Origin of the sequence: Methylobacterium mesophilicum, assembly GCF_022179445.1 — a bacterium.
Lineage (GTDB): Bacteria > Pseudomonadota > Alphaproteobacteria > Rhizobiales > Beijerinckiaceae > Methylobacterium > Methylobacterium mesophilicum.
Genome location: NZ_BPQU01000001.1, coordinates 332,766 through 382,973, shown reverse-complemented (window position 1 = coordinate 382,973; position 50,208 = coordinate 332,766). Strand labels below are relative to the sequence as shown.

51 protein-coding genes (1 of these 51 cut by a window edge) are annotated in these 50,208 nt (G+C 70.4%); 28 read left to right on the top strand and 23 right to left on the bottom strand.

The genetic code is table 11. The annotated features are described in order from the left end of the window. Positions 1 to 149: 149 nt before the first annotated feature. Positions 150 to 1,190: an aspartate-semialdehyde dehydrogenase gene (locus tag MFF40_RS01955; protein ID WP_147897804.1), complete on the bottom strand. Its 1,041-nt coding sequence runs from the start codon at positions 1,188 to 1,190 to the stop codon at positions 150 to 152. Between the two features lie 330 nt (positions 1,191 to 1,520). Between MFF40_RS01955 and MFF40_RS01950 the strand changes: the two genes are divergently transcribed. Both MFF40_RS01950 and MFF40_RS01945 read left to right on the top strand, forming a co-directional pair. Beyond that, positions 1,521 to 2,351: a hypothetical protein gene (locus tag MFF40_RS01950; protein WP_238259513.1), complete on the top strand. Its 831-nt coding sequence runs from the start codon at positions 1,521 to 1,523 to the stop codon at positions 2,349 to 2,351. Positions 2,352 to 2,487: 136 nt separating this feature from the next. Then, positions 2,488 to 2,910: a hypothetical protein gene (locus MFF40_RS01945; RefSeq protein ID WP_147854192.1), complete on the top strand. Its 423-nt coding sequence runs from the start codon at positions 2,488 to 2,490 to the stop codon at positions 2,908 to 2,910. 257 nt (positions 2,911 to 3,167) lie between these two features. Here MFF40_RS01945 and MFF40_RS01940 read toward each other — a convergent pair whose 3' ends face one another. From MFF40_RS01940 to ruvA, 7 genes are all read right to left on the bottom strand, one after another. Beyond that, a complete protein-coding gene (locus tag MFF40_RS01940) occupies positions 3,168 to 4,136 on the bottom strand; it encodes a hypothetical protein (RefSeq protein ID WP_238259512.1) in 969 nt (322 codons plus the stop codon). Positions 4,137 to 4,259: 123 nt separating this feature from the next. After that, complete coding sequence (locus tag MFF40_RS01935; RefSeq protein WP_147854190.1) at positions 4,260 to 4,904, bottom strand: alpha-ketoglutarate-dependent dioxygenase AlkB; 645 nt, start codon at positions 4,902 to 4,904, stop codon at positions 4,260 to 4,262. After that, a complete protein-coding gene (locus MFF40_RS01930) occupies positions 4,905 to 5,543 on the bottom strand; it encodes a 2,3-bisphosphoglycerate-dependent phosphoglycerate mutase (protein WP_147854189.1) in 639 nt (212 codons plus the stop codon). 27 nt (positions 5,544 to 5,570) lie between these two features. After that, on the bottom strand, positions 5,571 to 6,368 hold the full coding sequence (dapB, locus tag MFF40_RS01925) for a 4-hydroxy-tetrahydrodipicolinate reductase (RefSeq protein ID WP_147854188.1): 798 nt from the start codon (positions 6,366 to 6,368) through the stop codon (positions 5,571 to 5,573). A gap of 139 nt (positions 6,369 to 6,507) precedes the next feature. Continuing rightward, positions 6,508 to 7,005: a bacterioferritin gene (gene bfr, locus MFF40_RS01920; protein ID WP_147854187.1), complete on the bottom strand. Its 498-nt coding sequence runs from the start codon at positions 7,003 to 7,005 to the stop codon at positions 6,508 to 6,510. Positions 7,006 to 7,050: 45 nt separating this feature from the next. Then, complete coding sequence (locus tag MFF40_RS01915) at positions 7,051 to 7,323, bottom strand: (2Fe-2S)-binding protein (protein WP_147897802.1); 273 nt, start codon at positions 7,321 to 7,323, stop codon at positions 7,051 to 7,053. A 227-nt stretch (positions 7,324 to 7,550) separates the two neighbouring features. Beyond that, the gene (gene ruvA, locus MFF40_RS01910; RefSeq protein WP_147854185.1) at positions 7,551 to 8,168 is read right to left on the bottom strand and encodes a Holliday junction branch migration protein RuvA; all 618 of its coding nucleotides are present in this window, start codon (positions 8,166 to 8,168) and stop codon (positions 7,551 to 7,553) included. Between the two features lie 154 nt (positions 8,169 to 8,322). Here ruvA and MFF40_RS01905 point away from each other — a divergent pair, with 154 nt between their 5' ends. The 17 genes from MFF40_RS01905 (at position 8,323) to MFF40_RS01825 (ending at position 22,707) form a co-directional block, all read left to right on the top strand. Beyond that, positions 8,323 to 8,943 (top strand): YceI family protein, encoded by a 621-nt coding sequence (locus tag MFF40_RS01905; protein WP_147854184.1) that lies wholly within the window; start codon positions 8,323 to 8,325, stop codon positions 8,941 to 8,943. 167 nt (positions 8,944 to 9,110) lie between these two features. Next, complete coding sequence (locus tag MFF40_RS01900; protein ID WP_147854183.1) at positions 9,111 to 9,479, top strand: hypothetical protein; 369 nt, start codon at positions 9,111 to 9,113, stop codon at positions 9,477 to 9,479. Positions 9,480 to 9,656: 177 nt separating this feature from the next. Next, positions 9,657 to 9,971, top strand: a complete 315-nt coding sequence (gene rplU, locus MFF40_RS01895) for a 50S ribosomal protein L21 (RefSeq protein ID WP_147854182.1) — start codon at positions 9,657 to 9,659, stop codon at positions 9,969 to 9,971. 64 nt (positions 9,972 to 10,035) lie between these two features. Continuing rightward, positions 10,036 to 10,302, top strand: coding sequence for a 50S ribosomal protein L27 (gene rpmA / locus MFF40_RS01890; protein ID WP_147854181.1), 267 nt, complete (start codon positions 10,036 to 10,038; stop codon positions 10,300 to 10,302). 185 nt (positions 10,303 to 10,487) lie between these two features. Then, positions 10,488 to 11,093: a GNAT family N-acetyltransferase gene (locus MFF40_RS01885; RefSeq protein ID WP_147854195.1), complete on the top strand. Its 606-nt coding sequence runs from the start codon at positions 10,488 to 10,490 to the stop codon at positions 11,091 to 11,093. A 121-nt stretch (positions 11,094 to 11,214) separates the two neighbouring features. Further along, complete coding sequence (gene obgE, locus MFF40_RS01880) at positions 11,215 to 12,249, top strand: GTPase ObgE (protein ID WP_147854180.1); 1,035 nt, start codon at positions 11,215 to 11,217, stop codon at positions 12,247 to 12,249. Positions 12,250 to 12,296: 47 nt separating this feature from the next. Further along, complete coding sequence (locus MFF40_RS01875; RefSeq protein WP_238259509.1) at positions 12,297 to 12,563, top strand: hypothetical protein; 267 nt, start codon at positions 12,297 to 12,299, stop codon at positions 12,561 to 12,563. Between the two features lie 201 nt (positions 12,564 to 12,764). Beyond that, positions 12,765 to 13,880: a glutamate 5-kinase gene (gene proB / locus MFF40_RS01870; RefSeq protein WP_238259507.1), complete on the top strand. Its 1,116-nt coding sequence runs from the start codon at positions 12,765 to 12,767 to the stop codon at positions 13,878 to 13,880. 161 nt (positions 13,881 to 14,041) lie between these two features. Beyond that, entirely contained in the window at positions 14,042 to 15,340 is a 1,299-nt protein-coding gene (locus MFF40_RS01865; protein WP_147897799.1) for a glutamate-5-semialdehyde dehydrogenase, read from the top strand. Positions 15,341 to 15,374: 34 nt separating this feature from the next. Then, the gene (locus tag MFF40_RS01860) at positions 15,375 to 16,049 is read left to right on the top strand and encodes a nicotinate-nucleotide adenylyltransferase (protein WP_283206080.1); all 675 of its coding nucleotides are present in this window, start codon (positions 15,375 to 15,377) and stop codon (positions 16,047 to 16,049) included. Between the two features lie 147 nt (positions 16,050 to 16,196). Further along, positions 16,197 to 16,496, top strand: a complete 300-nt coding sequence (gene rsfS, locus MFF40_RS01855) for a ribosome silencing factor (RefSeq protein ID WP_378997428.1) — start codon at positions 16,197 to 16,199, stop codon at positions 16,494 to 16,496. A 302-nt stretch (positions 16,497 to 16,798) separates the two neighbouring features. Continuing rightward, positions 16,799 to 17,293 carry a 23S rRNA (pseudouridine(1915)-N(3))-methyltransferase RlmH gene (gene rlmH / locus MFF40_RS01850; RefSeq protein WP_238259506.1) on the top strand — a complete coding sequence of 165 codons (495 nt, stop codon included), beginning with the start codon at positions 16,799 to 16,801 and terminating at the stop codon, positions 17,291 to 17,293. Between the two features lie 69 nt (positions 17,294 to 17,362). Further along, positions 17,363 to 18,667 carry a murein hydrolase activator EnvC family protein gene (locus MFF40_RS01845; RefSeq protein ID WP_238259589.1) on the top strand — a complete coding sequence of 435 codons (1,305 nt, stop codon included), beginning with the start codon at positions 17,363 to 17,365 and terminating at the stop codon, positions 18,665 to 18,667. Further along, entirely contained in the window at positions 18,667 to 20,007 is a 1,341-nt protein-coding gene (locus tag MFF40_RS01840; RefSeq protein WP_147855916.1) for a S41 family peptidase, read from the top strand. The genes MFF40_RS01845 and MFF40_RS01840 overlap by 1 nt, the downstream gene beginning before the upstream one ends. Before the next feature lie 171 nt (positions 20,008 to 20,178). Then, positions 20,179 to 21,414 carry a divergent polysaccharide deacetylase family protein gene (locus tag MFF40_RS01835; protein ID WP_238259505.1) on the top strand — a complete coding sequence of 412 codons (1,236 nt, stop codon included), beginning with the start codon at positions 20,179 to 20,181 and terminating at the stop codon, positions 21,412 to 21,414. A gap of 72 nt (positions 21,415 to 21,486) precedes the next feature. Beyond that, on the top strand, positions 21,487 to 22,053 hold the full coding sequence (locus MFF40_RS01830; RefSeq protein WP_147855568.1) for an RNA pyrophosphohydrolase: 567 nt from the start codon (positions 21,487 to 21,489) through the stop codon (positions 22,051 to 22,053). A gap of 24 nt (positions 22,054 to 22,077) precedes the next feature. Continuing rightward, on the top strand, positions 22,078 to 22,707 hold the full coding sequence (locus MFF40_RS01825; RefSeq protein ID WP_147855575.1) for a DUF2939 domain-containing protein: 630 nt from the start codon (positions 22,078 to 22,080) through the stop codon (positions 22,705 to 22,707). 172 nt (positions 22,708 to 22,879) lie between these two features. On the opposite strand, the gene MFF40_RS01820 is transcribed toward MFF40_RS01825, so the two are convergent. Then, on the bottom strand, positions 22,880 to 23,275 hold the full coding sequence (locus MFF40_RS01820) for a photosystem reaction center subunit H (protein WP_238259504.1): 396 nt from the start codon (positions 23,273 to 23,275) through the stop codon (positions 22,880 to 22,882). A 25-nt stretch (positions 23,276 to 23,300) separates the two neighbouring features. Continuing rightward, positions 23,301 to 23,735, bottom strand: coding sequence for a response regulator (locus MFF40_RS01815; protein ID WP_187277778.1), 435 nt, complete (start codon positions 23,733 to 23,735; stop codon positions 23,301 to 23,303). 207 nt (positions 23,736 to 23,942) lie between these two features. On the opposite strand from MFF40_RS01815, the gene MFF40_RS01810 reads away from it, so the two are divergent. The 4 genes from MFF40_RS01810 (at position 23,943) to MFF40_RS01795 (ending at position 27,583) form a co-directional block, all read left to right on the top strand. Next, positions 23,943 to 24,617, top strand: coding sequence for a YoaK family protein (locus MFF40_RS01810; RefSeq protein WP_147855570.1), 675 nt, complete (start codon positions 23,943 to 23,945; stop codon positions 24,615 to 24,617). Next, positions 24,614 to 25,627, top strand: a complete 1,014-nt coding sequence (locus MFF40_RS01805; RefSeq protein WP_147855571.1) for a WD40 repeat domain-containing protein — start codon at positions 24,614 to 24,616, stop codon at positions 25,625 to 25,627. The genes MFF40_RS01810 and MFF40_RS01805 overlap by 4 nt, the downstream gene beginning before the upstream one ends. A gap of 83 nt (positions 25,628 to 25,710) precedes the next feature. Next, on the top strand, positions 25,711 to 26,235 hold the full coding sequence (locus MFF40_RS01800) for a DUF2937 family protein (protein ID WP_147855572.1): 525 nt from the start codon (positions 25,711 to 25,713) through the stop codon (positions 26,233 to 26,235). Positions 26,236 to 26,350: 115 nt separating this feature from the next. Continuing rightward, positions 26,351 to 27,583, top strand: a complete 1,233-nt coding sequence (locus tag MFF40_RS01795; protein ID WP_147855573.1) for a peptide ABC transporter permease — start codon at positions 26,351 to 26,353, stop codon at positions 27,581 to 27,583. A gap of 8 nt (positions 27,584 to 27,591) precedes the next feature. On the opposite strand, the gene MFF40_RS01790 is transcribed toward MFF40_RS01795, so the two are convergent. Together MFF40_RS01790 and MFF40_RS01785 are read right to left on the bottom strand one after the other, a co-directional pair. Continuing rightward, on the bottom strand, positions 27,592 to 28,596 hold the full coding sequence (locus MFF40_RS01790) for an alpha/beta hydrolase (protein WP_147897794.1): 1,005 nt from the start codon (positions 28,594 to 28,596) through the stop codon (positions 27,592 to 27,594). Between the two features lie 130 nt (positions 28,597 to 28,726). After that, positions 28,727 to 30,037 carry an RsmB/NOP family class I SAM-dependent RNA methyltransferase gene (locus tag MFF40_RS01785; RefSeq protein ID WP_238259503.1) on the bottom strand — a complete coding sequence of 437 codons (1,311 nt, stop codon included), beginning with the start codon at positions 30,035 to 30,037 and terminating at the stop codon, positions 28,727 to 28,729. A gap of 206 nt (positions 30,038 to 30,243) precedes the next feature. On the opposite strand from MFF40_RS01785, the gene MFF40_RS01780 reads away from it, so the two are divergent. Next, entirely contained in the window at positions 30,244 to 30,426 is a 183-nt protein-coding gene (locus MFF40_RS01780) for a hypothetical protein (protein ID WP_238259502.1), read from the top strand. 192 nt (positions 30,427 to 30,618) lie between these two features. On the opposite strand, the gene panE is transcribed toward MFF40_RS01780, so the two are convergent. Beyond that, on the bottom strand, positions 30,619 to 31,563 hold the full coding sequence (gene panE / locus MFF40_RS01775; protein ID WP_238259501.1) for a 2-dehydropantoate 2-reductase: 945 nt from the start codon (positions 31,561 to 31,563) through the stop codon (positions 30,619 to 30,621). 63 nt (positions 31,564 to 31,626) lie between these two features. Beyond that, on the bottom strand, positions 31,627 to 32,034 hold the full coding sequence (locus MFF40_RS01770; RefSeq protein ID WP_147896398.1) for a type II toxin-antitoxin system VapC family toxin: 408 nt from the start codon (positions 32,032 to 32,034) through the stop codon (positions 31,627 to 31,629). A gap of 47 nt (positions 32,035 to 32,081) precedes the next feature. Here MFF40_RS01770 and MFF40_RS01765 point away from each other — a divergent pair, with 47 nt between their 5' ends. After that, positions 32,082 to 32,255 (top strand): hypothetical protein, encoded by a 174-nt coding sequence (locus tag MFF40_RS01765; protein ID WP_238259500.1) that lies wholly within the window; start codon positions 32,082 to 32,084, stop codon positions 32,253 to 32,255. A 30-nt stretch (positions 32,256 to 32,285) separates the two neighbouring features. On the opposite strand, the gene guaB is transcribed toward MFF40_RS01765, so the two are convergent. Continuing rightward, the gene (guaB, locus tag MFF40_RS01760) at positions 32,286 to 33,779 is read right to left on the bottom strand and encodes an IMP dehydrogenase (RefSeq protein ID WP_147856833.1); all 1,494 of its coding nucleotides are present in this window, start codon (positions 33,777 to 33,779) and stop codon (positions 32,286 to 32,288) included. A 162-nt stretch (positions 33,780 to 33,941) separates the two neighbouring features. Continuing rightward, positions 33,942 to 34,832 (bottom strand): DUF3313 domain-containing protein, encoded by an 891-nt coding sequence (locus MFF40_RS01755; protein WP_147896399.1) that lies wholly within the window; start codon positions 34,830 to 34,832, stop codon positions 33,942 to 33,944. Between the two features lie 206 nt (positions 34,833 to 35,038). Between MFF40_RS01755 and MFF40_RS01750 the strand changes: the two genes are divergently transcribed. Then, positions 35,039 to 36,487, top strand: a complete 1,449-nt coding sequence (locus tag MFF40_RS01750) for an MFS transporter (RefSeq protein ID WP_147896400.1) — start codon at positions 35,039 to 35,041, stop codon at positions 36,485 to 36,487. Between the two features lie 5 nt (positions 36,488 to 36,492). Here the strand turns inward: MFF40_RS01750 and MFF40_RS01745 are convergent, their stop codons facing one another. From MFF40_RS01745 to MFF40_RS01730, 4 genes are all read right to left on the bottom strand, one after another. Next, the gene (locus MFF40_RS01745; RefSeq protein WP_147896401.1) at positions 36,493 to 37,023 is read right to left on the bottom strand and encodes a DoxX family protein; all 531 of its coding nucleotides are present in this window, start codon (positions 37,021 to 37,023) and stop codon (positions 36,493 to 36,495) included. A gap of 75 nt (positions 37,024 to 37,098) precedes the next feature. Beyond that, a complete protein-coding gene (locus MFF40_RS01740) occupies positions 37,099 to 38,265 on the bottom strand; it encodes a multidrug effflux MFS transporter (RefSeq protein ID WP_147856953.1) in 1,167 nt (388 codons plus the stop codon). 192 nt (positions 38,266 to 38,457) lie between these two features. After that, complete coding sequence (locus MFF40_RS01735) at positions 38,458 to 39,756, bottom strand: MFS transporter (RefSeq protein WP_147856952.1); 1,299 nt, start codon at positions 39,754 to 39,756, stop codon at positions 38,458 to 38,460. A 39-nt stretch (positions 39,757 to 39,795) separates the two neighbouring features. After that, positions 39,796 to 40,212, bottom strand: coding sequence for a MarR family winged helix-turn-helix transcriptional regulator (locus tag MFF40_RS01730; protein WP_238259498.1), 417 nt, complete (start codon positions 40,210 to 40,212; stop codon positions 39,796 to 39,798). A gap of 161 nt (positions 40,213 to 40,373) precedes the next feature. Between MFF40_RS01730 and MFF40_RS01725 the strand changes: the two genes are divergently transcribed. Further along, the gene (locus MFF40_RS01725) at positions 40,374 to 45,218 is read left to right on the top strand and encodes an NAD-glutamate dehydrogenase (RefSeq protein ID WP_238259496.1); all 4,845 of its coding nucleotides are present in this window, start codon (positions 40,374 to 40,376) and stop codon (positions 45,216 to 45,218) included. A 15-nt stretch (positions 45,219 to 45,233) separates the two neighbouring features. On the opposite strand, the gene MFF40_RS01720 is transcribed toward MFF40_RS01725, so the two are convergent. From MFF40_RS01720 to MFF40_RS01710, 3 genes are all read right to left on the bottom strand, one after another. After that, complete coding sequence (locus tag MFF40_RS01720) at positions 45,234 to 46,409, bottom strand: MFS transporter (protein WP_147857541.1); 1,176 nt, start codon at positions 46,407 to 46,409, stop codon at positions 45,234 to 45,236. A 147-nt stretch (positions 46,410 to 46,556) separates the two neighbouring features. Then, positions 46,557 to 47,555 carry a LacI family DNA-binding transcriptional regulator gene (locus MFF40_RS01715; RefSeq protein ID WP_147896404.1) on the bottom strand — a complete coding sequence of 333 codons (999 nt, stop codon included), beginning with the start codon at positions 47,553 to 47,555 and terminating at the stop codon, positions 46,557 to 46,559. Between the two features lie 112 nt (positions 47,556 to 47,667). Further along, positions 47,668 to 48,171 (bottom strand): Ros/MucR family transcriptional regulator, encoded by a 504-nt coding sequence (locus tag MFF40_RS01710; RefSeq protein ID WP_238259494.1) that lies wholly within the window; start codon positions 48,169 to 48,171, stop codon positions 47,668 to 47,670. A 332-nt stretch (positions 48,172 to 48,503) separates the two neighbouring features. On the opposite strand from MFF40_RS01710, the gene MFF40_RS01705 reads away from it, so the two are divergent. Continuing rightward, on the top strand, positions 48,504 to 50,208 hold the 5' portion of the coding sequence (locus MFF40_RS01705) for an outer membrane beta-barrel protein (protein ID WP_238259493.1). The gene runs 68 nt beyond the window's last position; only the first 1,705 of its 1,773 coding nucleotides appear in the window; the start codon lies at positions 48,504 to 48,506; its stop codon lies beyond the right edge, outside the window.

Below are 50,208 nucleotides of genomic sequence, written 5' to 3'. Positions count from 1 at the left end.
AGCGCGGAGCTGCCCCGGCAATAAGTCTCCAACCGCTGTCTGCGCACTCATTGCCCGTGGCCTGTTAACTACCCGGCTCGACAGATAAAAAAGAGTAGTCCGGTTGTTTTCATCACATCCCACCCGCCCAACGTCTCGATCGGGGTGTCTTACGCCGCCTTGGGCTTGGCCCGGGTCAGCAGCTTGCGGTTCACCAGCACCTCGGCGATCTGCACCGTGTTGAGGGCGGCGCCTTTGCGCAGGTTGTCCGACACGCACCAGAAGTTCAGGCCGTTCTCGATGGTCCCGTCCTCGCGGATGCGCGAGATGTAGGTGGCGTCCTCGCCCGCCGCCTCGTGCGGGGTCATGTAGCCGCCGTTCTCGCGCTTATCGATCACCAGGATGCCCGGTGCCGAGCGCAAGATTTCGGTGGCCCGCTCGGCCGAGAGCGGACGCTCGAACTCGACGTTCACCGCCTCGGCATGGCCGATGAACACCGGCACGCGCACGGCGGTCGCCGTCAGCTTGATCTTCGGGTCGAGCATCTTCTTGGTCTCGGCGACCATCTTCCACTCTTCCTTCGTGTAGCCATCCTCCATGAACACATCGATGTGGGGGATGACGTTGAAGGCGATCCGCTTGGTGAACTTGCCGCCTTCCTTGATGTCGCCGGCGGTGAACACGGCGCGGGTCTGGTTGAACAGCTCGTCCATCGCCTCCTTGCCGGCGCCGGAGACCGACTGGTAGGTCGAGACCACCACGCGCTTGATCGTGGCCGCCTCGTGCAACGGCTTCAGGGCGACGACGAGCTGGGCGGTCGAGCAGTTCGGGTTGGCGATGATGTTGCGCTTGGTGAAGCCCACGATCGCGTCGGCATTCACCTCCGGCACGATCAGCGGCACATCCGAGTCGTAGCGGAACGCCGACGAGTTATCGATCACCACGCAGCCCTGCTGGCCGATGCGGGGCGACCACTCCTTGGAGGTCTCGCCGCCCGCCGACATCAGGCAGATGTCCGTGTCGGAGAAGTCGTAGGTGTCGAGGACTTTGACCTTGAGCGTTTTGTCGCCGAAGGAGACTTCCTGACCCTGGCTGCGGCGCGAGGCCAGCGCCACGACCTCGTCGGCGGGGAAGGCCCGCTCGGCCAGGATATCCAGCATCTCACGGCCCACGTTTCCCGTGGCGCCTACGATGGCGACCTTGTAACCCATCTCTCGTCTCCGCGCGGAAAGCCCCGGCCGATCCGGGTGCCGCGCTCCTGCCAGCAAAATCGGCCGAAGAATCGTTCGCGCCGAAGGGGCACCCGCCGAACGGGCACGGCCGCGAACACCCACGAGGTGGGTGCGGCAGCCGCTTCGAGCAAGGCGCCGATGGCGCGGGGCTGTCAAGACCGGCGGCTGCGGCGCAAGGATCGATTCACCCTGTGGCGGGAATGCCGGGCATGACGCCCCGTTGGAGGGTGGTGATCAACCCGGTGCAGCGATGATCGGAGGGCGGCCGAGACTTCCGGCCGAGACCTGCGGCCGTCCGCACGGGGCATCATGCAAGCCGACGATCCGAGCCCAGATACGGAGCGCTCGCCCGAACCGCCCGAAGGCCGCCGCAAGCTCTCGCTCACCGGTTTGGGCCTGCGCCTGGTCGCGGCTTCGGCGATGATCGCCACACTCTATCTCTATGCCAAACCTGCGACGCCGACGTCTCCGGAATCCGTGGTCGCGGACCGGGTCGAGGTGCCCTTCGTGCCGTCGACCCCCGCCGCGAAGGTTCCCACCGTGGCGGCGCCCGCCCGTTTCGGGCTCACGGAACCCGGGATCGATCCGGTCCGGATCATGCCTGGCCGGATCGACCCCACGACCGGCCTGCGGGAGGATGCGCTGGCGCGCGGTGCATTCGAGGCGCTTGACGCCCCGGCGCTCCGGGTCACGCTGATCCGCGGCGACGCCGCTGCGGCGGCGCCGGGCTTGTTCATCCTGATGGCCCGGCGTGCGGCGGGCGGAGCGGCCACCGACGGGCCGTCGCTGGCGGTGGTCCGGACCGGGCCGGGCGGCCGGATCGTCACCAAGTTCGGGGCCGTGGAAACGCTGGAAGTGACCCTCGGAGGCCCGGCACGCCGCACCTGCACCGGCTTCGTCACCCGCGACCGGACGTTCCGCCTCGACGGCTGGCTCTGTGCCCCGCTCGGTCATCCCCCCGAAGAGCGCGCGCTGGGCTGCATGATCGACGCGCTCAGCCTCGACGATCCGGCCGATCCCGACGCGACCGCGGCGTTCCTGGCTCCCCGCCCCGACCGCGGATGCAGCGTGGCGACGGTGGCGGACGCCTCCGATCCGACCGGTTCGATCGGTCACCGGCGGGCGCGCACGAAAAAATGAGGCCAGAATACGGCAAATCCCCGAAGCTCGGCCATTTTCATGGAACCACAGCCCCACTCAAGCGTCGTTCTATCAAAGGCGGCGAACTGTTAAGCTTCGGTCGCCATACTGGTGGCACTCACAGACAAGGTTGGCCATGCGCTCGCTTAAGATCGCTCTTCTCGGCGTCATCGCCGCCACCGGCTTCGGCGCCCTGGCGTCCGCGCCCGCCCAGGCCCAGGAGGGTTTCGGCCCGGGCCGCGTCTACAGCGTCAGCCGTCCGCTCCCGATCCGCGTCCGCCCGCGCAGCTGGCTCGACGCCGGCAACGTGCCGCTGACCTCGAACGTTCCGGGCGCCGGTGGTTCGCGGAACCCGGCCCTGAACCCCTACCTGATCGCCGCCTCGAACCAGCTGACGCCGGTCTATGGTCGCAACGATCGCTTCGACAGCGGATTGCTGCCCGATCCGATCACCAACGGCCCGTTCATCGGTGCGCGCTCCTCGGCAGTCCGGAATGTCGATCTGTCCTTTGTCGATCGGATCGATCCGACCTCGCCGCTCTACGGCCGCCCCTACTAAGCCGGACGCATTTTTTGAGAGTTGCGAAGCGCAGGCCCTCGGGTCCGCGTTTTTCGTTTTTGCGGGGCTTTTACCACGCGCCCCCACATCCGGGGGTGCGGGCGAAGCGGGCTTCGCAGAATCCATCCAGCCGGACCCGTGATCCCAGAAGCCCTCTGATCGAGGCCCAAAGATCGTTTACCGCCGGGCGCCTCAGGATGCGGGGGGAGACTGAGACATCAGGATGATCGCCTCTGCCTGCATCGGCGCCGCGCGGACTACTTGACCTGCACGCTGTCGACGACGGTGCGGAACTTGGCGAGCACGCCGGTCCGCTGGTCCTCTCGGACCACGCCCAGGGCCCGCAGATAGCCGTCCGGGTTGAATCGGATCGTCTGCGAGACGACCACGGGCACGTTGGTGGGCATGTCGACGGCCCGGGCGACGATCTCGTGCCAGTCGACTCCGTTCGAGCGGTAGCTCTGCGCGCGCTCGATCACGAAGTCCTTCATGGTCTGGTTGGAGGCCAGGGCCGCCCGGGCGAAGCCGTCCCGCTGCTCGGCGGTGGGTGGCTGCTGGACGGCTTGGGCGAGGACCAGGATCGGCTGTTCCAGGTTCTGCATCTGGTCCTTCGGACCCGCGGTGAGCAGGACCAAATTGCCCGCCATCACGCGCACCGGCCGGAACCCGGCCATGTCGCCGATGCGGAAGGGCAGCGCGTCGACCTGCTGGGTCAGTGTCAGGGCCGGGCGCAGGGTGACGCCGGTCACCAGCTTGCGCATCGTCTCCTCGGTCTCCGCATCCGGAAGCGCCTGCGCGATGATCAGGCCGGTCACGGAGGGCGTACCTACCACGAGGATCCACTTGCGGATCGCCGGCGCGGTGGCGTTCGGGTCGGCGGGCTGCTCGCCGGTGTAGAGCATACCTTCGTTGTCGCCGATCTTGACCTCTTCGCGTTTCTCCACCGCGAAGCCCTGGCTGAGCAGGTTCGCGTCGGTGAAGCCGCTCACGAGTTCCGCGAACGCGTTCGGCGGCAACTCCACCACCGAAACGGTGGCGCCGCCCTCCTTGCGCTCGAAACCCGAGAAGCGCCGCGACAGCGACATGTCGGCCGGCGGTTCGAAGCCGAACCGGGAGCCCGGCGGGAAGACCGGTTCGGCGGCCTGCGCCACGGAGCCGAGTCCGGCCAGCAGGACGGCCAGGGACAGAACCCGCCCGGGACGCAGCGTCAGGTTACCCACCAGCATCGGAAACCGGTTCTCCTCAAGCCAAAGCCCACATAGGCTCGCCTTGTGCGATGGGTCCGACGGCGGGCAGCCGGTGTCAAGCGCCTGCGGGATCAGGAGATCGGGAGATCCGTTGCCGCGCCGTCACGTCGGCGGCGCGCCGACCCGGCGCAGCGTCAGGTTGCAGCGCCCGCCCGCCGGCAGGAAGCCCGGCTGCGGGTTCTCGGCGAGCAGGCCGTCGTCCGGGTAGAGGCGGTCGATCCCGTGGTGGATCAGACGCGAGGCGCCGCCGATGACCAGGGCGTCGCCGGGCCGAAGGCGTACCGAGCGCGTCGGGTCCGAGCGTTGGAGGCCGCCGTAGCGGAACAGCGCCTCCGCCCCCAAGGACAGGGACAGCACCGGAGCGGAAAAGTCGGCCTCGTCACGGTCCTGGTGCAGGCCCATGCGGGCGCCGGGGCCGTAAAGATTGATCAGGCAGGCCTCCGGCGACGCCGGGAAGCCGGCGAGCGCTTCCCAGGCGACCAGGGCGGTCGGCGGGATCGGCGGCCACGGCGCGCCAGTGCCGGGATGGGTCGGCTGGTACCGGTATCCGTGACGGTCGGACACCCAGCCGAGCGGGCCGGCATTCGACATCCGGACGGAGAACGGTTTCCCCGTCCGCGGCATGGACGGGGTGACGGGCGGCGCGGCGGACAGGACAGCCGCGACCTCGGCGGCGAGGCGCGTGCGGGCGGCCATGTCCAGGAATCCCGCGTGGAGGATCAGCCCAGGCGCGAGCTCGGTCGGCAATCAGACACCCGCCGCGAGGTCGCGGGTCAGGATATCCTTGGAGGCCACCGTGGTGGTGGCGTCGAGCCGGTAGATCAGCGGCTCGCCGGTCCTGATCTCCAGGTTGGCGACGGTGTCCGGCCCCAGGTGGTCGAGCACCATCACCAGGGACCGCAGGGAATTGCCGTGGGCTGCGACCAGCACCCGCTGGCCGGCCATCACCCGCGGCAGGATCGTCTCGATGTAGAAGGGCAGCACCCGGGCCGCCGTGTCCTTGAGGCTCTCACCCCCGGGCGGCCGGATGTCGTAGGAGCGCCGCCAGTTGTGGACCTGCGCCTCACCCCACCTGGCGATGGCATCGTCCTTGTTGAGGCCGGCCAGGTCGCCGTAATCACGCTCGTTCAGCGCCTGGGCGCGCACGACCTCGATGTCCGAAACGCCCATCGCCTCCAGCATCAGTGCGCAGGTGTGCTGGGCCCGGACGAGTTCGGACGTGAAGGCGACGTCGAATCCGTAGCCCGCGCGCCGGAGCGCCCGTCCCGCGGCCTGCGCCTCGGCGACGCCCCGTTCGGTCAGCCCCGGATCGCGCCAGCCGGTGAACAGGTTCTTGAGGTTCCATTCGCTCTGGCCGTGGCGAGCGAGGACGAGCAGGCGCTCCATCGGACGGTCGTATTCCTTGATGCTGGTCTATAGCCCGAGCACATCCGCCATCGAGTAGAGACCCGGCGGCTTCGGGTGCGCCCAGAGGGCGGCCTTCACGGCGCCGGCGGCGAACAACCCGCGGTCGGCGGCGTGGTGGCTGATGGTCAGGCTCTCGCCGGCGCCGGCGAAGATTACGCTGTGGTCGCCGACCACGGAGCCGCCCCGCAACGTGGCGAAGCCGATGTCGCCCGGCTTACGGGCGCCCGTATGCCCGTCCCGGGTCGAGACCCGCACGTTTTTGAGGTCGACCCCCCGCCCCTCGGCGGCGGCCTCGCCCAGGAGCAACGCCGTACCGGAGGGCGCGTCCACCTTCATCCGGTGGTGCATCTCGGTGATCTCGATGTCGAACTCGTCGCCCAGCGCCTTGGCGACCCGGCGGACCAACTCGGCCATTAGGTTGATGCCGAGCGACATGTTGCCGGAGCGCACGAGGCGGGCGTGGTAGGCGGCAGCCTGCAGCTTCGCGAGGTCGTCGTCGGACAGGCCGGTCGTCCCGATCACGTGGACGATGCGCGCCTGGGCGGCCAGCTCGGCGAATTGCACGGTGGCGGCCGGCGCCGTGAAATCGAGCACGCCGTCGGCGGTCGCGAACGCGGTCAACGGGTCGTCGGTCACCGGCACGTCGAGGGGCGGGAGGCCGGCGAGCGGCCCGGCATCCTGGCCGAGGACCGGCGAGCCCTCGCGCTCGATCGCCGCCGCCAGGGTGCACCCCTCGGCTTCGGACACCGCGCGGATCAACATCCGCCCCATGCGCCCGTCCGCGCCGACCACCACGAGCCGCATCTGTCGTTCCTATCGTCGTTCCGTCTCGGACGACCCTGGCCGATGCCGGGCGCGCCATCAATGGGCCCAACCTCGGCGCAGGGCCGTCGGGTTCCCGCGTCGCCGCTTCGAGGAGCGCGACCCGGGAACCCGGATCGGCTCAGGCCTTCTCGGGGGCGATCGCCTCGAGGCCGCCGATGTGCTTCTGCGCGTAGAGCGGCAGGCCGATCTGCCGGATCAGCTCGAGCTGGGTCTCGAGGAAGTCGATATGGCCTTCCTCGTCCGTGGCCAGATCCTCGAACAGGTTCTTCGAGACGCGCTCGTTGATCGATTCGCAGTACTGAGCGGCCTCGAGATAGAGGCTGCGGGCGCCGTTCTCGGCGGCCAGATCGCACTCGATGATCTCCTGCACGGTCTGGCCGATGCGCAGCGGCTCCAGCTCCTGCAGGTTCGGGAATCCGTCGAGGAACAGGATCCGGTCGACGAATCGATCCGCGTGGTTCATCTCCTCGATCGATTCCTTGCGCCAGAACTTGGCGAGATCGATATAGCCCCAGTCATTGAGCATCCGGAAATGCAGCCAGTACTGGCTGACTGCAGTCAGCTCGCTCTTCAGGCCGCGATTCAGATACTCGATGACCTTGGTGTCGCCCTTCATGGCCCCCGTACTCCTAACAGCTCTTCGAGCGGGGGGGCTTAGGCGTCACGCCGTGATCCCGTCCTCCGCAGTTTGGAATAAGACCAAACTGCAAGCGCTAGCGCAAGTCGTGGAGCATTCATGGCTGCCCTGAGCCGCCGCCGCTTCTCCCAGCGCGCTGCGCATGATCTCCCGAATGGTCCGGGCGCAGCGGCCGCATTTCGGGCTGCAGCCGAGGCAGGCGTAGACCTGCGCCGGGGTGCGGGGACAACCCGGGCCGGGCGACAGGCAGCTGCGAACGGCGCCATCGGACAGGACGTTGCAAGAACAGACGATCATGCGCGCTGCAGAACCCGTCTTCCTCGGGCCTAACCCGACCATGTCGGGCGAGGCGTTTCGGACCTACCAGATTAGAACGACTGAAAAGTAGCAGGCTTTTCAATATCTTACTGGTCATCGGGGAGATGGCATCCACGCCGGCTTTGGTCAAGGCGGCGCAAATCACAGCGATTCGATCGAATCGTCCTCGCTTGATCAACCGATGCGGTGGCGCTGACCGGCGGATCTCAGCGCGCGAGTTCGCGCAGCCCGAGCCGAATCAGGACCTTGGCCTCGGCCCCCTCTTCCGCCCCCTTGAGGGCCGCCGCGATGGCCGAGGCTGCCTGCACCTGCGGATAGCCGAGATTGACCAGCGCCGAGATCGCGTCGGCCACCGGCCTGGGCGCCGCGCCCTCCTCGACGGCGCCGGTGAGGGCGACCAGGGCCGGGTCGATCGGTGCGAAGGTGGGCGCCTTGTCTTTCAGCTCGGCGGTCAGCCGGGCGGCGAGCCGCGGCCCGACGCCCGGCGCCCGGCTGATCGTGCCCTTGTCGCCGGTGGCGATGGCGCTCGCCAGGGCATCGGGTTCCAGCACCGACAGGATCGCCAGGGCGACCCGGGCGCCGACGCCCTGGACGGTCTGGAGAAGCCGGAACCACTCCCGCTCGGCATCCGAGCGGAAGCCGTAGAGCCGGATCATGTCCTCGCGGACATGCGTCTCGATCGAAAGGTCCGCCGGCTCTCCGACCTTCGGCATGCGCTGGAGCGTGCGCGCGGAACAATGCGCGATGTAGCCGACGCCGGAGACGTCGAGGATCACGAAATCCTCGCCGAACGAATCCACCACGCCCTTGAGCTTGCCGATCATTCTGTGCCCGTCCGCTGTCGTCGCGATGCCTATAGAAGCCGGGGCGCGTCCGCCAGACGCGCTTGAGCCCGTGGGCACTTCGTGGAATCAGGGTCGCCGTGACGGCCAGGCTTGAGGACGATCGAGATCCGGCCGGACGAGCGGGGAAACGACCATGCGCGCGCCCATTCTCGCCCTGATCGGTCTTCTGTGCCTCGGCCCCGCCCGGGCCGCGGACGATCCGACCGCCACGGCGCCGAGCAAGGACCCGACCCAGGTCCGGCCGGGCGCCTACGTCCTGGATCCGGATCACGGCAAGGTCACGTGGTCGGTGAGCCATCTGGGCTACTCGACCTATTACGGGCAGTTCACCGGCCTGACCGGCACGCTCACGCTCGACCCGAAGGCACCCGACAAGAGCCGCCTGGAGGTCAGCGTCCCGCTCAGCGGGGTCAGCACGGGCAGCAGCCGCCTGAACGAGCATCTGGCGGCGGCGGACTTCTTCGACACGACCAAGTTCCCGAGTGCCACCTTCACGGCTACCGCGGTGGAGCCGACGAGCCCGACCACCGCGCGGATCACCGGCGATCTGACCCTGCGCGGCGTCACCCGTCCGCTGGCGATCGACGCGACGTTCAACCAGGCGGGCATCCACCCGGTGGACAAGCGATACACCGTCGGCTTCGACGGACGCGCCCTGGTGAAGCGCTCGGATTACGGCGTGAACGCCTACCTGCCGGCCCTGGGCGACGAGGTTTCGCTGCGCATCGAGGGCGAGTTCAAGGCGGCCCCATGAGCTGCAGGCAGGAGCGTCGGACCGGCGGATCGGCGCATTCGGACGGGCTTTGCGTTGGCGCGGGCGCCCGCACCGGTATAGGCAGCCCGGGTCGCGCCCTCGCCGCGGACGGGTCGCCGGATACGTCCGGGCTCGCCGCGCCAACCGCTGCCATGGAGGTCTGAGCGTTGCGTGGAGCTTGGCTGATCTCGGTTCTGGTGCTGGCGGGTCCGGCCTGCGCGCAGATTCCTGCGCCGCCCGCGCCCTCTCCGCTCGACAATTATGCCGAGGCGGCGGCCACGACCATCATCGCCGAGCAGGCCTGTCCGGGCATCCAGGTGAAGGCCGGGCAGCTCACGACCCTGCGGCTCGCCACCAAGGTCGGCGCCGCGCAGGAAGCCATCCTGCAGGAGAAACTGCGGACCCGGGCCACGCAGGTCCGGCAGCAGCTCGCCGCCGACGGGCGGGAGGCATGGTGCAGCCAGGCGCTCGCCGCATTCGGCCCCCAGGGCAGCGTCGCCAAGGGCATTCTCGCAACCGGCGCGCCGATCCGCTGATCCCGTCCAGGATTGACACGGGGCCACCCCGCCCCTACTGACCCGGCATGGCGCGCGGCCTCCTCGACGAGGTCCGCGCGTTTCGCGTTGTCCGGGTCCGCCCGTGCAATGACTTCAAACAAGAAGCCGGTCCAGGGGCAGCCGCCCCGGAGGCCGTTTGAGAACACGAGAGCAACGATGTTCGCAGTCATCAAGACGGGCGGCAAGCAGTACCGCGTCGCCGCCAACGACACCATCACCATCGCCACCCTGCCGGGCGAGGCCGGTGAAACCGTGACCTTCGGTGAGGTCCTCCTGTTCGCAGACGGTGCGGGCGCGACGCAGGTCGGTGCGCCGACCCTGTCGGGCATCAGCGTCACGGGCGAGATCGTGAGCCACGGCCGCGACAAGAAGGTCATCGCCTTCAAGAAGCGCCGCCGCCAGAACTCGCGCCGCAAGCGCGGTCACCGCCAGCACCACACCGTGGTGCGCATCACCGCCATCTCCGCGTGATCGAGCGCGGGCCTCCCGGTAGGCCCGCGATCCGCGCGACCCACACGCATTCGGAGCAGATCCCATGGCACACAAGAAAGCAGGCGGCTCGTCCCGCAACGGCCGCGATTCGGCCGGCCGTCGTCTCGGCGTCAAGAAGTTCGGCTCGGAAGCCGTGATCCCGGGCAACATCATCGTGCGCCAGCGCGGCACGAAATGGCATCCCGGCAGCAATGTCGGCATGGGCAAGGACCACACGCTGTTCGCGCTGGTCCCGGGCCATGTCCGCTTCGAGACGCGCCGCGGGCGCGAGTTCGTAGCCGTAACCCCGCTGGCCCTGGCCGCGGAATAACAGGCGGGCGCCCGAGCGGCGAAGCTGGCGTCCCGCCCGGTGTCCCACACCGGACCGGAGACGTCGATGCCGAGCCCCTGACGGGACGGATCGGACGGAACACCGGGGAGGATGGGGCACCATCCTCCCCTTCGTCGTCTTGAGGCGGTGTCCCGGAGCCGGGAACGCCGCCCTGCGAGGGCATGATGTTCCCCGATCTCACCCGCGACGACGTCTTCCGGATCGAGACGCGCAGGCTTTGGCTGCGCTGGCCGACCGCCAAGGACAGGGACGCGGTCCTGAAGCTGGCGGGCGACCGTTCCGTGGCCGAGATGACCGCGCGAATCCCGCATCCGCTCGACCGGCACACCGTCGATGCGTTCCTGCTCGGCACGCGGGTCGCCAACACCGACGGCAGCGGCCTGACGCTGGCGCTGACCGAGCGGTCGGCCCCGGCCAACCTGATCGGTCTGGTCGGGATCTCAGGTGGTGGGACGCAGCCGCATCTCGGATATTGGCTCGGCCGGCCCTGGTGGGGCAACGGCCTGATGGGCGAGGCCGCGCGGGCCCTGGTCCATGCCTATTTCGCCTATGCGGGCGGGGGCCGGATCGAAGCTTCGGCCCTGCCGGCGAACCCGGCCTCCCGGCGTGTCTTGGAAAAGGTCGGTTTCCGGATGACCGGGCGCGGCCCGCGCGCCTGCCCGGCCCGCGGCGGCGACCGGGAGGTCGACTTCTTCGGCCTCGACCGCAACGACTGGGCGGCCCATGTGGAGGCTTCCGACTCCCCGGCGGAACTCGCGGCGGCGTCCTGAATCACAGCGTTCCGGCCTCCCCGAAGGGAGGGGCCGGGCGCGGCGTCGAACAGTCCGACGCACCCACTCTATGCCTCGACGCCCCCCGGGTTGCCGAGGCTAGCCAGCGACGAGATGCACCGTGAAATTCCTCGACGAAGCCAAGGTCTATGTCCGCTCCGGTGACGGCGGTCCCGGCTGCGTCTCGTTCCGGCGGGAGAAGTTCATCGAGTTCGGCGGCCCGAACGGCGGCGACGGCGGCCGCGGCGGCGACGTCTGGGTCGAGTGCGTCGAGGGGCTCAACACCCTGATCGACTACCGTTATCAGCAGCACTTCAAGGCTAAGAAGGGCGAGCACGGCATGGGCTCGAACTGCCACGGCGCCAACGGCTCCGATGTGGTTCTGAAGGTCCCGGCCGGCACGCAGATCTTCGCCGAGGACGGCGAGATCCTGATCGCCGACCTCACCGAGGTCGGCCAGAAGATCCGACTCGCCAAGGGCGGGAACGGCGGCTTCGGCAACGCCTACTTCACCACCTCCACGAACCGCGCGCCCAAGCACGCCAATCCGGGTCTCGAGGGCCAGGAGATGTGGATCTGGCTGCGGCTCAAGCTGATCGCAGATGCCGGCCTGGTCGGCCTGCCCAATGCCGGCAAGTCGACCTTCCTGGCGAGCGTCACCGCGGCCAAGCCGAAGATCGCCGACTATCCGTTCACCACCCTGCATCCGGGCCTGGGCGTTGTCCGCTCGGACAACCGCGAGTTCGTGCTCGCCGACATCCCGGGCCTGATCGAGGGCGCCCACGAGGGCGTCGGGTTGGGCGACAAGTTCCTGGCCCATGTCGAGCGTTGCCGGGTGCTGCTGCACTTGGTCGACGGCACCACCGAGCATGCCGGCAAGACCTACAAGCTGGTCCGCGGCGAGATCGAAGCCTACGGCAACGGCCTGGCCGACAAGCCCGAGATCGTGGCGCTCTCGAAGGCCGACGCACTGGATGCGGAAACGCTCAAGAGCCAGGTCGCCAAGCTGAAGCGCGCCGCCGGCCGGGCGCCGCTGGTGCTGTCGTCGGCCAGCCGTAAGGGCGTCCCGGAGGCGCTCCGGGCGATCCAGACCGAGATCGATGCGCGCATGGCTGAGGAGGCGAATGCCCGGCCCGTCGTGGCTTGGGAGCCGTGAGTGACGGGGCGGGACCCACCGGTTAAGTTGATCTCGGAAAGATTCCGATGACGCAGCAAGTGACGATTCGCGACGAGGATTTTCAGCTGGCCCGCGATAGTGCTGGACGGCTTGGGACCTCGCTCGACGAAGCGGTCGCGAAGGCTCTTCACGACCTCCACCGCAGCACGGCGCCGGAAAGCACCCTCGAACCCGGGAGACAGGCCGAACTCGACGCAATCCGCGCCCTGGTGGCCGAGGCCCACCAGCATATCATTCCCGGAGCCTTCAACGATCACGGATGGCTCTACGACTGGAACGGCCTGCCGGCATGATTGCGCTGGACAGTTCCGCCCTCGTGGCGATCGCGCTCGAGGAGTCTGAGGGGCGAATCTTCGACGAGTTGATCGTGCTGGCTTACAGGCCATCGCCTTGAGATTGTCCACGCTCGCCTGTGGACGCCCTCGCAGAACCGCCGCTGCAACCGCGCATCCTTCGTCCAAACCGCACCCGATGCCTCGTCTCTGCGAAGAACAATGATCCCGGCCCTCGAAGAATTCCGCCGCATCGTCATCAAGGTCGGGTCGTCCCTTCTGGTCGATCGCAAGGCTGGCCGGCTGCGCCATGCCTGGTTGGCGGCTCTGGCCGAGGACATCGCGGAGTTGCATGGGCGCGGCGTCGACGTGCTGGTCGTGTCCTCCGGCAGCATCGCGCTCGGCCGGACGGTGCTGGGCCTGCCGCCGGGGATCCTGCGGCTGGAAGAGAGCCAGGGCGCGGCCTCCGTGGGGCAGATCACCCTGGCCCGGCATTGGGCCGAGGCGCTCGGGCATCACGGCATCGTGGCCGGCCAGATCCTGGTGACCCCGCAGGACACCGAGGAGCGCCGCCGCTACCTCAACGCCCGGGCCACCGTGCTGAAGCTCCTGGAGATGCGCGCCGTCCCGGTGGTCAACGAGAACGACACCGTGGCGACCTCCGAGATCCGCTACGGCGACAACGACCGGCTGGCCGCCCGGGTCGCCACCATGATCGACGCCGACGTGCTGGTGCTGTTTTCGGACATCGACGGCCTTTACACCGCGCCGCCCCTGTCGGATCCCGATGCGCGGCATCTGCCCATGGTCGAGCGCATCACCCCGGAGATCGAGGCGATGGCCGGCGGCCCCGCTTCGGAGCTGTCCCGGGGCGGCATGCGCACCAAGGTCGAGGCGGCCAAGATCGCGGCCTCCGGGGGCACGCACCTCGTCATCGCGGACGGGCGGGGCAAGAACCCCCTGAAGGCGGTGCGGGAGGGCGCGCGCTGCACGTGGTTCCTGTCCGGCTCCACCCCGACCGCGGCGCGCAAGACCTGGATCGCGGGCTCCCTGGAGCCGCGCGGGACGCTGACCATCGATGCCGGGGCCGCGAAGGCGCTGCTCGGCGGGGCGAGCCTGCTGCCGGTGGGCGTGCGGGCGATCGAGGGGAGCTTCTCCCGGGGCGACGCGGTGATGATCCGCGATCCCGACGGGCGCGTTCTGGGTCGCGGCCTCGTGGCCTACGACAGCGCCGAGGCGGCACTGATCATCGGCCATCCGAGCGCGCGCATACCGGACTTGCTCAACTATCCCGGCCGAGCCTGGATGGTGCACCGCGATGATCTGGCGTTGTTTTAGGCTGGACTGATTCTGATCAATTATCGTCACCTCGAAAACCGGGTGATCTCTGTCACGTTCGGTGGGCCGGCGCACTTGTAGCTCCATCGCTCGATGTGCAAATACCGCTTCACCCCCTGTCGGGCCGGGTTTTGCGGCCCCCGAACACCGAGGACGCCAGCGTGCCCGTCCTGAACCTGAGATCCGACCTCGCCGAGGCCGATGCCCTGCCGGAATTGATGGCGGCGATCGGTCGGCGGGCGCGCGTCGCCGGCCGGCGCATGGCGCTCGCCTCGGCCCAGACGAAGGACCGGGCCCTCCGGCTCATCGCCGAGCGCCTGCGGGCGAACGCCGCGGAGATCCTGCGGGAGAACGCCCGCGACGTCGCCGCCGCCCGCCAGGCCGGCCAGAGCGCCGCCCTGATCGACCGGCTCGCCCTCGATGCCGGCCGCGTCGCGGCGATCGCGGATTCCGTCGATAAGGTCGGCTCCCTGGCCGATCCGGTCGGGCGCCAGCTCGCCGCGATCGAGCGGCCGAACGGCCTGCTGATCGAGCGTATCGCGGTGCCGCTCGGCGTTATCGGCGTGATTTTCGAGAGCCGCCCCAACGTCACAGCGGATGCCGGCGCACTCTGCCTCAAGGCCGGCAACGCCGCGATCCTGCGCGCCGGCTCGGACAGCCATCGCAGTGCCATGGCCATCGCGAAGGCGATGAGCGAGGGCTTGGCCGAGGCCGGCCTGCCGGCCGACGCGATCCAGCTAGTCCCGACCCGGGACCGTGCCGCGGTCGGGCTGATGCTCGGCGGCCTCGACGGTTGCATCGACGTGATCGTGCCCCGGGGCGGGCGCGGCCTCGTGGAGCGCGTCCAGGCCGAGGCGCGGGTGCCGGTCTTCGCCCATCTCGACGGCGTCAACCACGTCTACGTCGCGGCCGGGGCGGATCTCGACATGGCGCTGGCCGTGGTGCTCAACAGCAAGATGCGCCGGACCAGCGTCTGCGGCGCGGCCGAGACGCTGCTGGTGGATCGCGCCTGCGCGGCGACCCACCTCGCCCCCCTGGTCCGCACCCTGCTCGATGTCGGCTGCGCGGTGCGCGGCGATGCCGAGGTCCAGAATGTGGATTCCCGGGTGACCGCGGTCTCCGAGGATGACTGGCACACCGAGTATCTCGACGCGATCATCGCGGCCCGCGTGGTCGACGGGATCGACGCGGCGATCGAGCATATCGAGACCTACGGCTCGCATCACACCGACGCGATCATCACCGGCGACCGCGCCGAGGCCACGCGCTTCCTGGCGGAGGTCGATTCGGCGATCGTCACCCACAACGCCTCGACCCAGTTCGCCGACGGCGGCGAGTTCGGCTTCGGGTCCGAGATCGGCATCGCCACCGGTCGGATGCATGCCCGCGGCCCTGTGGGCGTGGAGCAGCTGACCACGTTCAAGTACCGGGTCCACGGCAGCGGCCAGATCCGCCCGTGATCCCGTCCGAGGCGATGGCCCCAGAAGTCCCGGCGTGCGGCTGACCCTGCCGCCGAGCGCTCCCGGCATGCGGATCGGCCTCTACGGCGGATCCTTCAATCCGGCCCATCGCGGCCACCGCCACGTCACCGTGACGGCGTTACGGCGGCTCGGGCTGGATCGGGTCTGGTGGCTGGTCAGCCCGGGCAACCCGCTCAAGAGCCGGATCGCCCTGCCCTCCGTGGAAGCGCGCTGCGCGCAGGCCCGCGACATCGCCCGGCATCCGCGCATCGCTGTGACCGGCATCGAGGCGGCCCTGGGCGTGCGCTTCACGGTCCAGACCCTGCGTTACCTGACCCGCCGCTGCCCCGGGGTGCACTTCGTCTGGATCATGGGGGCGGATTCGCTCGCCACCTTCCACCGCTGGAAAGGCTTCGCGGAGATCGCGCGGCTCGTCCCCATCGCGATCATCGACCGACCCGGCTACACGATGACGCCTCTGAGCGCCCGGGCGGCCCATCGGCTGGCGCAGGCCCGGGTGCCGGAGGCGGCGGCGCACACCCTGCCGGTGCGCCCGCCGCCGGCCTGGACGTTCCTCCACGGACCCCGATCGCCCCTGTCGTCGACCGAGATCCGCAATGGCCGCGGGGGGACTCCGGGGCCTCCGCACGCGACGCAGTTGCAATCGCCGCACGTTACCGCCAATTTCATACCGGTTCGCGTGCCCTGAGAGGGCGGCGCGGCAACACGAGGAATCAGGACGCTGCCCGAGACTATTCACACGGAGACCATCCGCACCAACGCCCCCGTTCCGGAAGAGCCCGGGATGGCGCGCTCGGACGACCTGAAGGCGCTCGCCCTCTCGTGCCTCGACGAGATGAAGGCCGAGGAGACGATCGCGATCGACCTGGCGGGGAAGACCTCGCTGGCCGACACGATGATCATCGCGTCCGGCCGGTCGCAGCGCCATGTCGGCTCGATCGCCGACAAGTTCATTCAGGAAATGAAGACTCGTGGCTACGGCAACGCCCGGGTTGAGGGCATGCCGGCCTGCGACTGGGTCCTGATCGACGCCGGCGACGTGCTCGTGCACATCTTCCGTCCCGAGGTGCGCGGCTTCTACAACCTTGAGAAGATGTGGGGCGCGGACCGCCCGCTCGGACTAGCGGCGGACTAGCGGTTCGCCGACCCGCGCCGTCGTTGCGAGCGCAGCGAAGCAACCCGGTGATGCGCCACCTTCGAGGACCGCGCACCGCGCTGGATTGCTTTGCTGCGCTCGCGATGACGGTGAGGCGACGTCTGTCCCGCCCACCCCCTCATCCTGAGGTGCGGCAAACCCGCCGCGAAGGAGCCCTCCAGGCGTCGCGGCGATCCCCGGAAACCTCCTTTGGGGCCCGCTGACGCGGATCCCTCGGGGTGAGGGTGGGGATGGGACAGGCGTGGTCGAACCCTTTCGGACACAGCAAGAGATGCCTTCCCGTGCGCCTCGTCCTGGCAGCGATCGGCCGTCTGAAGGCCGGACCGGAGCGTGAGCTCGCGTCCCGGTATCGCGACCGCGCTGCACAGCTCGGCCGCGGCCTCGGCTTCCCCGCCTGCGACGGCGTCGAGATCGTGGAATCCCGGGCCCGCCGGGCGCCGGACCGCTGCGCCGAGGAGGCGTCCGCCCTATTGAGCCATCTGCCGCCCGGCGGAGTGCTGGTGGCCTACGACGAGCGCGGCCGCTCGGACATCGCCAGCGAAGTCCTGGCCGAGCGGATCGCCGGATGGCGCGACGCCGGCCGGCCGGCCCTGGTGGTGGCGATCGGCGGGCCGGACGGCCTCGATGCCTCAATTCGGACGAAGGCGGAGCTGATCCTGTCCTTCGGGGCCGCCACCCTGCCCCATGGACTCGTGCGCGTGCTCGCCCTGGAACAGATCTATCGCAGCCTGACCATTCTGGCCGGCCACCCGTATCATCGCGGCGAGCCGGGCTAGGGCACCGTGCGGAACGACGATGGTGCCAGGATCGGTGTCTTCCAAAGGTCGGCTCTGCGCGCCGTCCTGATGCTCGCCATCGCCGGCGTGGCGGTCCCGTCGCGGGCCGAGGATCCGGCAACGAACGCAGAATCCGAGAAAATCCAGCGCGCCAACGAGGAGCGCGACAGGCGGGCCGAGAATCTCAAGCGTGTCCAGGATGCGCTGGCCGCCAGCGCAGGTCAGCGCTCGCAGTTCGAGGGCGAGATCGCCGCCATCGGCTCGGACCGGGCCAAGCTCGACAGCGCTCTGCTGGATGCCGGACGCCAGGCGCAGGCCACCGAGGACCGGCTGAGCCGCCTGGAAGAACGCCTGAAGGCGATGACCGAGAGCGAGGCCGCGATCCGCCGGTCCCTGCACGCCCGCCGCGGCATCGTCGCCGAGATCCTGGCGGCGCTCCAGCGGATGGGCCGCCGCCCGCCGCCGGCCGTGCTGGTGAGCCCGGAGGACGTGCTGGCGGTCATCCGAACCTCGATGCTGCTCGGCGCCGTGGTGCCGGAGCTGCGCGGCGAGGTCGACACCCTGGCCGCGGACCTCGCCGAGATGATCCGCCTGCGCGGCCTGATCGCGCAGGACAAGGAGGGGCTGGCCAACGACCTCGTCGGCTGGGCCCGGGAACAGCAGCGCCTGCAGGCGCTCCTCACCGCCCGGCGCGCCCGGCAGGCGGAGGTCGAGAGCGGCCTGACCGCGGAGCGCAAGCGCGCGGCCGAGCTTGGGGCCCAGGCGAAATCCCTCAAGGACCTGCTCGACCGCACCGAGGCCGAGGTCGCCGCGACCCGGCGTTCCGCCGACGAGGCCAAGGCGGCCGCCGAGCGCGAGGCCCGGGTGACGCAGGAACGTTTCGCCGCGGCCGGATTTCGGGATCCGGCGCGCCTCGCCCCGAAGGTGCATTTCGCGGAGGCGCGGGGCGAAGTGCCGCGGCCGGTGAGCGGGCGGTTGGCGCGGGGCTTCAACCAGCCCGACGGCAACGGCGGGATCACCCGGGGCGTCTCCTTCACGACGCGGCCGAAGGCGCTGGTCTCCTCCCCGGCCGACGGCTGGGTCAAGTTCGCCGGGCCGTTCAGGTCCTATGGGCGTCTCTTGATCATCGACGCGGGCGACGGCTACTATCTTCTGCTGGCGGGGATGGATCAGATTAGCGTAGAGGTCGGCCAGTTCGTTCTCGCGGGTGAGCCGGTGGGCAGCATGGGCGAGGGTGGCGCGGGCCCGTCGGGGTCCGAGGGCGATCCATCGCTGTACGTCGAGTTCAAGAAGGACGGCGGCTCCGTCGATCCGGAGCCGTGGTGGGCGAAGAGCCCCAGTGACAAGATACTTGGCGAGAAGGTTCGCGGCTGATGCGCAAGACGTCCCTGATCATGCTCGGCGCCTTCCTGGGTGCCGGCACCTCCATGGTGGCGACCCAGACCGACTTCCTGTCGGGACCGCGGGCCGTGGCCGCTTCCGCCGAGACCTATCGCCAGCTGAGCCTGTTCGGCGACGTCTTCGAGAAGGTCCGCACCGACTACGTCGAGAAGCCCGACGAATCGAAGATGATCGAGGCGGCCGTCAACGGCATGCTAACCTCGCTCGACCCGCATTCGAGCTACATGGACGCCAAGGCGTTCCGTGACATGCAGACCACCACCCGCGGCGAGTTCGGCGGGCTTGGCATCGAGGTCACCATGGAGGACGGCCTGATCAAGGTCGTCACGCCGATCGACGACACTCCCGCCGCCAAGGCGGGCCTGCTGGCCAACGACATCATCACCCAGATCGACGACGACCAGGTCCAGGGCCTGACCCTGAACCAGGCGGTCGACAAGATGCGCGGCCCGGTGAACTCGGCCGTGAAGCTCAAGATCTCCCGCAAGGAGTCGAAGGACCCGATCGACGTCACGCTCACCCGCGACGTGATCAAGATCAAGCCGGTGCGCTCGAAGGTGGAGGGCGGCGACGTCGCCTACATCCGCCTGACCCAGTTCAACGAGCAGACCTTCGACGGCATGCGGGCGGCGATCGACAAGCTCTCGAGCGAGATCGGGGCCGACAAGCTCAAAGGCTACGTGGTCGACCTACGCAACAACCCGGGCGGCCTGCTCGACCAGGCCGTGATGGTCTCGGACGGCTTCCTCGACCGCGGCGAGATCGTCTCAACCCGCGGCCGCAACCCGGACGAGACCCAGCGGTTCTCGGCCAAGGCCGGCGACCTGACCAAGGGCAAGCCGGTGGTGGTGCTGGTCAACGGCGGCTCGGCCTCGGCCTCCGAGATCGTGGCCGGCGCCCTGCAGGACCACAAGCGCGCGACCATCATGGGCACGCGCTCCTTCGGCAAGGGCTCGGTGCAGTCGATCATCCCGCTCGGCGGCTCGGGCGCGCTCCGGCTGACCACGGCGCGCTACTACACGCCGTCGGGCCGTTCGATCCAGGCCAAGGGCATCGAGCCCGACATCGAGGTTCTGCAGGACGTGCCCGACGAGCTGAAGGGCAAGGACGAGACCAAGGGCGAGGCCGGGCTGAAGGGCCACCTGAAGCAGAAGGATACCGACGAGCGCGGCGGCTCCTCCGCCTACATCCCGCCGGACCCCGCCAAGGACAAGCAGCTCCTGTCGGCCATCGACTTCCTGCACGGCATCCAGAAGGGCGCCGCCAACAGCGGCACCCCCGCCCAGCAGCAGAAGCCCAGCCTGCCGAACTGATTTCTGTTCACCGACCAAGACCAAAACACCCCGCCCGGCAGGCCAGCCGGGCGGGGTTTTTCGTGTCGAACAGCGATGTTAGCGGAAGATTAACCATACCGACGGGCAATACGTGATGGGATTCGCGCCGCTGCTATCGGGCGTGGGACGCGATTCCGCATCGAGTGCCGCTTGACCGAGTCCACCGACGATATCCTCACGCGCCCCCTCGGGGTGCCGGAGGCGCAGGCGCCGGAGCGGCCCCAGGGTCGGTTCGCACGCCTCGTCGCGCCGCTGCGCCGGCCGAGGATCGCCGTGGGGGCGCTCGCCGGCGCCATGCTGGCATCCTGCGGGCTCGTGCTCGCCCTCGGGGATTCCCGAGGCGGCGAACCGCGCGTCGAGGTCGCGATCACGGTGCGCGAGCCGGTCTCCCGGCCTCTGGCCGCCCCGGTCGCGACCGCCCCGGAACCGCAGGGCGTGGTGGTGGTCAACGCGGGCGGCGCACAGCAGCGCACCGCCGAGGAGATCGAGACCGCGTCGGGCGTCACGGTGGTGCGACCGCCGGGGTCCAGCCCGAGCGAGGCCGTGGTGATCCGAGTGCCGCCGCCGAGCGCGCCCCGGCTCGCCCCGGCGCCGGATGCACGCATCAGCGAACAGGGCCGCCACGGCACGATGCCGAAGGTCGGCGAAGGCCGGATTCGCGCCCTCGACGTCTATGCCCGGGTCGAGGAGCCCGGCACCGGGCCCCGCATCGCGATCCTGATCACGGGCCTCGGCGTCGGCCAGGCGGCGACCGCGGGCGCCACCGTGCGCCTGCCGCCCGCCGTGAGCCTCGCGTTCCTGCCCTATGGCGGCGAGGCGGAGCGCGCCGCCGCCCGAGCGCGGGATGCCGGCCACGAGGTCTTCCTCCAATTGCCCATGGAGCCGTTCGACTATCCTGATAGCGATCCCGGGCCCCAGACGCTGCTCACCGCCCTCAAGGGCGTCGAGAACGCCGACCGCCTCGCCTGGTCGCTGGCCCGCTTCCCCGGCTATGTCGGCGTGGCGAACTACATGGGCTCGAAGATGATGGCCGACCCGGCCTTCGATCCGATCCTGCGCGAGATCGGTGCCCGCGGCCTCGGCTTCCTCGACGACGGAACCGGGCCGAAGCCGACCTTCGCCAACAAGAGCCGCACCCCGGTCGCCCGGGCGGAGATCGTCCTCGACGCTGTGCCGCGGGCCGACGCCATCGATGCGGCGCTCGGACAGGCCGAGGCGCGGGCCCGCGCCACCGGATTCGCCCTCGTGACGGCCGGCGGCTCGGCGCTCGGCGTCGACCGGATCGCACGCTGGGCCCGGGACCTCGACACCCGCGGCATCCGTCTGGTGCCGGCGAGCGTGGCGCTGCGCGGGGCGGTGGAGAAGCGGGTCAGCACGGCGAATTGACGGCGTCCCGGCCGCGCTTTCGCCGCCGCCGCCGTTGCCGCGCGACTTGCGCCTGACCTATGGTCGCCCGCGATGACCACAGATTCCGACTCGGGCGCCGCGCTGCCCTACCGCCCCTGCGTGGGCGTCGCGCTGATCGCGCCTTCGGGCGGCGTCTTCGTCGGGCGCCGGACCAAGGATGCCGGGCCGGAGCACGTCGCCGGCCCGTACATGTGGCAGATGCCGCAGGGCGGTATCGATCCCGGCGAGGATCCCGAGACGGCAGCCCGCCGGGAACTCTACGAGGAAACCAACGTGCCGCCCGACGCGATCCGCCTGCTCGGCGAGATCCCGGACTGGCTCACCTACGACCTGCCCCCGGCGGTGATGAAGCAGGCCTGGAAGGGGCGCTATCGCGGCCAGACCCAGAAGTGGTTCGCCTACGGCTTCCTCGGCAGCGAGGACGTGATCGACGTGCTGACCCCCGGCGGCGGCGCCCACAAGGCCGAGTTCGACGCGTGGCGCTGGGCGCGGTTCTCCGAGCTGCCGAACCTGATCGTGCCGTTCAAGCGCCCGGTCTACGAGGGTGTGGTCGCGGCCTTCTCCGGGCTCGACGGCTGGGCGGCCGGGACCGGTGCGACCGCGCCGGCGCAGCCGTGACGTCCCGGGGGGGATGGTAGGGTGGTGCGCTGGCTCGCGATCCCGTTGGCGCTGGCGCTGGCGTGGCTCGCCTTCACGGTGAGCCCGCTCTGGTCGCTCTACGACCTGGCCCAGGCCGTGCGCCGGCACGACGTGGCCTACATCGAAGGCCACGTGAACTTCCGGACCCTCCGGCTGTCCCTGGTCCGCCAGATCACGGCGGCGGTGCGCACCGCTTCCGACACGGACCTGGACCTGGAGCCCCGCGACCGGCAACGCCTCAACGACGTCGCGTACGGCTTGGCGCTGGCGCTGGCCGAGACCCTGGTCACGCCCGAGACGGTGCTGGACCTGCTCGATAACGGCTGGCCCGACAAGCTCGACATCGAGCGTCCCGCCAGCCTGAAGCCGGAGGGTCTGGCGATCCGGAATGCCGGACGGCTCCTGCCCTATTACGCCGCCCTGGAGATGCGCGGGTTCCGGGCCGTGGTCATTCCGGTCCCGCCCGAGGGCCCCCGGGCCGAGCGCAACCGTATCCGACTCCGTCTGCGCGGCTTCAGCTGGCGCCTGGTAGACATCGAGATGGCCGACATCCTGCGCGCGCAGATCGCCGCCAAGCTCGGCCGCGCTCTGGCCCGGGCCAAGGCCGGGGCGAGCGCTGCGGAGGAACGGTAGGAGGTTTGGTCAAAGCGCTGTTGCTGACCGATATACCGAATCCGCCCGGGCAGCCGCGCTAAATCCTACCCGCGCCCTCATGCTGAGGTGCCCGCTGCGCTCACACGTCAGGACGAGGTGAGTCGTCGGAGGGGGAACGTCGATAGCTGTTGCGCGGGGTGTCCCCCCGGCCTCAATATGCCTTCGGGGCCGTCTTCGGAGCCGGCGCCTTCTCGTCCGCCGGGATCTTCGCTTTGGGCTCACGGGCCTCGACCAGGCTCTCGGCCTCGTCCTCGTCGGTGTTGCCGCCCTGCACGATCGTCTTGTCGGGGTTGGAGAGCAGAGACTTGGCGATGCCGAGCAGCACCTCGCACTCACCGGGGAACTTGTAGGTCTCCAGCACGATCGCCGCGTCGCGCAGCGTGCGCAGGTCGCGCACCGTCTGGGCGTTGGCGTCCTCGCGCAATTCCTTCTTGGCGGCGATCCCCTCTTCGATCTGGGCGCCCTTCACGTCGCACGCGGCCCGGGCCGGCACGGCGGCGGCCGAGAGGGCGAGGGCGAGACCGGTCGCGAACAGAGGGGGCCGCATGGCGGGAATCCTTTGGAGGTCGGGGTCAGGCGTGATGGGGATGGTGCGCAGCGCGCAGGATGTCGTTCGTGAGCGCCACGAGCTGGCTGGGACGGTACGGCTTCGGGACGAACACTGACTCGGAGACGGCGTCGGCGGGTGACAGGCAGGCCCGCCCGCCGGACGTGTAGATGACGGGCAGGTCGGGGCAGAAGCTGCGGGCCCGGCGTGCGAGTGCGAGGCCGTTCGTGTTGCGGGCCAGGTCGATATCGGTGAAGAGCATATCCACGCTCTCCCGTGCCAGGATCGCTTCGGCCTCCCAGGCGTCCGCGGCGGTGAGCACCCGATACCCTTCTTCGAGAAGCGCTTCGGCCGCCAGCTCGCAGACGGTCGGCTCGTCCTCGACCACCAGGATGGTGGCGGCAGCCGAATCGAGGGCGGGCATGGACGGGCAGGCGAAGGTGGCGACGAACGGCATCATGACGCAACTCCCACTCACCCGGCGGGGGCGCTGGAGCCCCGTGCCGGATCGAAGGAGCAACGGGCCCCTGCGCCCCGGCGTTCGCCGTGATTGCATCGAATTGCCCGGACTTGGTGCACGGCCCGTTAACCCCGCCCCTGCGCAGATGAACGGAGCGGCCGAAATGGTTAATGGGGCGTTACCGGGATGCCGCGGGAGGGCTGATCCGTGAACCGCTCCTGGCAGTTGGGCACCGGCCTGCTCCTCACGGGCCTCGCCGGATACGTCGACGCGCTGGGCTTCGTGCGGCTCGGCGGCCTCTACACCTCGTTCATGAGCGGCAACACCACGCAGTTGGCGGTCTTCGGCGCCGAGGCGAAGCTGCACAAGATGCTGCTGCCGGCGATCCTGCTCGTGGCCTTTCTCACCGGCTCGGTCCTGGGCAGCGGCCTGGCGATCCTGGTGCCGTCGCGCTGGACCACCCCGGTGGTGCTGGCCTACGAATCCCTTCTGATCCTCGGCGGCCTGGCCTTGGGCCTCGCCTCCCCCGAGCTGGGCCTCGCCGCGTTCTTCGTGGCGGTCGCCATGGGGACGCAGAACGCCGTGCTGGCGCAGGTGCAGGGCTTTCGGGCCGGAACTACCTTCGTCACCGGCGCCCTGTTCAGCCTGGGCCAGAAGATCGCCCGGGCGCTGACCCGCACGGGCGACCCGTTCGGATGGATCGGCGACGGGCTGGTCTGGTTGTCCCTGCTGCTGGGCGCCTTCCTGGGGGCGCTGGCCTACGATGCGTTCGCCCTCTACGCCCTGATCGCGCCGGCGGCGGTCTCTGGGGTGCTCGCGCTGATCACCGCGTTCCTGGTCCTGCGCGCCGGCCAGAGGACCACGAAGGTCGAGTCTCCATGAGCGATTCCGTCAGCCATCCCTCCCTCACCGACCACGTCGCGCCGCTCGAGGCGGGCGCCCACGTGGTCGCGGCGCAGTTCCTGAAGGATGCCCCGGCCCTGGCGCTCGGCGACGGCACCGTGGTCCTCCTGCAGGGGGACGCGGTGACCCGGATCGCCGCCCATCCCGACAGCGGGATCCTGGTCGCGGCCGGGAGCGGCGACCGCCTGGTCACCGGCGGCGACGACGGCCGGGTCGTCGAGATCCGGGCCGGAGGCGCCGTGCAGGAGCTCGGCGCGGCCAAGGGCGGTGCCTGGATCGACGCCCTCGCGCTCCATCCGGACGGTGCCGTGGCCTGGTCGGCCGGTCGTGCGGTGGTGGCCCGGGACGCCAAGGGCCGGGAGCGCAGCTTCACGGCGCCCTCGACGGCCCGGGGGCTGGTCTTCGCCCCGAAGGGCTACCGGCTCGGCGTCGCCCACTACAACGGCGTCAGCCTCTGGTTTCCGAATCTCGAGACGCCCGCCGAGGTCGTGACCTGGAAGGGGTCGCATATCGACGTCACGTGGTCTCCGGACGGCCGCTTCGTGGTCTCGACCATGCAGGAGAACGCGCTGCACGGCTGGCGCCTGCAGCCGGATCGCGGCCACATGCGGATGTCGGGCTATCCCGGCAAGGTCCGCTCCGTGTCCTGGTCCTCCGATGGGCACTGGCTCGCCACCGGAGGCGCCGAGGCCGCGATCGTCTGGCCGTTCGATTCGAAGGAAGGCCCCACGGGCAAGGCGCCGCGGGAATGCGGTGTCCGCCCCGCCCGGGTCACGCGGGTCGCGTTCCACCCAAAGGCGCCGGTCCTGGCGGTGGGCTACGAGGATGGCTGCATCCTGCTGGTGCGCTTCACCGACGCCTCCGAGCTGCTGGTGCGGCGCGCCGTGCCGGGCAGCGGGATCACGGCGCTCGCCTGGGACGCGCGCGGCAACCGCGTGCTGTTCGGCTGCGCCGACGGCCAGGCCGGCCTTCTGACCCTGCCGGCCTGATTTTTTCGCTGCCAGATCGTTAGATTCTCGGCCGCAGCCATGCTCTCTGTGCCGTGCCCTGTCTCCGACCCGGAGGGTCTGACGTGTTCCGCGTGTTCCGCACTCTCGGCCTCGCCCTCGGCCTGCTCGGCGGGGTGATCGCCGCCCAGGCCCCCGAATTCGCGCAGCAATATGCGCAGCGCCTCGGCGGCGCGGTGGACGAGCTGCGCCGCCAGGTGGCGGTGCTCGAATCGGACGCGCAGGCCTCCGGCACCACCCGCGACGGCGCGGTCGACCGGCTGCGCACCAACCCCGATCAGCTGGTGGCCCGGCGCGGCGAGGCCGCCCAGTCCGACATCGCCCGGCTCGCCCGGCTGAGCGCCCAGCAGCAGGCCCTCGCCTCGGCGACGAGCCCGCTCGGCAAGGTGGTGGCGATGCTGCGCGACCCCGACGTGCCGGTGGCGCAGGCCGCCTACCAGGATTTCAGCCCGGCTGTGCCGACCAATGCGGACGGCCTCGCCGCCGGCCTGATCGGGTTCCTGGCCGCCTGGGGCGGCTGGCGCGTGCTCTCGGATGTCGGCCTGCGGTTCGTCCGGCGGCGTCCGCGGACTGCGACCCGGACGGCTTGAGCCGCCACCGGCGCAGCGCGCTGACCCGGGAGTGTTGCTCAGGGTCTACAGCGGCTTGCGCGGAGCTTGCGTATCGAGCGTGATCCGGCCGTCTCGGTCCGAGAGAAGGCGCAAGATGCCGCGGGCGTCGAACTCCCCCACGATCGATCCGGCGCTCGACGCCGCCGCCCTGCTGCGGCGCGTCGGCTTCTTCGGCCTGTTCGTCATCCTGCCGGTGCTGGCGCAGGTCGCCCGCCGCGCCACCGTGATCCTGGCGCCGATCGCCGTGGTGCTGCTGATCATCGCCAGCGCGATCGACCGGCGCCAGCGGCCGGTCCGGCCGGGCGTGTCCCGGCTGCTCACGGCGCCGGCCTTCCTGGCCGGCATGCTGGTGGTGCTGTGGTCGGTGCTGTCGCTGACCTGGACGCCGTTCCTCGGCCCGGCCGTGGAGCGTCTGGCCAACCTCGCTGCGACGATCGGGTTGGCGCTGCTCGGCTATTTCGCCCTGCCGGACCGGATGCGCTCGGCCAATCTCTACCTGCTGCCGCTCGGGCTCGTCGCGGGCGCGATCGTGGCGATCGTGCTGGGGCTGTTCGGGGCGCACATGGCGCCGCCCGGCATCGACGACGACGGGGCACTCGACCGCGGCCTGATCCTGCTGATCCTGCTGGTCTGGCCGGGGCTCGCCTGGCTGCGGTCCCGGCGGCGCGACCGCGAGGCGCTCGGACTCGCCCTGCTGGTCGCCCTGGCGCTGACGGTCCAGCCGGACGCCACCCAGATCGCCGCCCTGGCGGTCGGCGCGCTGGCCTTCGCGGTGACGAGCTACCGCCCCAAGCTCGGCGTGATGCTGACCGCGACCCTGTCGGCCGCGCTGCTCGCCGTAGCGCCGCTACTGCCGTTCCTCGCCCGGCCGATCGGCGCGGTGTTGTTCGGGCCGCTCTCGCCTGCAGTGCTGTCATTGAAGAGCTGGCAGAAGGTGGTGACCACCGATCCGGTGCGGCTGATCACCGGCCACGGCTTCGAGACGGCGCTGCGCGGGCGCCTAGTCGGCATGCTGCCGCTGAACGCGCCGACCACGGCCCTGTTCGAGTTCTGGTACGAACTCGGGATCGTGGGTGCGCTGGCCGCCGCCTTCGCGCTCTACGCCTCGATCCGCCGGGCCGGCCGGGACATCCCGGCCCTGATCCCGGGAGCGATGGGGTGCTTCTCCGCCGCCTTCACGGTCGCCTGCCTGGGTGTCGGCCTCACGGCGATCTGGTGGCTCAGCATCGTCGCCATCGTCATCGTGGTGTTCGTGGCGGTGGAGCGCGGCCAGTTCCGCACCAACCGCCCCAAGGTCGCCAAGCTTCCCCGGCTGCGCGCGGACTGATCCTCGGCTCACCGGTTCAGGAAGCCGTGCAGCCGGATCCAGGCCAGGAACAGGCCGGGCCAGGCGGCGGCCGGCGTGCCCGGGGCGCCGAGCCCGAATCCGTGCCCACCGCGCTCGAACAGGTGCAACTCGGCTGGCACCCGCGCCCTCCGCAAGGCCGCGAACATCAGCAGCGGATGGTCGGCCACCGCCACCGGGTCGTCGATCGCCTGGACCAGGAAGGTCGGGGGCGTCTGCGGCCCGACCTGGAGGTCCACCGAGTAGGTCTTCATCTCGAGCGGGGTGACCTCGTCGCCGACCAGGATCCGTCGCGTCGCGGTGCCGTCGAACGGCTTGCCCATGGTGATGACAGGATAGATCAGCCCGGCCAGGACCGGGCGCACCGGCTGCGCGTCGGCCTCGTCCACCGGGGTGTAGAGGTCGCTGGCGGTGCCGACCGCGGTCTCGCCCATAAGGTGGCCGCCCGCGGAAAAGCCCAGTACGCCGACCCGGGCGGGGTCGATCCCGTATTCCGAGCCCCGCGCCCGCACCAGCCGCAGCGCCCGCTGCGCGTCCTGCCGCGGTGCGTCTGGGCCTGCGCCCCAGCCCTCCGCGGGCAGACGATAGACCAGCAGGAAGACTGTGATCCCCGCTGCGTTGAGGACGCGCCCGACCGGCACGCCCTCGTTGCCGAGCGCGATGAACTGGTAGCCGCCGCCGGCCGCCACGATGATCGCCGCACCGTTGGGATTGGCCGGCCGCATCGCCAGCAGGCATGGCTTGGCCACCCGGGTGACGTCGCCCGACCGGCCCTCGACATAGCGGTATCCATCCGGATCGGGCCCGCTGCCACCCCCCGGAGGCTCACCGGGCCACAGGTCGATCACCTGCAGGTCCGCCCCGGGCAGCGAGCGCGGCAGCGCCCGGATCGCCTCGCCGGGCGCCGGCTCCGGCGGCCTTTCTTGGGACTTGGCCGCGCGCAGGCCGAGAGCTGTGCTCAAGCCTGCGAGCAGGAGACGGCGGTCGAGCTGCATGAACCGGTCCCGGGCGACGCTCAGGACGGGGCCCGGAAGGCAGGGCGGGCGGGCTCGGGCATGGCGCTCTCCTGAAACATCCCTCGCCCAACGTCGCGGGACGCGGTCACGGTTCCGGAGAGGCGCGTCCTCAGGCGCGTCGGGTGATCACGGATACGTAGAAGCCGTCCGTGCCGGTCCGCAGCGGGGTCATCTGCAGGCCGTGCTCCGTCTGGCGAACAGAGGACGCGAGGCTCGGCGGCCCCGCCGCCAGCACGGTCTCGGTCGGCACGGCATCGAAGCGGCCACGCCAGCGCGACAGCAGCCCGGCCACGGCCGCGTCGTTCTCTGCCGGCAGGAGCGAGCAGGTGACGTAGACGATCCGCCCGCCGGGCCGGACCAGCTTGGCCGCCCGGTCCAAGACCTGCGACTGCTCGGCGATGCGCAGGGCCAGGCTGCCGGGCCGCAGCCGCCACTTGGCGTCCGGGTTGCGCCGCCAGGTCCCTGAGCCGGTGCAAGGCGCGTCGACCAGCACCCGGTCGATCTGGCCGTCGAGATCCTCCACCACGTCGGCGCGGGCCTTGCCGCCGCGCGGTGTCCGTACTTCGGCCGCGGCCCCGGAGCGGCGCAGGCGCTCGTGGATCGGCGCGAGCCGGCGCGGATCGCCGTCCGTGGCGATCAGGCGGGCGCCGTTGCGGGTCTGGGACGCCAGCGCCAGGGTCTTGCCGCCGCCGCCGGCGCAGAGGTCCACGATGGTCTCGCCCGCTTGCGGATCCGCCAGAAGGGCGGCGAGCTGCGAGCCCTCGTCCTGTATCTCGTACCAGCCGTCCAGAAACTCGGCCTCGACGTGGAGCGCCGGGCCTCGGCCGTCGGCGCCGATCGGGATCCGGACGCCGAGCGGCGCGTGCGGGGTCGGCGCGGCATCGAAGCCGCTCAGCGCGGGCATCAGGTCGTCACGGCTGCCGCGTAGGGCGTTGACCCGGATGTCGAGGGGTGCGCGCCGGGCGAGCGCCTTCAATTCAGGGATCAGGTCGTCGCCGAGCGCGGCCTCCAGCTCGGGCAGCACGAAGGGCGGGGCGTCGCCGGCCACTTCGGGCGGGGCCTCGTCCAGCGTGCCGGACTCGAGGCGCGTGCGCTCGTCGTCGCTCAGCGGCTCGGGGGCGAAGCGCTCGCCCGAGAACAACGCGGCCACGGACGCGGCAGCGAGCCCCTGCTGCAGCCGCAGGGAGCCGATCAGCACGGCGCGCGGCGCCTCTGAGCCCATGATCCAGGCGGCAGACGCCCGCCGGCGCAGGGCGTCGTAGACCAGGCTGGCGATCCCGGCCCGGTCGCCGGAGCCGGCGAAACGGTGGGCGAGGCCCCAATCCTTGAGCGCGTCGGCGGTGGGGCGGCGGCGCTCCGCGATATCGGTCAGGACTTCGATGGCGGCGGAGCAGCGGGCGGCGGGGGTCAGGGTCGGCATCCTTTAAAACGGCGCTCGGCCGACGCGAAACGGCCACGCTTGGCCCACGATGCCGCCACGGTACGGCCGAGCTTCCAGCACGATCCCGGCTCAGACCGGGTCGCGGGCGGTCCCGCGATGCGGGCCGGCCCCGTGTCGTATGGCATCCTCCCGCCGCGGACCAGTGCGTTCCGCGGACGGGGGCCTGTCCGGTAGTGCCTCAGATCATGTCGTCCCTCGTTCGCGTAACCCGTTCCGTGACCCTCGCCGGATTCGCCGCCGCCGCCCTCGCCGCCTGCGCGAGCGCCCCGGCCGCCCCCGATCTCACCCCGCCGCCGCGCCGGCCGCTGGATGCCAAGACGCAGCTCGAATACGGCAACCCGCCCCCGCCGCCGCCCGGCCGCTACTGAGTCTCTCGGCGCCGGACATACGCTGATCCCTCCAAAGCTCTCATCCTGAAGCAACGGAGCGAAGCGGAGGCCTCGAAGGAGGCCTCCAGCCAGCTGCGCGATGTTCAGAGGCCTCCGTCGAGGCCCGCTGGCACGGGCCCCTCGGGATAAGGGCGTGGGTGGGATAGCCCTCAAGTCGAACTGGATTGCGCCTCAGGTCGCTTCCCTGGCACGCCGGGCCTCGTAGGCCTTGAGGCCGGCGTAGACTTGGCCGAGCAGCGGGAATGCCGCCTCGGGGGCGAGGCGGGCGCCGCGGGCGATGAGATCGCCGACGACGTGGTCAGCCTCGATGCGGCCGCCGTTCTCGATGTCGCGCAGCATCGAGGCCGTGAAGGTCGAGCCCTCCGCGGTGAGCTGCGCCCGCGCGCGCTCGGCGACGACCCCGCGCGGCTCGAACCCGCTCGCCGCGGCCACCGCCGTGCATTCGGCGTGGAGGGCCGCGATGAAGGCCGCGCCGCCGGGCGCCGCCACGATGTCGCCGACCGCGGCCCGCATCAGCGTTGTCGCGCCCGCGAGCGTCGTCAGGAACACCCACTTCTCCCACATTTCCTGCAGGATCACGTCGCTGAGCCGCGCCTGGAACTTCAGGCCGCGCATCAAATCATCGATGGCCTCGATGCGGGCCGAGCGCGACCCGTCGCGCTCGCCGTAGGTGATGCTGCAGAGCTCGCTCATGTGCCGGATCGCGCCGTCCGGCGCGAGGGTCGCCGCGATGGCGCAGGAACCGCCCAGCACCCGGGCCGCGCCGAAGCGGGCGTCGAGCGCGTCGAGATGGGACATTCCGTTGAGTAGCGGCAGGATCGCGGTTCCCTCGCCCACCGCGGGCGCCAGGTCGGCAAGGGCGCTGTCGAGGTCGTAGGCCTTGCAGGACAGCAGCACGAGGTCGAAGCCGCCGGCCTGGGCCAGATTGTCGGCCGTCACGGTGGGCGGAGCGGGCAGATGCAGGTCGCCCAGCGGCGAGCGCAGCACCAGCCCGTTCGCCGCCAGTTTTTCGGCCCGGGCCGGCCGGACCAGGAAGGTCACGTCCGCCCCCGATTCCGCGAGCCGCGCCCCGTAATAGCCGCCGGTCGCCCCGGCTCCGACGATCAGCGTGCGCATTGGGTCTCTCCGGGTCGAGGTCGTTGTCGGCGTTCGGTGTCCTGAGCACGTCCCGTCATCGAATCAAGGGCCCAGTAGACGGTAGCGGCCGGTCCACTGCACCGTCTGCAGCTGCCGCACCAGTCTGGCATCCGCAGTCACCAAGACGCTATCCCATCGTTCAGCTGCAGCCACGTAGAGCGCATCGTAATGCGTACACCCAATGCTGCTCGCGATGCTGAGCGCCGTGTCCGCAATCTCGAGGATCGGTCGGAGACGTACCAGCTTGCCTAGAGCCGAGATTGCTTCCCGCGCATGTTCGAGCGTGATCGCACCCGAGCGATGGTTCCGCAGAAGCGTGTTACCGACCTCAACGAGAATATGTTCAGGCGCAATCCGGGCGACGTCTTCGAGCAGGATCGCGTCCGCCAAATCGCTCTGCGGCTCCGGCAGGAACCATTTCGCGGCAACGCAGGCGTCGATGACGATCATCGTTCTTCGCGGTCTGCCCTGATCATTGGTGTGCTGTCGGGCAACGGTTGACGAAGCGCCTTGGAGCGGATCGTCCGTACCAGAGCGATGGCCTCGGCCCCCTGAAGGACGTTCCTGTCCTTTCGGTCGTCATCGTGGTGGCGGTGCTGGTCGGCTTCCGCACGCCCGCCGACATCATCCCGTGGGACGTCGAAGGCGGGCGTATGCCGACCGAGCGATAGCGTGCTTGGGGTGGGCATGAGACCTCCGTGTCAGGTCCGCGACGGGTAGTTCGGGCTCTCCCGGGTGATGGTCACGTCGTGGACGTGGCTCTCGCGCAGGCCGGCGTTGGTGATGCGGATGAACTGCGCCCGCTCCTGGAAGTCCGGGATGGTCGCGCCGCCGACATAGCCCATGGCCGCGCGCAGGCCGCCCGCGAGTTGGTGCAGGACGTTCCCGACCGGGCCTTTGTAGGGGACCTGGCCCTCAATGCCCTCGGGCACGAGCTTGTGGGTGTCGTTGACCTCGGCCTGGAAGTAGCGGTCGGCCGAGCCGCGGGCCATGGCGCCCACCGAGCCCATGCCCCGGTACGACTTGTACGAGCGGCCTTGATACAAGAAGACCTCGCCCGGTGCCTCGTCGGTGCCGGCCAAGAGCGAGCCGAGCATCGCCACCGAAGCGCCGGCCGCGATCGCCTTGGCGAGGTCGCCGGAATACTTGATGCCGCCGTCGGCGATGACCGGGATGTCCGCCTCGCCGGCGGCCTCCACGGCCTCCAGCAGGGCGGTGAGCTGGGGCACGCCGACGCCCGCCACGATGCGGGTGGTGCAGATCGAGCCCGGGCCGATGCCGACCTTGATGGCGTCCGCGCCCGCGTCGATCAGCGCCTTGGTGCCCTCACGGGTGGCGACGTTGCCGGCGATCACCTGGACGGCGTTGGAGAGCTGCTTCACCCGGGCGACGGCGTCGAGCACCTTGATCGAGTGGCCGTGGGCGGTGTCGACCACGATCACGTCGCAGCCGGCGTCGATCAGGCGCTCGGCCCGCTCGAAGCCGCTGTCGCCCGTGGTCGTGGCGGCGGCGACCCGCAGCCGGCCCTGCTCGTCCTTGACGGCGAACGGGTAGGTGACGCGCTTCTCGATGTCCTTGACGGTGATCAGGCCGATGCAGCGGTAATGGTCGTCGACCACCAGCAGCTTCTCGATCCGGAACTGGTGCAGGAGGCGCTTGGCCTCGTCCTGAGTCACGCCCTCGCGGACGGTGATCAGCCGGTCCCGGGTCATCAGCTCGGCCACCGGCTGGGCGGGGTTGGTGGCGAAGCGCACGTCGCGGTTGGTCAGGATGCCGACCAGCTTGCCCCGGGAACCGTTGGGACCGCGCTCCACCACCGGAATGCCGGAGATGCGGTTGCGCTTCATCACCTCGAAGGCGTCGGCCAGGGTCTCGTCGGGATGGATGGTGATCGGGTTCATCACCATGCCGGACTCGTACTTCTTGACGAGACGGACCTGCTCGGCCTGCTCCGCGGGCTCAAGGTTGCGATGGATCACGCCCATGCCGCCGTTGGCCGCCATGGCGATGGCCATCGGCGCCTCGGTGACGGTGTCCATCGCCGAGGCGAGGATCGGCAGGTTCAGCGGGATCGTGCGGGTCAGCCGCGAGGCGACGTTGACCTCGGTCGGCATCACCGAGGAGGCGGCGGGCCGCAGGAGCACGTCGTCGAAGGTCAGACCTTCGATGATCGTGGCGGAATCGACTCGGGCCATGTGCCAACTTTCCTCGGACGGCCGCGCTGTTAGGGGGTGCGCAGCGGGATCGGGTTGGCAAGTGCCAGTATCATGGGGTCCGCGGCCGCGCCAATGCGCCGTCGCCGCGCCGCAGCGGGAAATCGCGCATGGCTCCCCCGCTTTTTTGCACCAGCGGTCGGGTCAGCGCGACGCCGGGACGGCCGCGCCCTTGTCGGTATATTCCGGCGGCAGGCCGATATAGTCGCCCAGGATGCCGTCGATGCCGGGAGCCCGGCCGTAGGCCTCGCAATCGGGGTCGAGCGGGGCCTCGCCGAGGGTGGTGACCCGGATCCGGTCCCAGGTCGGCAGGGTGTTGGGGGCGTTGAACGGGTCGTCGCCGGTGGCCAGCATGAAGCCGAAATCCTGGCCGAACTCGCCGGCGAGGTCGTAGGCGTCGCTGGCGCGGGAGAAGCGCGGCTGGCTCGTGAACGAGTTCGCGGCCCCGCCCCAGACCATGGCGGCGCGCTGCTCGCGGCGCCGGTCCAGCGCCTCGGCCTCGACCGTGAGGCTGCCGAGCCCGATCGGGATCCGCGGGATCGGGATGCGGCCGATACCCTCGACGGCGCTGAGCCCGACCTGCGAGGCCACGGTCACGCCGGCCGAGCCCGCAATGGTGGCGCCCGCACCGAGGAGATCGGTGGGCTCGACCCGGGTGACCTGCGCGCGCACGGTGAGATCGGCGTCGCGCCCGGTCACCACGTCGTAGCGCAGCGACAGGTCGTAGCAGAGCGCGCGGTCGGCGGCGTTGGCGATCAGGCGGCGTTCCGCCTGGGTCAGCGGCGCGGCGCCCGCGACGTCGGCGTGGAACGCCGTGGGGATGATCCGCACGGTGCGGGCCTTGGCCAGGGCCGGCCGGTCCACGTAGAGCCGCGAGGCTGAGGCGACGGCGCTGCTCGCCTGCAAGCGGTCGTAGCGGGTGAGCGAGCCGCGGTCGTTGAGCAGCACGGTGCCGCAGGCCGTGACCGTCGACAGGAGCGCGACGGCGGCGGCGAGCCGCGACAGGGAACGGCGCTTGCTCGGACTGGGCTGCATCGAGTGTCTCGTGGCCGGCACCGCGCCGGTATCGACGGCCGGAAGACCGCTCGCCCTAAACGTAGCCATTGGACCACGCGCACAAAAGGTGGTGTTCGGTCACGACGCAACCCCTGTTGCCTTGCGGATACAGGCGCGAAACACGACGGTGCGAATGGGCGCCCCCGCCGTGCAACCGTCCCGGCGCGCTACGCGTCTGCTGTCCGATGTCTTCCCCGACCCAAAGACCGCTCTGGATCGTCCCCCTGACGGTGGCCACCGCGCTGTTCATGGAGAACACCGATTCCACGGTGATCGCCACGGCGCTGCCCAGCATCGCGGCGAGCCTCGGCGAGGATCCGATCGCCCTGAAGCTGGCGCTGACCTCCTATCTGGTCAGCCTGGCGATCTTCATCCCGGTGAGCGGCTGGATGGCCGACCGCTACGGCGCGCGGACGGTGTTCCGGGCCGCGCTCGTCGTATTCATGCTGGGATCCCTCGCCTGCGCCGCGGCCAACGGGCTGGCCTGGTTCGTCGCCGCGCGGTTCCTCCAGGGCATGGGCGGGGCCATGATGGTGCCGGTCGGGCGCCTCGTGGTGCTGCGCAGCGTGCCGAAGTCGCAGCTGGTGACCGCTCTGGCCTACCTGACCTTCCCGGCGCTGGTCGGCCCGGTGCTCGGTCCACCGCTCGGCGGTCTGATCGCCACCTGGTTCGACTGGCGCTGGATCTTCTTCATCAACCTGCCGATCGGCGTCGCCGGAATCGTGCTGGCGAGCCTGTACTTCGAGGACGTGCGCGAGCCGGAGCGGCCGCCGCTCGACCTGACCGGCTTCTTCGTGCTTGGCACCGGACTCGCCGCCCTGATGCTGGGGCTGGCCTCGATGGGACGCCATCTGCTGCCGGCCTCAATCTCCTGGGGATGCCTGGCCGCGGGGGCGATCCTGCTGCCGCTCTATGTCGTCCATGCGCGGCGGGTCGCCCACCCGATCGTGCGGCTCGACCTGATGAACCGCCCGACCTTCCGGGTCGCGATCCTCGGCGGCAGCCTGTTCCGGGTCGGGACCGGCGCGATCCCGTTCCTGCTGCCGTTGATGCTGCAGGTCGGGTTCGGGCTCGACGCCCTGCATTCCGGGCTGATCACCTTCGCGGCGGCGGCCGGTGCAATGTTCGTGAAGACCCTCGCGCCGAAGATCCTGCGGCGTGTCGGCTTCCGCGCCGTCATGGTCTTCAATGCCGTGCTGGCCTCGGCCTTCCTGGCGGTGAACGGGCTCTACACCGCCGACACGCCGCACTGGATCATGATCGCGCTGCTGTTCCTGGGCGGCTGCTCGCGCTCGGTGCAGTTCACCTGCGTCAACGCCATCGCGTATGCCGACCTCGAATCCCGCGAGATGAGCGCGGCGACGAGCTTCGCCAGCGTCTGCCAGCAGCTGTCGCTGAGCCTCGGGGTGACCCTCGGCGCGCTGGCGCTCGAGGGCGCGGCGGGCTTCCACGGCCGGACCACGATCGAGGCCGGCGATTTTGGGCCGGCCTTCTTCGCCGTGGCTGTCTTGTCGGCGGCCTCGGTGCTGGCCTTCCGCAAGCTGACGCCCGATGCCGGGGCCGAGATCTCGGGCCGCAGGATGGTCGCCGCGACCCCGCCGGCTTCGGCCGAGATGAAGCCGCGGGCGAGCTGACCCGATCAGGCCGCGGCGCGCGCCGGCGTGCGGCCACCGGATTTCTTGCCGGCGCCGCCCCGTGCCGCCGAGTTCTTGGCGGGTGCCTTGGCGGCAGCGCGCTGCGGAGTCGGTCGCTCCGTCGCGACGCCGGCGCGCCAGCCCTGCCAGCTGAAGGCGCCGGGGCCCGTCAGCGCATAGATCAGGAACCCGCCCGCGAGGCCGAGATCGGCCAGCATCAGTGTTCGCTCGGCGACTGCGGCCGGTCCGACATATTGCCAGAAAGCGTGCAGCATCACGGCCGTCACCGCGGCGAAGACCGCGAGGGCCAGACCGGTCAGGCGCGGCAGAACGCCGAGGATCAGGGCGAGCGGGCCGAAGACCTGCACGACGACGGCCGCGGTGGCGACGCCGTTCGGGAACGGCATGCCGCTGCCGGCGAGCGTCAGCGCGAAGCCCGAGACGTTGAGCGCCCGGGCGATACCCGTCGGCAGGAGTGCCGCGGCCAGGAGAAGGCGCGCGGCGAGAAGGGTTCCGTCCTGGGCGCGGGCGATCATGGTCGAGTCCGGTCGGCTGTTAGGGCTGACCGGAGGGTGCCGTATTGGTTTGAAGGCTGGGTTAAGTCCGAACGCTCAACCCGCCACCCCGCCCCGGAACAACCGGCCGCGCTCGGTCCAGAGCACCACCAGCAGCGCCAGGCCCCCGAGGGTCGCGTAGCCGATCCCGACCGGCAGCACGGTCCCGTCGAAGGCTTGGCCGATCACGTAGCCCGAGAACGCCCCCAGCATCGTGGTGTAGAACCCGACGAACGACGAGGCCGTGCCAGCGATGGCGCCGAGCGGCTCGAGCGCCAGGGCGTTGAAGTTCGGCAGCGCGAAGCTCATCAGGAACTGGTTGGCCGCCAGGATCGACAGGAACGCCGCGAGCGGCGGGTGGCCGTGATAGGCGAGCCCGATTCCGACCTGGGCCAGGGCCACCAGCGTGAAGGCGATGATGCCAGCATGCGAGAGCGCCCGCATCCCGAGCCGGCGGACGATCCGGGCGTTGATCAGCGTCGCCGCCCCCATGGCGCCGGCCACCAGCCCGAAGGCCAGGGGGAACAGCGGCCCGAGGTGGTACAGCCCGGTGTCGAACACCTGCTGGGCCGATCCGACATAGCCCATGATGCAGCCGGTGAGCAGGCCGAGCGCCGTGGCGTAGCCGATGGAGACCCGGGTCGTCACGGTGGTGCGCACCGCGTCCCAGGTCGCCCGGAGGGAAAGCGGGCGGCGGTATTCCGGGTGGAGGGTCTCCGGCATCCGCAGCGAGAACCAGGCGGTCAGCCAGAAGGCCAAAGCCAGCATCGAGACGAACACGTAGACCCACGATCCCAGCGCCAGCATCAGGCCGCCGATCGCCGGGGCGATCATCGGGACGATCAGGAAGACCATCATGGTCAGCGACATCACGCTCGCCATCTCACGGCCGGCGAAGCGGTCGCGCACGATAGCCACCGAGAGCACCCGCCCGCCGGCCGCGCCGATGCCCTGGATGACGCGGGCCGCCAGCAGCCAGCCGAAGCTCGGCGCCACCATAGCGAGCCCGCAGCCGACCACGTAGATCGCGAGACTCGTCAGGAGGACCTTCCGGCGCCCGAACGTGTCCGAGACCGGCCCGTAGGCGAGCTGCGCGATGCCGAACCCCGCCATGAACACGTAGACGAGGAGTTGCAGCCGGTTCGGATCGGACACGGAGAAGCGCGCCTCGATCGCCGGGAAGGCCGGCAGAAGGTTGTCGATCGAGATGGCGGTGACCGCCATCATCAGCGCGATGATGGCGACGAACTCGGTGAAGCCCGGCCCCGACCGGGTCTGCGGGGCGTGAGCCTCTTGGACCGGCGGGTTGGGCCGGATCGCGATTGTCACAATACGCACTCGTGCTGCGAAGGAATCGCCCGACGGAGGCGCCCCCTTCGCGGCACGCTTATGGCCGACGTACCTGCGCGATGCAGCTCAGGCCGGCAGCGGGCGCAGGGCCGGCTCCCGGGGGTTGCGCCCGACGAAGCCCGCCATCAGGGCGGCGACCAGGCAGAGCAGGCCGGCCGACACGAAGGCGCCGAGATAGGTCCCGGTATCGGTGCGCACCATGCCGGCGAGCCAGGCGGCCGAGGCGGCGCCGATCTGGTGGGCGGCGGCGATCCAGCCGAACATCAGCGCAGCGTTCTCCTCGCCGAAGGACTTTCCGGCGAGCTGCACGGTGGGCGGTACGGTGGCGATCCAGTCGAGCCCGTAGAACACCGCGAACAGGGACAGGCCGTAGAAGCTGAGATCGAACGAGTAGGGCAGGAAGATCAGCGACAGGCCGCGCAGGCCGTAATACCAGGCGAGCAGCTTGCGGGAATCGAATCGGTCGGTGAGCCAGCCCGAGGCCGTGGTGCCGATCAGGTCGCAGATACCCATCACCGCGAGCAGGCCCGCGGCCGTGACCTCCGCGATGCCGTGATCGATGCAGGCGGGAATCAGGTGGGTTCCGATCAGCCCGTTGGTCGAGGCACCGCAGATGAAGAACGTGCCCGAGAGCAGCCAGAAATCCTTCGACTTGAGGCCGGTCCGCAGACCGCGCAGGGCCCGCACCGCAGGATTCTCGGTGAGCACCGGGGTGGGTGTGATCGTGGTCTCGCCGTAACGGGGCAGGCCGAGATCGGCGGGCCGGTCGCGCAGCAGCAGGGCCGCCAGCGGGATCAGCAGGAGGGTCACGGCCGCGACCAGGAGCGAGACCGAGCGCCAGCCCGACCCGACGGCCAGGGAGGCCAGCATCGGCAGGAAGATCAGCTGCCCGGTGGCGCTGCTTGCGGTGAGCAGCCCGACCACGAGGCCGCGCCGCTTGCCGAACCAGCGGCCCGCCACGGTGGCGCCGAGCACGTTGGCGACCATGCCGGAGCCCGATCCGACTACGATGCCCCAGAGCAGCACCATCTGCCACGGCGCCGTCATCAGGCTGGTGGCGGCCGTGCCGACGGCCAGGACGAAGAGCGAGCAGCACACTGCGGTGCGCAGGCCGAAGCGCTCGATGATCGCCACCGCGAACGGCCCGATCATGCCGTACAGGAAGATGTTGAGCGCGATGCCGACGCTGATCGTGGCGGCCGTCCAGCCGAATTCCCGCTCCCACGGGACGATCAGCACGCTCGGCGTCGCGCGCACGCCCGCCCCGATCAGCAGCACCAGGAAGGTCACCGCGACCACGACCCAGGCATAGTGCAGGCGCGGCACGGGGGGCGGCGCGGGCAGCGTCTCGACGGGAACGGACATGTTCGGGCTCCGGGGTGTGAGACGGCCGGCGGCGGCGTGTCAGGGGGCGGCGGTGAGGGCTTCGGTCAGGGCCGCGACGGCGGCGGGTTCGATCCGCGCGTTGATGCGCGCTTGCGCGACCCGCCAATGGGGGATTGCCGCCGCCAGGGCGGCGCGTCCGGCGTCCGTCAGCGAGACCACGCGAGCGCGCGCATCCGCTTCGCCGGCTTCGATCCGCACGAGGCCACGCCGCTCCAGCGGATCGAGGTTGCGGCCCATCGTGGTGCGTTCCAGGGCGGCTTCGGCGGCGAGCCGCGTCACCGGGCTGGGACCCAGACGGTCGAGCAGGCGCAGGATCGCGAATTGGGTGACGCGCAGCCCGCAGGGACGCAGCGCCTCGTCATAGATCGTGGTCACCGCCCGCGTGGCACGGCGCAGAGCGGAACAGGTGCAGGGCTCGCTCGGACGATCGATCATCACGATACGTGTATATGCACGGATATTCCGCGCGACAAGCGGGCACTGACGGTTCGGCCGGTTCGACACGCGGCGATGGGGAAATCCGTCACGCTGTCATCGACATGGCGGATCTCTTTGCTAACGCTGCGTCGGCAGGCTCCCGGTTCGTGAGAGGCGCGATGACACTCGAAACCGCCACGGCGTTGTCGTCCTCGGAACAGAAATCGGCCCGGTCCGGGCTCATCGAGGCCGCGGCCGAGATCGTGGCGCAGCGAGGCGGGCCCGGCGGGTTCGTCCGCGACCTGTTCGGGCGCGTGACCCCCGAGGACGTAGCCCCCTACCCGGGCGATGCGCTGGCCGAGCTGGCGGTCCGCGCCCGCGCCTTCCTGTCAGAGCCCCGCAAGCCCGGCGATCCGGCCCGGCTGCGCCTGAGCGACACCGAACTCGTGCGGGACGGACGGTCGCGCGAAGTGACGATCGTCGAGGTCATCAACGACAACCGGCCGTTCCTGCTGGATTCGACCCTGGCCGAGCTGACCGAGCAGGGCCTGACGCCGGATCTCGTCGCCCACCCGATCCTCGGGGTCGAGCGCGACGCGTCCGGGGCGCTGGTGCGCGTGGTCGGCGAGACCACCGCGGATGCCCACGGCAGCCTGGCGCGCGAAAGCTTCATCCACCTCCATCTCGGCCGCCTCGACGGCGAGGCCCGGGCGCGGCTGGAGGAGGCCCTCGCCCAGGTCTACCGGGACGTGGCCCTGGCGAGCGACGACCACGACGCGATGCTGGCCCGCATCTCCGCGCTGTCCGAAAGCCTGGGCCGCGCCCCGTCCCCCCTGCCGGAGGCCGAGGTCGCGGAGGCGCGCGCCTTCCTCGACTGGCTGAGGGATGGGCAGTTCCTGGTGCTGGGCATGCGCCAGCACGGCATCGAGGGCGACGGCCATCCTTTGATCGAGGGCTCGAGCCTCGGGGTGCTGCGCGATCCGGGCGCCACGCCGCTGCGCCGGGGCCGGACGCCGGTCGACTACACGCCCGAGATCCTCGCCTTCCTGGAGGAGCCGCAGGCGCTGATCATCACCAAGGCGAGCGCGAAGTCCCGGGTCCACCGGGTCTCCTATCTCGACTATGTCGGCGTGAAGCTGTTCTCGAACACCGGCAAGCTGTCGGGCGAGGTGCGGATCGTCGGCCTGTTCACGGCCGCGGCCTATACCAGCCCGGCGCGCGAGGTGCCGGTCCTGCGCCGCAAGGTCGAGGCGGTGGCCGAACGGGCCGGCCTGGACCCGACCAGCCATGCCGGGCGCAGCCTGCTCGCGGTGCTGGAGACCTACCCGCGGGACGAGCTGTTCCAGATCGATATCGACCGGCTGTACCGGTTCACCCTGGCGATCGCCAACCTCGCCGACCGGCCGCGGATCCGCGTGCTGTCGCGCCCGGACCGGTTCGGCCGCTTCGTCTCGCTGCTGGTCTTCGTGCCGAAGGACCGGTTCGATTCGACCGTGAGCGCCCGGATCGGCGCCTACCTGGCCGAGGCCTATGGCGGGCGGCCGAGCGCGGCCTATTCGGAACTGCCCGAAGGCCCGCTGGCGCGGACCCACTACATCGTCGGCCTGCCCGAGGAGGGCATGCCGGAGCAGGATCCTGCCGCCCTGGAGGCCGGAATCGCCGCCCTGGTCCGCACCTGGGGCGACGCGCTGAGTGCGGCCCTGGCGGAGGCCCACGACGGCGGCCGGGCCCGCCGGCTCGCGTCGCGCTACGCGGAGGCGTTCACGGCCGCCTACCGGGACAACTTCCAGTCCGATGCGGCAGTCGCCGACATCGCCATCCTGGAAGCGCTGAGCGACGTGCAGCCGCGCGCCGTGCATCTCGGCCGCCGGGCCGGTGATTCGGACGCGCAGGTCCGTCTGAAGGTGTTCTCCCGCGGCACCGCGATCGCCCTGTCCGACCGGGTGCCCGTGCTGGAGAACCTGGGCTTCCGGGTCATCGACGAGCGGACCTATCGGGTCCGGCCGGCCGGGCTCGACGAATCCGCCCGGGTCTGGCTGCACGACATGCGGATCGAGCGGGCCAGCGGCGCCGCGATCGATCTCGCCACGCTGGAGCAGCCCCTCGAGGAGGCGATGTTGGCGCTGGCCGACGGCGCGGCGGAATCCGACGGCTACAACCGGCTGGTGCTGGAGGCCGCCCTGCCCTGGCGGGACGCCGCCCTGCTCCGGGCGCTCGGGCGCTACCTGCGCCAGCTGCGCATCCGCTACGGCCAGGATTACATGGCCGGGACGCTGAGCCGGCATCCCGGGATCGCCCGGGCGATCGTCAGCCTGTTCCGGACCCGCTTCGACCCGCTGATCGACGGCGACCGGGCCGCGCGCGAAGCCGAGACCCGCGCCCTGATCGAGGAGGCGCTCGGCGACGTCACCAGCCTGGACGACGACCGGATCCTGCGCCGGTTCGTCAACCTGGTCGAAGCCGCGGTGCGGACCAACTTCTTCCAGAAGGCCGAGGGTGATCGCCCCCGGGAGACGATCAGCTTCAAGTTCGCCTGCGCCAAGGTGACGGCGATGCCGCTGCCGCGGCCGTTCTTCGAGATCTTCGTCTATTCGCCCCGGGTCGAGGGCGTGCACCTGCGCTTCGGCTACGTCGCCCGCGGCGGTCTGCGCTGGTCCGACCGGCCGGAAGATTTCCGCACCGAGATCCTGGGCCTGGTGAAGGCGCAGCAGGTCAAGAACGCCGTCATCGTGCCGGTGGGCGCCAAGGGCGGCTTCTTCCCCAAGCGCCTGCCCCCGGCCTCGGACCGGGCGGCCTGGATGCAGGAGGGCACCGAGAGCTACCGGCTGTTCATCCGCACCCTGCTCGAACTCACCGACAACATCGTGGACCAGGCGATCGTGCCGCCACCGGACACGGTGCGGCACGACCCCGACGACGCCTACCTGGTGGTGGCGGCCGACAAGGGCACCGCCACCTTCTCGGACATCGCCAACGCGCTGTCCCTCGAGAAGGGCCACTGGCTCGGCGACGCCTTCGCGTCCGGCGGAAGCCAGGGCTACGACCACAAGGGCATGGGCATCACCGCCCGGGGCGCCTGGGAGGCTGTGCGCCGCCACTTCCGCGAGATCGACGTCGACGTGCAGACCGACCCGATCACCGTGGTCGGGGTCGGCGACATGTCGGGCGACGTGTTCGGCAACGGCATGCTGCTGTCCGAGAGCATCCGCCTGGTGGCGGCCTTCGACCACCGCGACATCTTCCTCGATCCGAATCCCGACGCGGCGAAGAGCTTCGCCGAGCGCAGGCGCCTGTTCGACCTCGGCCGCTCGTCCTGGGCGGATTACGACACGTCGCTGATCTCGGAGGGCGGCGGGGTGTTCGCGCGCAGCCTCAAGACCGTGCCGCTCTCTCCGGCCGTCCGGGCCGCCCTGGGTTTCGACCGGGCCGAGGCGACGCCGACCGAGCTGATGCAGGCGATCCTGAAGGCGCCGGCCGACCTGCTCTGGTTCGGCGGCATCGGCACCTACGTCCGCGCCACCACCGAGACCGACGAGGATGCCGGCGACCGGGCGAACGACGCCGTGCGCATCACAGGGCCGGAGCTGCGGGTGAAGGCGGTCGGCGAGGGTGCCAATCTCGGCCTCACCCAGCGCGGACGCATCGAGGCGGCCCGGGCCGGGATCCGGCTCAACACCGACGCGATCGACAACTCCGCCGGCGTGAACACCTCCGACGTCGAAGTGAACATCAAGATCGCCCTCATGGTCCCCGAGCGGGATGGGCGGCTCGACTACGCGGCGCGCAACACACTCCTCGCCACCATGACCGACGAGGTCGGGCGCCTCGTCCTGCGCAACAACGAATTGCAGACCCTCGCCCTGTCGCTCGCCCAGCGCGGCGGCCTGGGCGAGACCGGCTTCGCGATGCGCACCATGCAGGCGCTGGAAGCCGAAGGGCGCCTCGACCGCGCCGTGGAATACCTGCCCGACGATGCCACGATCACCGAGCGGATGCGCCGCGGCGAGGGGCTGACCCGCCCGGAATACGCGGTGCTGCTGGCCTACGCGAAGCTGTCGCTGCACGACGCGATCCTGGCCAGCACAGTGCCGAACGACCCGTATTTCGACCGCGAATTGCAGCGCTACTTCCCGAAGGCGCTGCGCGAGCAGTTCCCCGACGCCGTGAAGGGCCACCGGCTGCGCCGCGAGATCATCTCGACGGCGCTCGCCAACATCATCGTCAACCGCGGCGGCCCGTCCCTGGTCACCCGGCTGATCGACGGCACCGGGGCGGACGCCGCGACCATCGCCAAGGCCTACGCGATCACCCGCGACGCCTTCGGGCTGATGGAGCTGAACCTCGCCATCGACGGCCTGGGCGGCGGCCTCTCGGGACAGGACCAGCTCGGCCTCTACGCCGAGGTGCAGGGCCTGCTCGCCAACCGGATCGTCTGGTTCATCCGCAACCTCGACCTGACCGGGGGCCTGGCTCCCCTGGTTGCGCGCTACCGCGACGGGGTGGCGGCCGTGGAGGCGGCGCTGCCGAAGGTGCTCGATGCCGAGGCGCTCACCGCCATCGGCAACCGGGCGTCGCAGCTCGAAGGCCACGGCATGGCCCGGCAACAGGCGCGGCGGCTCGCCTCCCTGAACGCCCTGATCTCCGCGCCGGACATCGTGCGTGTCGCCGAGGCCAGCGGCCGCCCGGTCGAGGAGGTGGCGGCGACACATTTCGCCCTGGAGCACGCGTTCCGCCTGGACGAACTCGCCGCCGCGGCCCGGACCGTGCCGGTGGCCGACACGTTCGACCGGGTCGCCCTGGAGCGGGCGGTGGCCGGCATCGCCGCCGCGCACCGCAAGCTCACCGCCGAGGTGGTGGCCGATCTCGGCGCCGGGCCCGAGGCCGTCGAGGCCTGGGCCAAGGCCCGGGGCGCGCCGCTGGTCCGCATCCGTGACGCCGTCGACGCGATCAGCGCCTCGGGCCTCACGGTCTCCAAGGCCACGGTGGCGGCGAGCCTGCTCGGCGATCTGGTCCGGGCGGATTGAAGGTTCGCCCGGTGGTCATGCGCCCGGCGTCGAGGCGGAGAAAATCCGGCTTCCGCTTCGGCTGACGGCCGTCACCGTCAGACCGAGGCCCAGGATCGACACGGCGGCGGCGAGCAACGGCAACTGGCCGTAGCCGGCGCCCAGCGTCAGGGCGGTGCCGCCGATCCAGGCCCCGGTGGCGTTGCCGAGGTTGAACGCACCCTGGTTGAGCGTCGAGGCGAGGTTCGGCGCGTCGCTGGCAGCCTCGACGACCCAGATCTGCAGCGGCGAGACCAGCGCGAAGGCGAGGCCCGACCACAGGACCAGCACGGCGACGGTCGGGATGGCGTGGTGGGCGACCGCCGCCAGGACCAGCAGCACCGCGACGATGCCGATGAACCCGCCGATGATCGTCGCCATCAGGCCCCGGTCGGCGAAGTGGCCGCCCGCGAGGTTGCCCACCGTGAGGCCGATGCCCGCGGCGAACAGCACCCCGGTGACGCCCTGCGACGAAAACCCGGTCACGCCAGTCAGGAACGGCGTGATGTAGGTGAACACCGTGAAAAAGCTGACCGAGGAGAGGGTCGAGATCAGCATCGGCCGCAGCACCGGCCAGCGCCCGAGCGCCCGGAACTCCTTGACCAGGCCGCCGCGGGTACCGGGCAGTCCGGCGGGCACGAACAGCTGGATCGCCAGCCCGGCCAGCAGGCCGATCACCACCACGGCCCAGAAGGTCGAGCGCCATCCGCTAACTTGACCCAGGGCCGTTCCCAACGGCACACCGAGGACGTTGGCCAGGGTCAGCCCGGCGAACATCAGCGAGACCGCCTGGGTCCGCTTCTCGCGCGGCACCAGATCGCGCGCCACAACGGCGCCGATCCCGAAGAAGGCCCCGTGCGCGAAGGCGGTGACGATCCGGGCTGCCATCAGCAGGCCGTAGCTCGGCGCCAGGGCGCAGCCGACATTGCCGATCAGGAAGACCGCCATCAGGGCGAGCAGGGCCGTCTTCCGGGGCAAGCCCGCGGTGGCGATCGCCACGATCGGCGCGCCGACGACGACGCCCATGGCGTAGCCGGACACGAGGTAGCCGGCCTGCGGAATGGTGACGCCGAAGCCGTGCGCCACCTCCGGGAGCAGGCCCATGATGACGAATTCGGTGGTGCCGATACCGAACGAGGCGACGGCGAGGGCGAGGATCGGCAGGGACAGCACGTCGGCTTCCTTCGTTCGGACGGCGGGCGTCGCTTTGTGCAACGCAGCATGACGAAGGTTGGAGCAGCACGAATTTTTGCATAGCGATGCACACGCGACGCACGGTTGCGCCGCGTGCAAGGTCTCGACATCGACGATCCCGGACGATCAGGCCCGGGTGCTGCCGCGCTCGATCAGCCGCGGCGGGATCAGCACGCGCTCGCCGAGGGCCGATTCGGGTCCGGACATCCGGGCGATCATGGCCAGCGCCGCCTCGACCAGCGCCGGCACGTCCTGGTCGAAGCTGGTGAGATCGTAGCCGCCCCACCCCGCCGCCGGGATGTCGTCGTAGCCGATCACGCGGACCTCGTCGGGGACGCGCCGGCCGACGCGCCGCAGCGCGTCGATCGCGCCCAATGCGCAGAGGTCGTTGGCGCAGAAGACGCCGTCGACCGGGGCGTCCGCGCGAATCCGCATCGCCGCCTCGGCGCCGCCCTCATACGTGTAGGCGGATCCCGCGACGCGTGGCTCCGGCAGTCCTGCCGCGCGCAGGCCGTCGCGAAAGCCCGCGAGCCGCTCGGCGCTGGCCGGGCTGTCCGCCGGACCGGCGATGAAGGCCGGATGGCGCACGCCCCGGTCGTGAAGGAGCGCGGCGGCCTGCCGACCTCCCAGCGCGTTGTCCGAGCCGACCGAGCCGACCCGCGCAGCCGTAACCGGGGTATTGAACGAGACGACCGGGATCCGGGAGGCCGAGAGCGTCTCGGCGGCGTCCTGCGACAGGACCGCCAGGGCGCTGACGATCGCGTCGACCCGGTACTGGGCCAGGCGCGCCGCCACCGCGTCGAGGGTGTAGTCGCTGTCGACCGGGACCAGCACGATCTGGTTGCCGGCTTCCCGGAGCCGCGCCGCAAAGCTCTGGACGACGCGCGCGTAGAACGCGTTCTCCAGGCCCCCGACCACGAGGGCCACGAGACCCGACCGATCGGTCAGCATGATCCTGGGGATCAGGCTCGGCTGAAAGCCCAGGGTCTCGGCCGCCGCCAGGACCTTGTCGCGGGTCCGGGCCGACACGCTGGCACCCGGCGTAAAGGTGCGGGACACCGCCGATTGCGAGACCCCGGCGAGGCGGGCGACCTCGACCGACGTCGGGTAGCGCTTCGTGACCATGACCAGCGTGCATTGCTTCGCGATAGGACGCGCTTAGGTTGCGCGCCCGGTCCGGCGTGTCACGCTCCGGATCGTCCCCTGTCAAACGGAACCACGGCGTCCGGCTCGGATCCTACTCGGCCGGAACCTTCTTGCGTCCCCGGGTCTTCGGTGCGGCCGGAGCCGGCTCGTCCGGTGCGGGTGCTGCCGCGGCCCCGCGGGACTTGCGCCGCTGCTGGCCGAGGCCGAGGGCGCGGGCGAGTTCGGACCTCTGGGCCGAGTAGCTCGCAGCCGTCATCGGGTAATCCCGCGGCAGGCCCCATTTCTCGCGATAGGCCTCCGGGCTGAGCCCGCGCAGGGTCAGATGCCGGCGCAACGTCTTGTAAGGCTTACCGTCTTCGAAACTGACGATGTAGTCGTGCGTGATGGATTTCCGGATTTGCGCCGGGCTCATCTTCTCCACGACGGTCGTCGTCGATGCCCCCGAAGCCGCGAGATTGTTCAGAGCCGCGTGAATGCCGCCGATCAATCCAGGAAGCTCCGAGGGCGGCACCGAATTGTTGGACACATAGGCCGCGATGATATCGACCGCCAGGTCAATGTGCTCGGCCTGCTCAGCTTCAGCGCTATCGTTCACGTTGAACCTCTGTCGTAGCAACTATCCGGCGCGGTGTATCCCGTACGGAATGTGTCGAATTCTGACAGAGGCTAACGGATCCGCGAGAAAAGCTCAATCGCTACTTTTCTGCAGTATCGAAATTTAAGAGTGACTGCACCGGGGCTTTAACAGCCGCGCTGGTTCGGTGTTGACCGCGCATTAACCATGCGGGCGCTAGCTTGCGTTAACCATATCGGCGACCGCGCAGGCGGCGGCGTGATCTGTTGATCCCGGCTCTTGGCGCCCGGGGCATAGGTGGAGGCCAAGAACAGGTGCGGATGGCGGGCGCTGATCGGCGGAGACGGCAGGAGATGCGGCTCGCCTTCGCGGCGCTGACGCTCGCGCTCGCCGCATCGCCGTCCGCGGCCCAGCGCTTCGACGCGATCAGCCCGGTCACCGGCCAGCCCGACAATCCCGGGATCGGCCAGGACACGGCGCCGAACGGCCTTCCCGCGCTGCGGCGGCGCGTTCCGGACGGTCTGTCCCGCGGCGACGGGCGCGCATCCACCGGTGGTGACGCCAACAGCGGCGAACAGACCGGCGGCGACAGCCTGCGCTCCCCCCTCTCCCCGGCGATCCCGACCCAGACCCAGTCGGGGCTCTCGCAGCTCGGGACCCGCATCACCGGCGGCGGCCAGCGCACCGGCGGTTCCACCACCGCCCCCAACAACCGCACGCCGTCGAGCCTGCTGCGCACCCGCGCCGCGCCGCCCCGGCGCATCGGCTCCTCGACCCGCCGGGTCACCCAGGAGGTGACACAGGTTCCGGCCCCGGCTCTGCGCTTGACCCCGGTGGTCCAGCAGGCCGTCGTCGGCGTGCCGGTCTCGCAGGTCCTGGCGTCGCGACCGGTCCTTCCGCTCTTCGCGATCACCCCGGCCCTGGGCCTGCTCACGCCCGGCTTCATCCTCGGCACGGACCTGGCGCGGCCGATCCCGACCGACCCGGCCTACGCGCCGATCGGCTATCGGATCGGGACCTTCACGGTGCTGCCGAGCTTCACGCAGAGCATCGGGTACGATTCGAACCCGGACCAGACCAGCCGACAGCTCGCCAAGGGATCGGTTGCCCTGCGCACCGAGGCAGCCGTCGACTTCCGCAGCGACTGGTCGTCGAGTTCGTTCCAGGGGGCGCTGCGCGGATCCTACCTGGAGACGCCCCAGAACGAGGCCGCCAGCCGGCCGGCCGCGGACGGCACGGTGCGCCTGCGCATCGACGTCAACCGCGACCTGCACGTCGATGCCGAGGGCCGCTTCTTGGTCGACACGCAGCGCACGTCGAGCCCGAACCTGCAGGCGGCCGCTGCGACCAGCCGGCCGCTGCTCGCGGTCTACGGCACGTCCCTGGGTGCCACGGAGACGTTCAACCGGCTGTCCGTGACCCTGCGCGGCTCGGTCGATCGCTCCCAGTTCGACAACGCTCAGCTCGCAGGCGGCGTGACCATCAACCAGGCCGACCGCAACCTGAACCAGTACAGCCTGCAGCTGCGCACGGCCTACGAGGTCAGCCCGGACCTAAGCCCGTTCGTAGACCTGCTCGGCGACACGCGCGTCTACGATCTGCGCCGGGACACCAACGGGATCCAGCGCGATTCGGATGGCATCGCCTTGATGGTCGGGGCGAGCTTCGGGCTGGCCCGCTCGATCACCGGCGAGATCTCCGCCGGCATCCAGCACCGTTCCTACGTCGACCCGACGTTGCGGGCGATCGATGCGCCGCTGGTCAACGCCGCCTTGGTCTGGTCCCTGAGCCCGCTAACCACGGTGCGGCTCACCGCGGCCACGGGTGTGACCGAGACCACCGTGCTCGGCTCCAGCGGCATCTTCACCGAAGTCGCGACCCTGGAGGTCCAGCACGATCTGCTGCGCAACCTGTCGATCGTCTTCGGCGGCTCGTTCCTGAAGAACGACTACCAGGGCAGCACCATCCGCGAGAACGGCTTCTCCGCCACGGCGCGCCTCGATTACCGGTTCACCCGCTGGCTGACCTTGCGTGGCACGTACATCTACCAGCAGATCG

Coding starts and splice junctions, on each gene's coding strand:
- MFF40_RS01955 (WP_147897804.1), bottom strand. CDS start 1,190: ATGGGTTACAAGGTCGCCATCGTAGGCGCCACGGGAAACGTGGGCCGT.
- MFF40_RS01950 (WP_238259513.1), top strand. CDS start 1,521: ATGCAAGCCGACGATCCGAGCCCAGATACGGAGCGCTCGCCCGAACCG.
- MFF40_RS01945 (WP_147854192.1), top strand. CDS start 2,488: ATGCGCTCGCTTAAGATCGCTCTTCTCGGCGTCATCGCCGCCACCGGC.
- MFF40_RS01940 (WP_238259512.1), bottom strand. CDS start 4,136: ATGCTGGTGGGTAACCTGACGCTGCGTCCCGGGCGGGTTCTGTCCCTG.
- MFF40_RS01930 (WP_147854189.1), bottom strand. CDS start 5,543: ATGGAGCGCCTGCTCGTCCTCGCTCGCCACGGCCAGAGCGAATGGAAC.
- dapB (WP_147854188.1), bottom strand. CDS start 6,368: ATGCGGCTCGTGGTGGTCGGCGCGGACGGGCGCATGGGGCGGATGTTG.
- bfr (WP_147854187.1), bottom strand. CDS start 7,005: ATGAAGGGCGACACCAAGGTCATCGAGTATCTGAATCGCGGCCTGAAG.
- MFF40_RS01915 (WP_147897802.1), bottom strand. CDS start 7,323: ATGATCGTCTGTTCTTGCAACGTCCTGTCCGATGGCGCCGTTCGCAGC.
- ruvA (WP_147854185.1), bottom strand. CDS start 8,168: ATGATCGGCAAGCTCAAGGGCGTGGTGGATTCGTTCGGCGAGGATTTC.
- MFF40_RS01905 (WP_147854184.1), top strand. CDS start 8,323: ATGCGCGCGCCCATTCTCGCCCTGATCGGTCTTCTGTGCCTCGGCCCC.
- rplU (WP_147854182.1), top strand. CDS start 9,657: ATGTTCGCAGTCATCAAGACGGGCGGCAAGCAGTACCGCGTCGCCGCC.
- rpmA (WP_147854181.1), top strand. CDS start 10,036: ATGGCACACAAGAAAGCAGGCGGCTCGTCCCGCAACGGCCGCGATTCG.
- MFF40_RS01885 (WP_147854195.1), top strand. CDS start 10,488: ATGTTCCCCGATCTCACCCGCGACGACGTCTTCCGGATCGAGACGCGC.
- MFF40_RS01875 (WP_238259509.1), top strand. CDS start 12,297: ATGACGCAGCAAGTGACGATTCGCGACGAGGATTTTCAGCTGGCCCGC.
- proB (WP_238259507.1), top strand. CDS start 12,765: ATGATCCCGGCCCTCGAAGAATTCCGCCGCATCGTCATCAAGGTCGGG.
- rsfS (WP_378997428.1), top strand. CDS start 16,197: ATGAAGGCCGAGGAGACGATCGCGATCGACCTGGCGGGGAAGACCTCG.
- MFF40_RS01845 (WP_238259589.1), top strand. CDS start 17,363: ATGCTCGCCATCGCCGGCGTGGCGGTCCCGTCGCGGGCCGAGGATCCG.
- MFF40_RS01840 (WP_147855916.1), top strand. CDS start 18,667: ATGCGCAAGACGTCCCTGATCATGCTCGGCGCCTTCCTGGGTGCCGGC.
- MFF40_RS01830 (WP_147855568.1), top strand. CDS start 21,487: ATGACCACAGATTCCGACTCGGGCGCCGCGCTGCCCTACCGCCCCTGC.
- MFF40_RS01820 (WP_238259504.1), bottom strand. CDS start 23,275: ATGCGGCCCCCTCTGTTCGCGACCGGTCTCGCCCTCGCCCTCTCGGCC.
- MFF40_RS01815 (WP_187277778.1), bottom strand. CDS start 23,735: ATGATGCCGTTCGTCGCCACCTTCGCCTGCCCGTCCATGCCCGCCCTC.
- MFF40_RS01805 (WP_147855571.1), top strand. CDS start 24,614: ATGAGCGATTCCGTCAGCCATCCCTCCCTCACCGACCACGTCGCGCCG.
- MFF40_RS01795 (WP_147855573.1), top strand. CDS start 26,351: ATGCCGCGGGCGTCGAACTCCCCCACGATCGATCCGGCGCTCGACGCC.
- MFF40_RS01790 (WP_147897794.1), bottom strand. CDS start 28,596: ATGCAGCTCGACCGCCGTCTCCTGCTCGCAGGCTTGAGCACAGCTCTC.
- MFF40_RS01785 (WP_238259503.1), bottom strand. CDS start 30,037: ATGCCGACCCTGACCCCCGCCGCCCGCTGCTCCGCCGCCATCGAAGTC.
- MFF40_RS01780 (WP_238259502.1), top strand. CDS start 30,244: ATGTCGTCCCTCGTTCGCGTAACCCGTTCCGTGACCCTCGCCGGATTC.
- panE (WP_238259501.1), bottom strand. CDS start 31,563: ATGCGCACGCTGATCGTCGGAGCCGGGGCGACCGGCGGCTATTACGGG.
- MFF40_RS01770 (WP_147896398.1), bottom strand. CDS start 32,034: ATGATCGTCATCGACGCCTGCGTTGCCGCGAAATGGTTCCTGCCGGAG.
- guaB (WP_147856833.1), bottom strand. CDS start 33,779: ATGGCCCGAGTCGATTCCGCCACGATCATCGAAGGTCTGACCTTCGAC.
- MFF40_RS01755 (WP_147896399.1), bottom strand. CDS start 34,832: ATGCAGCCCAGTCCGAGCAAGCGCCGTTCCCTGTCGCGGCTCGCCGCC.
- MFF40_RS01750 (WP_147896400.1), top strand. CDS start 35,039: ATGTCTTCCCCGACCCAAAGACCGCTCTGGATCGTCCCCCTGACGGTG.
- MFF40_RS01745 (WP_147896401.1), bottom strand. CDS start 37,023: ATGATCGCCCGCGCCCAGGACGGAACCCTTCTCGCCGCGCGCCTTCTC.
- MFF40_RS01740 (WP_147856953.1), bottom strand. CDS start 38,265: ATGGCGGTCACCGCCATCTCGATCGACAACCTTCTGCCGGCCTTCCCG.
- MFF40_RS01735 (WP_147856952.1), bottom strand. CDS start 39,756: ATGTCCGTTCCCGTCGAGACGCTGCCCGCGCCGCCCCCCGTGCCGCGC.
- MFF40_RS01730 (WP_238259498.1), bottom strand. CDS start 40,212: ATGATCGATCGTCCGAGCGAGCCCTGCACCTGTTCCGCTCTGCGCCGT.
- MFF40_RS01725 (WP_238259496.1), top strand. CDS start 40,374: ATGACACTCGAAACCGCCACGGCGTTGTCGTCCTCGGAACAGAAATCG.
- MFF40_RS01715 (WP_147896404.1), bottom strand. CDS start 47,555: ATGGTCACGAAGCGCTACCCGACGTCGGTCGAGGTCGCCCGCCTCGCC.